Source organism: Ideonella sp. A 288 (assembly GCF_002198735.1).
Taxonomy (GTDB): Bacteria; Pseudomonadota; Gammaproteobacteria; order Burkholderiales; family Burkholderiaceae_C; genus Pseudaquabacterium.
Window position 1 is genome coordinate 1 of sequence record NZ_MWLO01000117.1, and the last position, 57,499, is coordinate 57,499.

Annotated in this window: 47 protein-coding genes and 1 tRNA gene (1 of these 48 cut by a window edge); 30 read left to right on the plus strand and 18 right to left on the minus strand. The window is 71.0% G+C overall.

What is annotated here, in order from left to right:
- The 16 genes from EOINJALH_RS12225 to EOINJALH_RS12300 all read left to right on the plus strand — a co-directional run.
- Positions 1-940, plus strand: a 940-nt coding sequence (locus tag EOINJALH_RS12225; RefSeq protein ID WP_144289992.1) for a BMP family protein, incomplete at its 5' end; no start/stop codon positions are given.
- 14 nt (positions 941-954) lie between these two features.
- On the plus strand, positions 955-2,505 hold the full coding sequence (locus tag EOINJALH_RS12230; RefSeq protein WP_088280641.1) for an ABC transporter ATP-binding protein: 1,551 nt from the start codon (positions 955-957) through the stop codon (positions 2,503-2,505).
- Positions 2,502-3,569: an ABC transporter permease gene (locus EOINJALH_RS12235; protein WP_088280642.1), complete on the plus strand. Its 1,068-nt coding sequence runs from the start codon at positions 2,502-2,504 to the stop codon at positions 3,567-3,569. The genes EOINJALH_RS12230 and EOINJALH_RS12235 overlap by 4 nt, the downstream gene beginning before the upstream one ends.
- Entirely contained in the window at positions 3,566-4,489 is a 924-nt protein-coding gene (locus EOINJALH_RS12240) for an ABC transporter permease (RefSeq protein WP_088280643.1), read from the plus strand. The genes EOINJALH_RS12235 and EOINJALH_RS12240 overlap by 4 nt, the downstream gene beginning before the upstream one ends.
- Positions 4,489-5,796: an amidohydrolase family protein gene (locus EOINJALH_RS12245; protein WP_088280644.1), complete on the plus strand. Its 1,308-nt coding sequence runs from the start codon at positions 4,489-4,491 to the stop codon at positions 5,794-5,796. The genes EOINJALH_RS12240 and EOINJALH_RS12245 overlap by 1 nt, the downstream gene beginning before the upstream one ends.
- 31 nt (positions 5,797-5,827) lie before the next feature.
- Positions 5,828-7,411: an ABC transporter ATP-binding protein gene (locus EOINJALH_RS12250; RefSeq protein WP_088280645.1), complete on the plus strand. Its 1,584-nt coding sequence runs from the start codon at positions 5,828-5,830 to the stop codon at positions 7,409-7,411.
- 73 nt (positions 7,412-7,484) lie between these two features.
- Positions 7,485-8,630, plus strand: coding sequence for an ABC transporter permease (locus EOINJALH_RS12255; protein WP_088280646.1), 1,146 nt, complete (start codon positions 7,485-7,487; stop codon positions 8,628-8,630).
- Positions 8,623-9,591: an ABC transporter permease gene (locus tag EOINJALH_RS12260; protein ID WP_088280647.1), complete on the plus strand. Its 969-nt coding sequence runs from the start codon at positions 8,623-8,625 to the stop codon at positions 9,589-9,591. Before EOINJALH_RS12255 ends, EOINJALH_RS12260 begins: the two co-directional genes overlap by 8 nt.
- 93 nt (positions 9,592-9,684) lie before the next feature.
- The gene (locus tag EOINJALH_RS12265; RefSeq protein ID WP_088280648.1) at positions 9,685-9,996 is read left to right on the plus strand and encodes a hypothetical protein; all 312 of its coding nucleotides are present in this window, start codon (positions 9,685-9,687) and stop codon (positions 9,994-9,996) included.
- Between the two features lie 100 nt (positions 9,997-10,096).
- Entirely contained in the window at positions 10,097-10,516 is a 420-nt protein-coding gene (locus tag EOINJALH_RS12270) for a cytidine deaminase (protein WP_088280649.1), read from the plus strand.
- A complete protein-coding gene (locus tag EOINJALH_RS12275) occupies positions 10,513-11,340 on the plus strand; it encodes a purine-nucleoside phosphorylase (protein ID WP_088280650.1) in 828 nt (275 codons plus the stop codon). Before EOINJALH_RS12270 ends, EOINJALH_RS12275 begins: the two co-directional genes overlap by 4 nt.
- Positions 11,341-11,344: 4 nt before the next feature.
- The gene (gene deoA / locus EOINJALH_RS12280; RefSeq protein WP_199873347.1) at positions 11,345-12,685 is read left to right on the plus strand and encodes a thymidine phosphorylase; all 1,341 of its coding nucleotides are present in this window, start codon (positions 11,345-11,347) and stop codon (positions 12,683-12,685) included.
- 99 nt (positions 12,686-12,784) lie between these two features.
- Positions 12,785-13,882 (plus strand): LVIVD repeat-containing protein, encoded by a 1,098-nt coding sequence (locus EOINJALH_RS12285; protein ID WP_158219733.1) that lies wholly within the window; start codon positions 12,785-12,787, stop codon positions 13,880-13,882.
- A 261-nt stretch (positions 13,883-14,143) separates the two neighbouring features.
- Positions 14,144-15,112, plus strand: coding sequence for a deoxyribose-phosphate aldolase (gene deoC, locus EOINJALH_RS12290; protein WP_088280653.1), 969 nt, complete (start codon positions 14,144-14,146; stop codon positions 15,110-15,112).
- Between the two features lie 5 nt (positions 15,113-15,117).
- The gene (locus EOINJALH_RS12295) at positions 15,118-17,466 is read left to right on the plus strand and encodes an aldehyde dehydrogenase family protein (protein ID WP_234413812.1); all 2,349 of its coding nucleotides are present in this window, start codon (positions 15,118-15,120) and stop codon (positions 17,464-17,466) included.
- A 57-nt stretch (positions 17,467-17,523) separates the two neighbouring features.
- The gene (locus EOINJALH_RS12300; protein ID WP_088280654.1) at positions 17,524-18,000 is read left to right on the plus strand and encodes a cupin domain-containing protein; all 477 of its coding nucleotides are present in this window, start codon (positions 17,524-17,526) and stop codon (positions 17,998-18,000) included.
- A 192-nt stretch (positions 18,001-18,192) separates the two neighbouring features.
- Here the strand turns inward: EOINJALH_RS12300 and EOINJALH_RS12305 are convergent, their stop codons facing one another.
- The 6 genes from EOINJALH_RS12305 to mfd form a co-directional block, all read right to left on the minus strand.
- Positions 18,193-20,436 carry a bifunctional diguanylate cyclase/phosphodiesterase gene (locus EOINJALH_RS12305; RefSeq protein WP_144289993.1) on the minus strand — a complete coding sequence of 748 codons (2,244 nt, stop codon included), beginning with the start codon at positions 20,434-20,436 and terminating at the stop codon, positions 18,193-18,195.
- On the minus strand, positions 20,437-21,477 hold the full coding sequence (locus EOINJALH_RS12310; RefSeq protein WP_088280656.1) for a B12-binding domain-containing protein: 1,041 nt from the start codon (positions 21,475-21,477) through the stop codon (positions 20,437-20,439).
- Between the two features lie 203 nt (positions 21,478-21,680).
- Positions 21,681-22,658 (minus strand): pseudouridine-5'-phosphate glycosidase, encoded by a 978-nt coding sequence (locus EOINJALH_RS12315; protein WP_088280718.1) that lies wholly within the window; start codon positions 22,656-22,658, stop codon positions 21,681-21,683.
- A gap of 45 nt (positions 22,659-22,703) precedes the next feature.
- Positions 22,704-23,414: a phosphoserine phosphatase SerB gene (gene serB, locus EOINJALH_RS12320; protein ID WP_088280657.1), complete on the minus strand. Its 711-nt coding sequence runs from the start codon at positions 23,412-23,414 to the stop codon at positions 22,704-22,706.
- Between the two features lie 25 nt (positions 23,415-23,439).
- On the minus strand, positions 23,440-25,323 hold the full coding sequence (gene sppA, locus EOINJALH_RS12325; RefSeq protein ID WP_088280658.1) for a signal peptide peptidase SppA: 1,884 nt from the start codon (positions 25,321-25,323) through the stop codon (positions 23,440-23,442).
- Positions 25,324-25,329: 6 nt separating this feature from the next.
- A complete protein-coding gene (mfd, locus tag EOINJALH_RS12330) occupies positions 25,330-28,803 on the minus strand; it encodes a transcription-repair coupling factor (RefSeq protein WP_088280659.1) in 3,474 nt (1,157 codons plus the stop codon).
- A 77-nt stretch (positions 28,804-28,880) separates the two neighbouring features.
- Here mfd and ispD point away from each other — a divergent pair, with 77 nt between their 5' ends.
- A complete protein-coding gene (gene ispD, locus EOINJALH_RS12335) occupies positions 28,881-29,618 on the plus strand; it encodes a 2-C-methyl-D-erythritol 4-phosphate cytidylyltransferase (RefSeq protein WP_088280660.1) in 738 nt (245 codons plus the stop codon).
- 2 nt (positions 29,619-29,620) lie between these two features.
- Complete coding sequence (gene ispF / locus EOINJALH_RS12340) at positions 29,621-30,121, plus strand: 2-C-methyl-D-erythritol 2,4-cyclodiphosphate synthase (RefSeq protein ID WP_404872759.1); 501 nt, start codon at positions 29,621-29,623, stop codon at positions 30,119-30,121.
- 84 nt (positions 30,122-30,205) lie between these two features.
- On the opposite strand, the gene EOINJALH_RS12345 is transcribed toward ispF, so the two are convergent.
- The 3 genes from EOINJALH_RS12345 to ompR form a co-directional block, all read right to left on the minus strand.
- Entirely contained in the window at positions 30,206-31,777 is a 1,572-nt protein-coding gene (locus EOINJALH_RS12345; protein ID WP_088280662.1) for a phospholipase D family protein, read from the minus strand.
- Positions 31,774-33,102, minus strand: a complete 1,329-nt coding sequence (locus EOINJALH_RS12350; protein WP_088280663.1) for a sensor histidine kinase — start codon at positions 33,100-33,102, stop codon at positions 31,774-31,776. Before EOINJALH_RS12350 ends, EOINJALH_RS12345 begins: the two co-directional genes overlap by 4 nt.
- Before the next feature lie 123 nt (positions 33,103-33,225).
- A complete protein-coding gene (ompR, locus tag EOINJALH_RS12355) occupies positions 33,226-33,957 on the minus strand; it encodes a two-component system response regulator OmpR (protein ID WP_088280664.1) in 732 nt (243 codons plus the stop codon).
- Positions 33,958-34,143: 186 nt separating this feature from the next.
- On the opposite strand from ompR, the gene EOINJALH_RS12360 reads away from it, so the two are divergent.
- A complete protein-coding gene (locus tag EOINJALH_RS12360; protein WP_088280665.1) occupies positions 34,144-34,848 on the plus strand; it encodes an SIMPL domain-containing protein in 705 nt (234 codons plus the stop codon).
- A 29-nt stretch (positions 34,849-34,877) separates the two neighbouring features.
- Here EOINJALH_RS12360 and EOINJALH_RS12365 read toward each other — a convergent pair whose 3' ends face one another.
- Positions 34,878-35,648, minus strand: coding sequence for a 3-hydroxybutyrate dehydrogenase (locus EOINJALH_RS12365; protein WP_088280666.1), 771 nt, complete (start codon positions 35,646-35,648; stop codon positions 34,878-34,880).
- Between the two features lie 51 nt (positions 35,649-35,699).
- Between EOINJALH_RS12365 and EOINJALH_RS12370 the strand changes: the two genes are divergently transcribed.
- The 9 genes from EOINJALH_RS12370 (at position 35,700) to EOINJALH_RS12405 (ending at position 45,236) form a co-directional block, all read left to right on the plus strand.
- A complete protein-coding gene (locus tag EOINJALH_RS12370) occupies positions 35,700-36,566 on the plus strand; it encodes an alpha/beta fold hydrolase (RefSeq protein WP_088280667.1) in 867 nt (288 codons plus the stop codon).
- Positions 36,563-38,791 carry a bifunctional (p)ppGpp synthetase/guanosine-3',5'-bis(diphosphate) 3'-pyrophosphohydrolase gene (locus EOINJALH_RS12375; RefSeq protein ID WP_088280668.1) on the plus strand — a complete coding sequence of 743 codons (2,229 nt, stop codon included), beginning with the start codon at positions 36,563-36,565 and terminating at the stop codon, positions 38,789-38,791. Before EOINJALH_RS12370 ends, EOINJALH_RS12375 begins: the two co-directional genes overlap by 4 nt.
- Positions 38,792-38,833: 42 nt before the next feature.
- Positions 38,834-38,910: transfer RNA gene (locus tag EOINJALH_RS12380), tRNA-Val, on the plus strand.
- A 142-nt stretch (positions 38,911-39,052) separates the two neighbouring features.
- On the plus strand, positions 39,053-39,220 hold the full coding sequence (locus EOINJALH_RS32165; protein WP_199873349.1) for a hypothetical protein: 168 nt from the start codon (positions 39,053-39,055) through the stop codon (positions 39,218-39,220).
- Positions 39,221-39,326: 106 nt separating this feature from the next.
- Complete coding sequence (locus EOINJALH_RS12385) at positions 39,327-41,003, plus strand: NAD(P)/FAD-dependent oxidoreductase (RefSeq protein ID WP_088280669.1); 1,677 nt, start codon at positions 39,327-39,329, stop codon at positions 41,001-41,003.
- A 124-nt stretch (positions 41,004-41,127) separates the two neighbouring features.
- Positions 41,128-41,646 carry a polyhydroxyalkanoate synthesis repressor PhaR gene (gene phaR / locus EOINJALH_RS12390; RefSeq protein ID WP_234413816.1) on the plus strand — a complete coding sequence of 173 codons (519 nt, stop codon included), beginning with the start codon at positions 41,128-41,130 and terminating at the stop codon, positions 41,644-41,646.
- 81 nt (positions 41,647-41,727) lie between these two features.
- The gene (gene rimO / locus EOINJALH_RS12395) at positions 41,728-43,104 is read left to right on the plus strand and encodes a 30S ribosomal protein S12 methylthiotransferase RimO (RefSeq protein WP_088280671.1); all 1,377 of its coding nucleotides are present in this window, start codon (positions 41,728-41,730) and stop codon (positions 43,102-43,104) included.
- Between the two features lie 13 nt (positions 43,105-43,117).
- On the plus strand, positions 43,118-44,293 hold the full coding sequence (locus tag EOINJALH_RS12400; RefSeq protein WP_088280672.1) for a PLP-dependent transferase: 1,176 nt from the start codon (positions 43,118-43,120) through the stop codon (positions 44,291-44,293).
- A gap of 28 nt (positions 44,294-44,321) precedes the next feature.
- Positions 44,322-45,236 carry a GGDEF domain-containing protein gene (locus EOINJALH_RS12405; protein ID WP_088280673.1) on the plus strand — a complete coding sequence of 305 codons (915 nt, stop codon included), beginning with the start codon at positions 44,322-44,324 and terminating at the stop codon, positions 45,234-45,236.
- 7 nt (positions 45,237-45,243) lie between these two features.
- Here the strand turns inward: EOINJALH_RS12405 and argG are convergent, their stop codons facing one another.
- From argG to EOINJALH_RS12425, 4 genes are read right to left on the minus strand one after another with little or no spacing between them, the layout of a single operon-like run.
- A complete protein-coding gene (argG, locus tag EOINJALH_RS12410; protein ID WP_088280674.1) occupies positions 45,244-46,599 on the minus strand; it encodes an argininosuccinate synthase in 1,356 nt (451 codons plus the stop codon).
- Between the two features lie 30 nt (positions 46,600-46,629).
- Positions 46,630-47,523, minus strand: coding sequence for a DMT family transporter (locus EOINJALH_RS12415; protein ID WP_088280675.1), 894 nt, complete (start codon positions 47,521-47,523; stop codon positions 46,630-46,632).
- Positions 47,520-48,056: a methylated-DNA--[protein]-cysteine S-methyltransferase gene (locus tag EOINJALH_RS12420; protein ID WP_088280676.1), complete on the minus strand. Its 537-nt coding sequence runs from the start codon at positions 48,054-48,056 to the stop codon at positions 47,520-47,522. Before EOINJALH_RS12420 ends, EOINJALH_RS12415 begins: the two co-directional genes overlap by 4 nt.
- A gap of 13 nt (positions 48,057-48,069) precedes the next feature.
- On the minus strand, positions 48,070-49,578 hold the full coding sequence (locus tag EOINJALH_RS12425; protein ID WP_088280677.1) for a DNA-3-methyladenine glycosylase 2 family protein: 1,509 nt from the start codon (positions 49,576-49,578) through the stop codon (positions 48,070-48,072).
- A gap of 134 nt (positions 49,579-49,712) precedes the next feature.
- On the opposite strand from EOINJALH_RS12425, the gene EOINJALH_RS12430 reads away from it, so the two are divergent.
- On the plus strand, positions 49,713-51,116 hold the full coding sequence (locus EOINJALH_RS12430) for a phosphomannomutase/phosphoglucomutase (protein ID WP_088280678.1): 1,404 nt from the start codon (positions 49,713-49,715) through the stop codon (positions 51,114-51,116).
- A gap of 78 nt (positions 51,117-51,194) precedes the next feature.
- Complete coding sequence (locus EOINJALH_RS12435) at positions 51,195-52,490, plus strand: 3-deoxy-D-manno-octulosonic acid transferase (RefSeq protein WP_234413813.1); 1,296 nt, start codon at positions 51,195-51,197, stop codon at positions 52,488-52,490.
- Between the two features lie 30 nt (positions 52,491-52,520).
- Here EOINJALH_RS12435 and EOINJALH_RS12440 read toward each other — a convergent pair whose 3' ends face one another.
- The 4 genes in view from EOINJALH_RS12440 to EOINJALH_RS12455 are tightly spaced (at most 48 nt apart) and all read right to left on the minus strand, a layout consistent with a single transcriptional unit that may run on beyond the window.
- Positions 52,521-53,867, minus strand: coding sequence for a TolC family outer membrane protein (locus EOINJALH_RS12440; RefSeq protein ID WP_088280679.1), 1,347 nt, complete (start codon positions 53,865-53,867; stop codon positions 52,521-52,523).
- Between the two features lie 48 nt (positions 53,868-53,915).
- Positions 53,916-54,251, minus strand: coding sequence for a rhodanese-like domain-containing protein (locus EOINJALH_RS12445; RefSeq protein ID WP_088280680.1), 336 nt, complete (start codon positions 54,249-54,251; stop codon positions 53,916-53,918).
- Positions 54,252-54,259: 8 nt separating this feature from the next.
- On the minus strand, positions 54,260-54,913 hold the full coding sequence (locus tag EOINJALH_RS12450) for a protein-L-isoaspartate O-methyltransferase (protein ID WP_088280681.1): 654 nt from the start codon (positions 54,911-54,913) through the stop codon (positions 54,260-54,262).
- A gap of 35 nt (positions 54,914-54,948) precedes the next feature.
- Positions 54,949-57,499 carry the 3' portion of an efflux RND transporter permease subunit gene (locus EOINJALH_RS12455; protein ID WP_088280682.1) on the minus strand. 605 nt of this gene lie beyond the right edge of the window, so 2,551 of the gene's 3,156 nt are visible here — the last part of the coding sequence; the start codon falls outside the window, past its right edge; it ends in the stop codon at positions 54,949-54,951.

Consider the following 57,499-nt stretch of genomic DNA (forward strand, 5'->3'; position numbering starts at 1 on the left):
CCCACCGCCCCGTGCCGCCGCGCAGGCCAAGACCAAGGTGGCCGCGATCTACACCGTGCCCTTCGAGCAGCAGTGGGTCAGCCGCATCCACAAGGCGTTGAAGGCCGCCGAGGCGCGTGGCGAGATCGAGTACAAGGCCAGCGAGAACGTGGCCAATGCCGACTACGAGCGCGTGATGCGCGAGTACGCCAACGGCGGCAACCAGCTGATCGTCGGCGAGGTGTTCGGCGTGGAGGCCGCCGCGCGCAAGGTGGCCAAGGACTTCCCGAAGGTGTCGTTCCTGATGGGCTCGTCGGGCAAGCCGCAGGCGCCCAACTTCTCGGTCTTCGACAACTACATCCAGGACCCGGCCTACCTCACCGGCATGATCGCCGGCGGCATGACCAAGAGCAACAAGATCGGCATGGTCGGGGGCTTCCCGATCCCCGAGGTCAACCGCCTGATGAACGCCTTCATGGCCGGCGCGAAGGAGGTGAACCCGAAGGTCGAGTTCACGGTGAGCTTCATCAACAGCTGGTTCGACCCCCCCAAGGCCAAGGAAGCCGCCTTCGCGATGATCGACAAGGGCGCCGACGTGATGTACGCCGAGCGCTTCGGCGTGAGCGACGCGGCCAAGGAGCGCAAGGTGCTGGCCATCGGCAACGTGATCGACACGCAGGACAAGTACCCCGACACGGTGGTGGCGTCGGCGCTGTGGCACATGGAGCCCAGCATCGACCGCGCGCTGAAGCTGGTGAAGGACGGCAAGTTCAGCGCCGAAGACTACGGCCCCTATTCGATGATGAAGCACAAGGGCGCCTCGCTGGCGCCGCTGGGCACCTTCGAGAAGAAGGTGCCGGCCGACCTGGTGGCCAAGGTGCAGGCCAAGGAGAAGGCCATCCTTGCCGGCAGCTTCACGGTGAAGGTGGACGACGCGCAACCCAAGACGGCCGGCAAGTAAGCGCGGCCGCGCCGGTGGCCGACACCGTCCTGCGCCTGCAGCACATCAGCAAGCGCTTCGGCGCGCTGGTGGCCAACGACGACATCTCGCTCGAGCTGGCTCGCGGCGAGGTGCTGGCGCTGCTGGGCGAGAACGGCGCAGGCAAGTCGACGCTGGTGTCGATCCTGTTCGGCCACTACGAGGCGGACGAGGGCCACATCGAGGCCTTCGGCCAGCCGCTGCCGCCGGGCCAGCCCAGGGCGGCGCTGGCCGCCGGCATCGGCATGGTGCACCAGCACTTCACCCTGGCCGACAACCTGAGCGTGCTCGACAACGTGATGCTGGGCGCCGAGCCGCTGTGGCGGCCCTGGTCGGCCCGCGCCGCGGCGCGCGATCGGCTGCTGGCGGCCGCCCGCCGCTTCGGCCTGACGGTGCAGCCCGACGCGCGCGTGGGCAGCCTGTCGGTGGGCGAACGGCAGCGGGTGGAGATTTTGAAGGCGCTGGTGCGCGGCGCGCGCATCCTGATCCTCGACGAGCCCACGGCCGTGCTCACGCCGCAGGAAAGCGAAGCCCTGTTCGACACGCTGGGGCAGATGGTGGCCGAGGGCCTGTCGATCATCTTCATCAGCCACAAGCTGGGCGAGGTGCTGCGCGTGTCGCACCGCATCGCCGTGCTGCGCGCGGGCAGGCTGGTGGCGCAGGCCGCGGCCGGCGAGGTGACGCAGGCCCAACTGGCGCTGTGGATGGTGGGCCATGCGATCGAGCTGCCCGCGCGGCCACCGGCGGCTGAGGTGGGCGATGCGGTGTGCGTGCTCGACGGCGTGAGCACCGCGCCGATCGGCCGCGACCGGCTCGACCGCGTGTCGCTGCAGCTGCGTGCCGGCGAGATCGTCGCCATTGCCGGGGTGTCGGGCAACGGCCAGGTGGCGCTGGCCGAACTGCTGTGCGGCATGCGCGCGGCGACCGACGGGCAGGTGAGCTTCCTCGCCGCGCCGCTGTCGCGCGAGCCGGCGGTGCTGGTGGGCCAGGGGCTGGCGCGCATCCCCGAAGACCGCCACGCGGTCGGCGTGGTGGGCGACCTGCCGGTGTGGGAGAACGCGGTCAGCGAGCGGCTGCGCACGCCGGCCTTCTCGCGCCGCCTGGGCGGGCTGCGCTGGGTGCGGCGCGCGGCGGCGATGGCCCATGCGCAGCGCATCGTGGCCGACTTCGACGTGCGCGGCGCCGGGCCGATGGCACCGGCGCGGGCGCTGTCGGGCGGCAACATGCAGAAGCTGATCCTCGGCCGCGCGCTGCGTTCGCCCGACGGCACGCCTCCGCGGCTGATCGTCGCCCACCAGCCCACCTGGGGCCTGGACGTGGGCGCGGTGGCCTATGTGCAGCAGCAACTGATCGCCGCCCGCGATGCCGGCGCCGCGGTGCTGGTGATCTCGGACGACCTGGACGAGGTGATGACGCTGGGCGACCGCGTGGCGGTGATGCACGCCGGCCAGCTGACGCCCGCGCGGCCGGGCGGGCAGTGGACGCGCGAGACGCTGGGGCTGGCGATGGCCGGCGTGCACCCCGACCACGGCGCGGTGGCCGCATGAGACTCGAGAAGCGCACGCAGCCGTCGCCGATCAGCCTGGTGCTGGCGCCGCTGGGTGCGGTGCTCTTCACTTTGCTTGTCAGCGCGCTGCTGGTGCTGTGGGCGGGCGCGCCGGTGGGCCGCACCTATGCGGCGATGGTGCAGGGCGGCTTCGGCTCGGTCTTTGCGCTGAGCGAGACGTTCACCCGCGCCATCCCGCTGATCTTCACCGGCCTGGCGGCCACGGTGGCGTTCAAGGCGCGCCTCTTCAACATCGGCGCCGAGGGCCAGCTTTACGGCGGCGCGATGGCGGCGGTGGCGGTGGGCGGGCTGCTCGGCGAGAGCGGCCCGTTCTCGTCGACCGCGCTGGTCTTCGTGCTGATGCTGGCGGCCGCGGCGCTGGCAGGCGCGCTGCTGCTGCTGGGCCCCGCGTTGATGAAATCGCGCCTGGGCGTGGACGAGGTGGTGACCACGCTGCTGATGAACTTCATCGTGCTGCTGGGCGTGTCGGCGCTGCTGGACGGCCCGATGAAGGACCCCGCCGCGATGGGCTGGCCGCAGAGCGTGGCGCTGCCGGGCGAGCTGGAGCTGTCTCGGCCGCTGCAGGGCACGCGGCTGCACACAGGCCTGTTCATGGCGGTGGCGCTGGCGGTGTCGCTGTGGGCGGTGTTCCGCCACGCGGTGCTGGGCTTCGACATCCGCGCCACCGGTGCCAACGCGCGCGCCGCGGCCTTCGCCGGCGTGCCGGCGCTGCGCACCACGGTGCTGGTGGCGATGCTGTCGGGCGCGCTGGCCGGGCTGGCGGGCGCGGTGGAGGTGGCCGGCCGCACCGGCTACGTCACGATGGACATGTCGCCGGGCTACGGCTACTCGGGCATCGTCATCGCGATGCTGGCGGGGCTGCACCCGCTGGGCGTGCTGGCGGCCAGCGTGTTCGTGGCCGGCGTGCTGGTGGGCGCCGACAGCATGAGCCGCGTGGTCGGCGTGCCCACCTACATTGCCGACGTGATCGTCGCTACCTCGCTGATCGCGGTGCTGGTGGCCACGCTGGCCACGCAGTACCGGCTGCGCTGGCGGGCCCGATGAGCGAGATCGTCGACATCGTCGGCCAGTGGTCCTTCTGGGTGGCTGTGCTGCGCATCGCCACGCCGCTGATCCTGGGCACGCTGGGCGTGCTGCTGTGCGAGCGCGCCGGGGTGCTGAACCTGGGCATCGAGGGCATCATGGTGGCCGGCGCCTTTGCCGGCTGGCTGGCGGTGTACGCCGGCGCGGGGCTGTGGACCGGCGTGGCCGTGGCCGCGCTCACCGGCGCGGCCTTCGGGCTGCTGCACGCGGGGCTCACGGTGGGGCTGGCGCTGTCGCAGCACGTGTCGGGGCTGGGCATCACGATGCTGGCCACGGCGCTCAGCTACTACGGCTACCGCGTCGGCTTTCCGAAGGTGAGTACGCCGCCGACGATCACGCCCTTTGCCGAGATGAGCGGCCTGGGCATCCCCGTGCTATCGGGCCAGACGCCGCTCACACTCTTGGCGCTGGCCCTGGTGCCGCTGCTGGCCTGGGGCCTGGCGCGCACGCCGGCCGGCCTGGCGGTGCGCATGGTGGGCGAGAACCCGCAGGCCGCCGAAGGGCAGGGCGTGTCGGTGGCGGCCACCCGCACGGCGGCCATCGTTGCCGGCTCGGCGCTCATGGGCGTGGCCGGCTCCTTCCTCACGCTGGCCGCCTTCAATGCCTTCTTCTTCAACATGGTCAATGGCCGCGGCTGGGTGTGCGTGGCGCTGGTGGTGTTCGCCTCGTGGCGGCCGGGCAAGGCGCTGCTGGGCGCGCTGCTGTTCGCGGTGTTCGACGCGCTGCAGCTGCGGCTGCAGCAGTCGGCCACCGCCGCCTTGCCCTACCAGCTGTACCTGATGCTGCCCTACCTGCTGTCGATCGCCGCGCTGGTGATCGTGGCGCGCAAGGCAGCCTACCCGCAATCGCTGATGAAACCCTACCGCAAAGGAGAGCGCTGATGCTCGATCTGCTGGTCACCAACGCCACGCTGCCCGATGGCCGGCGCGGCATGTCGGTGGCGGTGCGCGGCGGCCGCATAGTCGAAGTGAGACCGGGGTTGTCGGCGCCGGCGCACGACACGGTCGATGCGCAGGGCCTGCTGCTCAGCCCGCCTTTCGTCGATGCGCACTTCCACATGGACGCCACGCTGAGCTATGGCCTGCCGCGCGTCAACCAGAGCGGCACGCTGCTCGAAGGCATCGCGCTGTGGGGCGAGCTGAAGCCCCAGCTGACGCAGGAGGCGCTGGTCGAGCGCGCGCTGGCCTACTGCGACTGGGCGGTGGCCAAGGGCCTGCTGGCGATCCGCTCGCACGTGGACGTCTGCGACGACCGGTTGCTGGCGGTGGAGGCGCTGCTGGAGGTGAAGCGCCGCGTCGCGCCTTACCTCGACCTGCAGCTGGTGGCCTTTCCGCAGGACGGCGTGCTGCGCGCGCCCACGGCGATGGCCAACCTGGAACGCGCGCTGGCGATGGGCGTGGACGTGGTCGGCGGCATCCCGCACTTCGAGCGCACCATGGCCCACGGCGCCGAGAGCGTGCGTCTGCTGTGCGAGCTGGCCGCGCGCCAGGGCAAGCTGGTCGACATGCACTGCGACGAATCCGACGACCCGCTGTCGCGGCACGTCGAGGCGCTGGCCTTCGAGACGCAGCGGCTGGGGCTGCACGGGCGGGTGACGGGCTCGCACCTCACATCGATGCACTCGATGGACAACTATTACGTCAGCAAGCTGCTGGCACTGATGGCCGAGGCGCGGCTGTCGGTGGTGGCCAACCCGCTGATCAACATCACGCTGCAGGGCCGGCACGACAGCTACCCCAGGCGGCGCGGCATGACCCGCGTGCCCGAGCTGGCCGCCGCCGGCCTGGACGTGGCCTTCGGCCACGACTGCGTGATGGACCCCTGGTACAGCCTGGGCTCGGGCGACATGCTCGAAGTGGCGCAGATGGGCCTGCACGTGGCGCAGATGACCTCGCAGGCGGCGATGCGCCAGTGCTTCGACGCGGTGACCAGCGTGCCCGCACGCATCCTGCACCTGCCCGGCTACGGCCTGGCCGAGGGCTGCCATGCCGATTTCGTGTGGCTGCAGGCCCGCGACCCGATCGAGGCCATCCGCCTGCGCGCCACGCGGCTGGGCGTGTGGCGGCGGGGCCGCCGCATCGCCCACACCGCACCCGCCACCGCGCACCTGGCGCTGGAGCACCGGCCGGCGTTCACCTCGTTCATGCCCGCGGCGGCCGGCCCGCAAGCCGGTCAAACCCCAGCCTAATGCCGCAGGGGTGCGCGGCGAGAATCCATCGATGGTCCCGACCGCCGAAAGTCCTGTGTCCGCGCACGCTGCCGCACCGGCGGCGCGGCCACCGGCCGTGCGCATGCAGGGCATCTGCAAGCGCTTCGGCGCGGTGCGCGCCAACGACGACGTGACGCTCGAGGTGGCCGCCGGCAGCGTGCACGGCCTGGTCGGCGAGAACGGCGCCGGCAAGAGCACGCTGATGTCGATCCTGTACGGCTTCTATGCCGCCGACGAGGGCCGCATCGAAGTGTTTGGCCACGCGGCCACCATCCGCCGATCGCACGAGGCCATCGCGCTGGGCATCGGCATGGTCCACCAGCATTTCATGCTGGTGCACAACCTGAGCGCCCTCGACAACGTGATGCTGGGCGCCGAGCCGAACTGGCTGCTGCGGCGCGCCGAAGCCGTGGTGCGAAAGGGCCTGACCGAGCTGATGGCCGCCACCGGCCTGCACGTGAACCTGGACGCCCTGGTCGAGGACCTGGGCGTGGGCGACTGCCAGCGGCTCGAGATCCTGAAGGCCTTGTACCGCGGCGCCAAGGTGCTGATCCTCGACGAGCCCACCGCGGTGCTCACGCCGCAGGAGACCGAGCAGCTGTTCCAGGTGCTGGACACCCTGCGCGCGCGCGGCACCACCATCGTCATCATCACCCACAAGCTGAAGGAGGTGATGCGCGTGTGCGATCGCGTCACCGTGATGCGCGCCGGCCGCGTGGTGCACGAGTGCGACATCGGCGACACCAGCCTCGAAGGCCTGGCCCAGGCCATGGTCGGGCGCAAGGTGCAGCTGGGACGCGGGGACGACGGCCCGGTGTACGCCGCCGGCGCCGCGCTGCTGGAGGCCGAGGGCCTGCGCGTGGTCGATGCCTTCGGCGTCACCCGCCTGCACGGGCTGGACCTGCGCCTGCACGCCGGCGAGATCGTCGGCGTGGCCGGCGTGTCGGGCAATGGCCAGAGCGAGCTGCTCGAGGTGCTGTCCGGTCTGCGCGTGCCGCAGCAGGGCACGCTGCGGCTGGGCGCCACCACCTTCGAGCCCGGCCGCTGGCTCGACCCGCACCGCGCCCGCACACTGCAGCTCGCCCATGTGCCCGAAGACCGCCATGCCCGCGCCATCGTGCTCGACTTCCCGGCCTGGGAATCGGCCGTGCTGGGCTACGAAGACCTGGCCTGCTACAGCAGCCGAGGCCTGATGCGCCACGGCGCCATGCGCAGCACCACGGCCGACTGGATGGAACGCTACGACGTGCGCCCGCGCGATACCGAACTGGGCAGCGGCAAGTTCTCCGGCGGCAACCAGCAGAAGCTGGTGCTGGCGCGCGAACTGGGGCGCGCGCCCAAGGTGCTGCTGGTCGGCCAGCCGACGCGCGGCGTCGACATCGGCGCCATCGAGTTCATCCACGGCCGCCTGCGCGCGCTGCGCGAGGACGGCTGCGCGGTGCTGCTGGTGTCGAGCGAGCTCGACGAGATCCTGGCGCTGGCCGACCGCGTGATCGTGATGAACCAGGGCCGCATCACCGGCGAACTGCCGATCGGCCAGTGCGACGAGACGCGGCTGGGGTTGCTGATGACCGCGACCGAGGCGGTGGCATGAGCGCGTCGCCCGGCCGCCCGAAGACGTGCTCGCTCCCGCCTGGCGGGACGGGCCGCAGGCCCAAGGGTGCCCGATGAACCACGTGAGTCTGCCCCGCTGGGCCGATCTGCTGCTGCTGCCGGCGCTGAACCTGCTGGCCGCGCTGCTGGCCGCCGCGGTGGTGGTGGCGGCCGTCGGCCAGAGCCCGGTGGAGGTGCTGCAGGTGCTGGTGAAGGGCGCCTTTGGCAGCCCTCGCGGCCTGAGCTACACGCTGGCCTACGCCACCACCTTTGTGTTCACCGGGCTGGCGGTGGCGGTGGCCTTCCATGGCGGCCTGTTCAACATCGGCGGCGAGGGCCAGGCGCTGATGGGCGGCCTGGGCACCGGCCTGGTGGCGCTGTGGCTGGCGCCGCACCTGCCGGCCATCGCGGTGCTGCCGCTGATGCTGCTGGGCGGCGTGCTGTTCGGCATGGCCTGGGCGCTGGTGCCCGGCTACCTGCAGGCCTGGCGCGGCAGCCACGTGGTCATCAACACCATCATGTTCAACTTCCTGGCCAGCGCGCTGGTGGCCTACCTGCTGGTCGGCCGGCTCAAGGCGCCCGGCGGCATGGCGGTGGAATCGGCCACCTTCGCCCCGTCGGCCAAGCTGCCGGGCCTGCACGAGGCGCTGGGCTGGCTGGGCATCGCCTGGCCGTCCACGCCGCTGAACCTCAGCGTGTTCCTGGCGCTGGCCGCCGCCGTCGGCGTGTGGGTGTTCCTGTGGCGCAGCCGCGCCGGCTACCGGCTGCGGGCCACCGGCTCCAGCGCGTCGGCCGCGGCCTATGCCGGCATCGAGCCGAGGCGCCAGGTGCTGGTGGCCATGGGCCTGTCGGGCGGGCTGGCCGGGCTGGTGGGCATGAACGAGATCGCCGGCATCAACGGCCGCATCCTGCTGGATTTCGTTGCCGGCGCCGGCTTCACCGGCATCGCGGTGTCGCTGATGGGCCGCAACCACCCGGTGGGCATCGTGCTGGCCAGCGTGCTGTTCGGCGCGCTGTTCCAGGGCGGCGCCGAAGTGGCCTTCGAAGTGAGCGGCTTCACCCGCGACATGGTGGTCATGCTGCAGGGCTTCATCGTGCTGTTCTCGGGCGCGATGGCCTATGTGCTGGCGCCGCTGCTGGCCAGGGTGCTGGGGCTGTTCGCCACGGGCGGTCCGGCCCGCGGCGCCGCGCCCCGGGCCGGGGAGGGCGCGCATGGATGACGTCTTCATCGGCGCCGTGCTGGCGTCCACGCTGCGCGTGGCCACGCCGCTGATCCTGTGCGCGCTGGCCGGACTGCTGGCCGAGCGCTCGGGCGTCATCGACATCGGCCTCGAAGGCAAGATGCTGTGCGCCGCCTGTGCCGCCGCCAGCGCCGGCGTGGCCACCGGCTCGCTGACGCTGGCGCTGGTGGCCGCGCTGGGCGTGGCGGTGGCGCTGTCGTGGCTGCACGGGGTGGCGTGCGTCAGCCACCGCGGCGACCAGGTGGTGTCGGGCGTGGCCATCAACATCATCGCCGCGGGCCTGACCGTGGTGCTGGCCACCGCCTGGTTTCGGCAGGGCGGGCAATCGCCCCCAGTGGGCGACGCGGTGCGGCTGACCGGCTGGTCGCCGATCGCCTCCGACACCCTCGCTGCGCTGCCCATCGTCGGCACCGTGTTCGGCGCGGCGCTGCTGGGCCACAACGTGATGGTCTACCTGGCGCTGGCGCTGGTGCCCACGGTGTGGTGGCTGCTGTACCGCACGCGCTTCGGCCTGCGCCTGCGGGCGGTGGGCGAGAACCCGGCCATGGTCGATTCGGCCGGCGTGTCGGTCACCCGCCTGCGCTATGCGGCGCTGGGCCTGAACGGGCTGCTGTGCGGCCTGGCCGGCGCCTACCTGGTGCTGGGCCAGAACGCCGCCTTCGTGCCGCACATGACCGCCGGCCGCGGCTTCATGGCCCTGGCCGCGATGATCTTCGGCAAGTGGCACCCGGTGGGCGCCTTCTGGGCCTGCCTGCTGTTCGGGTTCCTCGACGCCGTGTCGATCCGGCTGCAGGGTGCCAAGTTGCCCGGCCTCGGCGAGGTGCCAGTGCAGTTGATCCAGGCGCTGCCCTACCTGATGACGGTGATCCTGCTGGCCGGGTTCATCGGCAAGGCCACGGCACCGCGGGCGTTGGGCAGGGCCTATCTGAAAGAACGGTAGGCACTTGTGGATGGCAAGCGCTGACGGCAAAGTCCGCAGTCGGTCGGTGCTGCCTTTGCGGAACGGGTCGACCTGCAGGAATGCGCCGTCCGCATGAAGCCCCAACCGCCGCTCAGTCTGCCCGCTCGAATTTCGGTGGCGGCACTCGTCTTGCTCGGACTGCTGGGCGGTTCGCTGATCGTGGCGTACTCCGGATTCGAGACGTCGCCCCGTCGCGGCGGTACTTCGACATTCGTTCCCGCGCCCGAGGCCTACATCCTTGCGGCGGCCATGTACCTCATGTCCTGCCTCGCCCTGCTGGCCTTGCTGCGTGACCGCAAGGTGTCGAAGCCGTCCACGGTCGCCGCCTTTTGTGCCTGGTCGGCCGTCGCCGCCACCTTGGTCGCGGCACTGGCCCCGACCTGAGGTCGCCCAGTCGAACCGATGCGGTGGCGGTCACGCTGGCACGGCGTCGCCTTGACTGCCGCTGTTTGGTACGCTGTGTGACCGGCCCTCTGCAGACCCCATGCTCGACGACCCCACACGCCAATCCCTGATCGACGCCGCCATCGCCGTGCGTGCGCACGCCCACGCGCCGTATTCGCACTTCCACGTCGGCGCCGCGGTGCTGGACGAGCAGGGCCGCATCCACGCCGGCTGCAACGTCGAGAACGCGGCCTACCCGGTGTCGCAGTGTGCCGAGGCCACGGCGCTGGGCGTGATGGTGGCGGCCGGCGGTCGGCGGGCCAGGGCGCTGGTCGTCGTCGGGCACGCGTCGGGCGGGGCCTGGGTCACGCCCTGCGGCGGCTGCCGACAGCGCCTGCGCGAGTTCGCCGACCCCGACACACCCGTGCTGATCGTCGGTGCGCAGGGCCTGCAGGCCACGCTGACACTCGATGAACTGCTGCCGCACAGCTTCGGCCCCGATCACCTGAGTTCCACATGACCACCACCGACAAGTCTGCCGCCCTCGACGCCTGCATCGCCCACCTGTGCACGCGCGTCGGCGATGAACCGCCCCGCGTCGCCGTGCTGCTGGGCTCCGGCTGGGGCGCGCTGGCCGGCCTGGTCCAGCAGCCGCGGCGCATCGCCTACGCCGACCTGCCGGGCTTCCCGGCCGCGGGCGTCGGCGGGCACGCCGGCGAACTGGTGCTGGGGCGCCTGGGCGCGCAGCCGGTGGCGGTGCTGGCCGGCCGCGTGCACACCTACGAGAACGACCGCGCCGACAACATGGCGCTGCCGATACGCGCACTTGGCGCGTTGGGTTGCCAGGTGCTGGTGCAGACCAATGCCGCCGGCAGCCTGGACGCGACGATGCCGCCCGGCAGCCTGATGCTGCTGGCCGACCACATCAACCTGCCGCAGCGCTCGCCGCTGGTCGGCTGGCCCGATGCCGACCGCTTCGTGGCGATGACCGATGCCTACGACCCCGCGCTGCGCCGCCATGCGCAGGCGGTGGCCGCGGGCCTGGGCCGCCCGCTGCCCGAGGGCGTGTACCTGTGGTGCCTGGGCCCGCAGTTCGAGACGCCGGCCGAGATCCGCATGGCCGCGCTGATGGGCGCGCAGGCCGTGGGCATGAGCACGGTGCCCGAGACCATCGTCGCGCGCCATGCCGGCCTGCGGGTGCTGGCGATGTCGCTGATGACCAACATGGCCGCCGGCCTGAGCACCGAGACGCTGAGCCACGCGCACACGCTGAGCCAGGCCCAGTCGGCCGGCGACGGCCCGGCGCGGCTGCTGGCCGAGGTCATCGGCACCTTGTCGCTGTGAGCCGGTGATGCTCGCCCAGGAGGTGATCCGTCGCAAGCGCGATGGCGCGGCGCTCGAGCCCGCCGAGATCGGCGCGTTCGTCGACGGCCTGACCACCGGCGCCTGGAGCGAAGGCCAGGTGGCCGCGCTGGCCATGGCCATCGTGTGGCGCGGCATGACGGCGGCCGAAACCGTGTCGCTGACGCAGGCCATGGTGCGCTCGGGCCAGGTGCTGCACTGGGACGCGCAGGCGCTGGGCGGCCCGGTGCTGGACAAGCACTCCACCGGCGGCGTCGGCGACAAGGTGAGCCTGATGCTGGCGCCCATCGTCGCGGCCTGCGGTGGCTTCGTGCCGATGGTCTCGGGCCGCGGGCTGGGCCACACCGGTGGCACGCTGGACAAGCTGGCGTCGATTCCCGGTTACGACGTGGCGCCCAGCGTCGACCGCCTGCGGCAGGTGGTGGCGCAGGTGGGCTGCGCCATCATCGGCCAGACCGCCGACCTGGCGCCGGCCGACCGCCGCCTGTACGCGGTGCGCGACGTCACCGCCACGGTCGAATCGGTGCCGCTGATCACCGCGAGCATCCTGTCGAAGAAGCTGGCCGCCGGCCTGCACGGCCTGGTGATGGACGTGAAGCTGGGCAACGGGGCCTTTGCGGCCGAGCCGGCCTTCGCGCGCGCGCTGGCGCAGTCGATCGTCGACGTGGCGGGCGGCGCCGGCCTGCCCACGCGGGCGCTGGTCACCGACATGAACTCGGTGCTGGGCCGCCAGGTCGGCAACGCACTGGAAGTGCGTGAGGCGATCGAGTTCCTCACCGGCCGTGCGTCGCAGGCCCCGGCGCGCGAGCCCCGGCTGCTGGAGGCAACGCGCGAGCTGAGCGCCGAGCTGCTGTGCCTCGGCGGCCTGGCGGCCGATCTGGCGGCCGCGCGAGGACGCGTCGATCACGTGCTGGCCTCCGGCGTGGCGGCGGAGCAGTTCGCCCGCATGGTGCACGCGCTGGGCGGCCCGGCCGACCTGGTCGACCGACCCGGCGCGCACCTGTCCCTGGCGCCGGTGGTCCGCGCCGTGCCGGCCCCGCGCGACGGGTTCATCACTGCCATGGCCACGCGCGACATCGGCTTGGCGCTGATCGAACTCGGTGGCGGGCGGCGGCAGGCTGGCGATGCGATCGACCCCCGCGTGGGCTTCGCCGGGGTGCAGCCGGTGGGGGCCCCGGTGCAGGCCGGCGAGCCGCTGGCCTGGGTGCATGCCGCCAGCAACGCAAAGGCCGAAGCGGCCATCCGTTCGCTCCGCGACAGCCTCACCCTGGCAGACGGGCCACCGCCTGAGGCCCCGGTGGTGCTGTCGCGCATTCCCGGCGACTGACCGACGGCGCCAGGGGCCGAGGCGACGATGGGGTGTCGCGTCGATCGCTGACTACACTGCCAGCCATCACGACAAGGCCGACAGGCCAGGATGACCCGCATGACACGCTCGTTCCTGATCGCCGCGCTGTGCGTGGTGCTCGCCGCCTGCGGCGGCAGCGACACACCGCCCGAGCCACCCTCGCTCGAGGTGGTGGGCCGGCTCAGCGTGCCGGGCGGCCGCGTCCACGGCCTAGCCCTCTCAGGCCCGCTGGTGCATGTGGCTGCCGGCTTCGACGGCCTGCTGGTGGTGGACGTGGCGGACCTGAGCCTGCCGCGCATCGTCGGCGGCGTACCGCCGAAGGAGCCTTTTGCCACCGCGTCCGACAACGTGGTGGCCGTGGCCGTCGACGGGCGCCTGGCCGTGCTCGCGGTCGCGCCGGGATGCGTCGGCACCTGCCAGCTCAGCCTCGAGCTGCGGGTCTTCGACCTGTCGATCCCGACGTCGCCGAAGTTGCTGTCCACCTTGCCCGAGGGCACGCGCAGCATCGCGCTGTCGGGTCAGCGTTTGTATGCCGTGCGCGACGCCTTCGGCTTCGACGCCAATGGCAGCAGCAGCTTCGGCCGGCTCGACGTGATCGACCTGGCCGATCCGGCGCGTCCGCGGCTGCTGGGCGCCGTGGCGGTGGCGGCCAACGGGGCGATCGCGTTGCAGGGGCAGCGCCTGGCCATCGCCTTCAGCGGGTGCGCGCCTGCTGGGTCTGGCGCGCAGGTCGTCGACATCACCGATCCGCTGGCGCCCCGCGTGGTGGCCAGCCAGGGCTGCGGCATCAGCGTCTCCGGGGCGTCGACGGCGGCGCTGGGTGATGCCTCGCTGTATGTGGTGCATGGCGACCCGAGCCTCGACATCCATCGCCTGGCCGGCCCCGGTTTCGAGGCCACCCGGTGGTCGCTGGCCAACGCCGCCCAGGGCGTGGACCGGCTCGGCACCACGCTCTATGTCACGCAGCAGGCGCAGGGCGTGGCGGTGTTCGACCTGTCGCTGCCGCTGCCGCCGAATCCACCGCAGGCGGTGTTGACGCCGTCGCAATCGGTCGCCACTCGGTCACCGGCGCTGGCGGTGCGGGTGGCCGACGGCGTGGGCGTGGCCGTCACCGACGCCGCGGCCGCCGATGCGCTGGTGCCGCGGCAGGGGCTGGAGTTCTTCCGGCCGAAGTGACGCACCCCGGGGTCGGGCACACGGCTGCGCAGTGCCTTGCCTGGCCGGCCGTGACCGGCTCGGCGACCGCGATCGAACCTGAACGAGAGCGCCTGTGAACACGCAGGCCCAAGCACGCAGCGACAATCCGTCGTACAAACGCTGAACGTGGCGGCGACCGCATGGAGACAGGGATGAGCGACAGCCGGTGGGCGATGGGCCGGCGGCCTGGCCGAAGGGCGGCGGGCCGGCCAGAGCATTCGATGAAACTGCGGGGGCGCGATGGCCACTGACGGCCTGCGCCTGAACCCCGGCAGCGGGTTCGACCTCGCCCGCGTGCAGGCCGTGCGCGTCAACGCGCCGGCCGTGGCGCGTCGCACCGCGTCGCTCAACGCCTCGCGCTCGGTGAAGGGCGCCCACCAGGCCGCCTGGCTGGTCAAGGCCATCCAGTGCATCGACCTCACCACGCTGTCGGGCGACGACACGCCCGGTCGCGTGCAGCGCCTGTGTGCCAAGGCGCGCCGGCCGTTGCGCGCCGACCTGGTGGCCGCGCTGGGGCTGGCCGACCTGCCGGGCGGGCTGCGGGTGGGCGCGGTGTGCGTCTACCACGAGATGGTGGCGCCGGCCGTGCAGGCCCTGGCCGTCAGCGGCATCCCGGTGGCGGCGGTGTCCACGGGGTTTCCGGCCGGCCTGTCGCCGCTGGAGACGCGGCTGCGCGAGATCGAGTTGTCGGTGGCGGCCGGCGCCGCCGAGATCGACATCGTGATCAGCCGCCGCCAGGTGCTGCTGCAAGACTGGCGCGGCCTGTACGACGAGGTGCGCGCCATGCGCGCGGCCTGCGGCGCGGCGCACCTGAAGGCCATCCTGGCCACCGGTGAGCTGCAGACGCTGGAGAACGTCGCCCGCGCCTCGTGGGTGTGCATGATGGCCGGCGCCGACTTCATCAAGACCTCCACCGGCAAGGAGCCGGTGAACGCCACGCCCGAGGTGTCGCTGGTGATGGTGCGGGCGATCCGCGACTACCTCGACGAGACCGGCCACGTCGTCGGCTACAAGCCGGCCGGCGGCATCTCGTCGGCCAAGGCGGCCCTGCAGTACCTGGCGCTGATCCGCGAGGAACTGGGGACGCGCTGGCTCGACCCGGCGCTGTTCCGCTTCGGCGCGTCCAGCCTCCTCACCGACCTCGAGCGACAGCTCGAGCACCATGTCACCGGCGCCTACAGCGCGTCGTGGCGCCACGCCATGCCCTGAGCCCCATGCCCCCTTCGATCACCGACCTGCTGACCACCATGGACTACGGCCCCTCGCCCGAATCGGCCCAGCCGGCCCTCGACTGGCTGGCCGGCCATGGCCGGCGCTTCGGCCACTTCATCGGGGGCACCTGGGTGGCCGGGGCAGGGCACTTCGACAGCGTCAACCCGGCCGATGGCCAGGTGCTGGCGCAGGTGGCCCAGGCCGGCGCGGCGGAGGTGCAGGCCGCCGTGGCGGCGGCCGAGGCGGCGCAGGCCGGCTGGGCGGCGCTGGGCAGCCACGGCCGGGCGCGGCACCTGTATGCCCTGGCCCGGGCGCTGCAGCGCCACGCACGCCTGTTCGCGGTGCTCGAGACCCTGGACAACGGCAAGACCATCCGCGAGACCCGCGATGTGGACGTGCCGCTGGCCGCGCGCCACTTCTACCACCACGCGGGCTGGGCGCAACTGCTCGACCGCGAGTTCCCGCGGCACCGTGCGCTGGGCGTGGTGGGGCAGATCGTGCCGTGGAACTTTCCGCTGCTGATGCTGGCCTGGAAGATCGCGCCGGCGCTGGCCTGCGGCAACACCGTGGTGTTCAAGCCGGCCGAGCAGACCTCGCTCACCGCGTTGCGCTTTGCCGAGTTGTGCACCGAGGTCGGCCTGCCGCCGGGGGTGGTCAGCATCGTCACCGGCGACGGCGAGACCGGCCGCGCGATCGTCGACCATGCGCGCATCGCCAAGATCGCCTTCACCGGCTCCACCGAGGTGGGCCGTGCGATCCGCCGCGCCACCGCCGGCAGCGGCAAGCGCCTGAGCCTGGAACTGGGCGGCAAGTCGCCGTTCATCGTCTTTGCCGATGCCGACCTCGACGCGGCCTGCGAGGGCCTGGTCGACAGCATCTTCTTCAACCAGGGTCAGGTGTGCTGCGCCGGCTCGCGGCTGCTGGTGCAGGAGGGCGTGGCGCCGCGCCTGCTGGCCAAGCTGGAGCGGCGCATGGCGCAGATCCGCGTCGGCCACCCGCTGGACAAGTCCACCGACATGGGCCACCTGGTCGACCGCACGCAGTGGCAGCGCGTGGCCGGCTTCGTCGATCGGGCGCGCGAACAGGGGGCGCGCATCGTGCAGCCCGGGGCCGCGGTGCTGGCCGAGGCGTCGGCGGGCTGTGCCTACCCGCCGACGCTGGTGTGCGATGTGGACGGGTCGTTCGAGATCGTGCGCGACGAGGTGTTCGGCCCGGTGCTCACCGCACAGACCTTCCGCACCCCGGCCGAGGCCGTGGACCTGGCCAACAACACCGCCTACGGCCTGGCCGCCTGCGTCTGGAGCGAATCGATCGGCCTGGCGCTCGACGTGGCGCCCCGGCTGCAGGCCGGCGTGGTGTGGGTGAACGCGGCCAACCTGTTCGATGCGGCCTGCGGCTTCGGCGGTTATCGCGAATCGGGCTTCGGCCGCGAAGGCGGTCGCGAAGGCCTGCGCGAGTACCTGCGGGCGGTGGACGACGCGCCGGTGGTGCCGACGGCGTCGGGCCCGGCCCGGGCCGCAGGACCGGCCGGCCACACGATCGACCGCACCCCCAAGCTGTACATCGGCGGACAGCAGGCGCGGCCCGACGGCGGCGCGACGCGCGTGCTGCGGGACGATGGCGGCCAGCCGATCGGCAGCGTGCCGGTGGGCAACCGCAAGGACATCCGAAATGCCGTCGAGGCGGCGCGCGCGGCCCAGGGCTGGGCGCGCCAGACGGCCCATGGCCGCGCCCAGGTGCTGTACTACCTGGCCGAGAACCTCGATGCGCAGCGCGCCCGGCTGGTGCAGGTGCTGGGCCAGACGCTCGGCGAGGCGGCGGCCGATGCCGAGGTCGATCGCGCCATCGGCCACCTGTTCGATGCCGCGGCGTGGGCGGACAAGCACGATGGCGCCGTGCACCAGCCGCCCCTGCACGGCGTGGTGCTGGCGCTGCACGAGCCGATGGGCATCGTCGGCATCGTGGCGCCCGACGACGCACCGCTGTCGGGCCTGGTCGCGCTGGCAGCGCCGGCGATGGCCATGGGCAACCGCGTGGTGGTGGTGCCGTCGCGGGTGCACCCGCTGGTGTCGGCCGAACTGAGCGTGCTGGCCGACACGTCCGACCTGCCGGGCGGCGTGCTCAACCTGGTCACCGGGGATGCCGACGCGCTGGGCGACACGCTGGCCGCGCATGCCGAGGTGGCGGCGTTCTGGGCCCCCGGGGCGACGGCGGTCCAGGCGCAGCGTTTCGAGCAGTTGTCGGCCGGCAACCTGAAGCGCACCTGGGTCGGCGCCGGGTGGCCTGGCGCGCGAGAAATGCTGTATCTCGCGACGCAGGTCAAGAACGTCTGGGTGCCCTACGGCACATGATGCGGGTGTCGGTGTTCCCATGTCCGCTGCCGCCCGCCTCCGTCGCAGAGTGTCCGCATGAAGCTGCCCTCGTCCAGCGTATGGGCTGAGTTCGCCGGCCCCGACCTGTCGGCCGATGCGTCGCCGGTGACGGGCCGCTGCCCACCGCCCGGCGTGATCGACCGGGTGGCCGATGCCGAGACCTCGCACCTCACCGTCCAGCCGGACGAGGGCCAGTGGCAGCCCTTCGTGCCCGGCGTGGCGATCAAGGTGCTCGATGAGCGCGAGGAGGTGCTGAGCTACCTGCTGCGGCTGGCGCCCGGTGCCGCGCTGCCCATGCATGCGCACCGCATGGACGAAGAATGCCTGGTGCTCGCCGGCTCGCTGCGCATCGGCAGCGGCGTGGTGCTCGAGCAGGGTGCCTTCCACCTGGCGCGCCGAGGTTCGCTGCATGCCCGGATGACCAGCGACAGCGGCGCCACGCTGTACGTGCGCGGCGCCGTGCCCGAACTGATCGATCTCGTCGACCGAAGGTTCGGGGGTGGCGCACGGTGACGTGGGCTCGAAGCGAGGAACCGCGACCGCTGGACGGCGTCATGTGAGCCGTGCGTCGCCCGGCCGACCTGCGACGTCAGACTTTGCAGGGTGGGCCGTGCGCCCGGCATCGAGACGCTCGGGCCGCTGCGCTGGCCTGTCGGCAAACAGTGGAACCCAGGGGCTCAAGCCGGCACGCGGCCCGTTCAGCCGTCAGGGGTTTTCGGCGGCCTTGCGGAGCCGGCCGTCGCGGCCGAGCAAGGGCCGCAGTTTGTCCAGCGACATCGGCCGTGCGAACCAGTAGCCCTGCGCGCTGTCGCAGCCGACCTGCAGCAGCACGTCCAGCTGCCCTTGGCGCTCGACACCTTCGGCCACGATGTTCAGGCCCAGGCCGTGGGCCATGGCACTGATGGCGCTGATGATGCTTTCGCTTTCGCGCGACACATCGACATCGGCGACGAAGGTCTTGTCGATCTTCAGGAACTCCACGGGCAGACGCCGCAGGGAGTTGAGCGACGAATAGCCGGTGCCGAAGTCATCGATGGCGGCGCTCACGCCGGCCTCGCGCAACCGGTTGAGCACCTGCGCCGCGTGGTCGATGTCGCTCATCACCATGCTCTCGGTCACTTCGACGATCAGGGCCGATCCGGGCAGGCCGCAGCGGTCGAGTTCACCGACGATGAAGTCGGCCAGCCCGGGGGCGGCGAGCTGCCGCCTGGACACATTCACGGCCACCCGTGCCTGCGGCCAGGTGTCGCTGCGCAGCTCGCGCGCCAGCTGCACGGCCTGGCGGACGACGAACTCGCCCAGTTCCACGATCAGGCCGGAGTCCTCGGCAATCGGGATGAATTGATCGGGCGCGATGGGGCCGCGTTCGGGGTGGTTCCAGCGCAGCAGCGCTTCCAGGCTGCGGACAAGGCCGCCGGCCAGATCAACCACCGGCTGCAGTTCGAGCGTGAATTCGCCGCGCTGCAGCCCCTGGGCGATCTGGGTCTTGACCTTGAGCTGGCGTGCGATGTCTTCGCCCAGGGCAGGCGAGTAGTACCGGCTGGTGTTGCGACCTGCCGACTTGGCCGCGTACATGGCCGTGTCGGCGTTCTTGATCAGCGTGTCGGGCTCGCTGCCGTCGTTCGGAAAGCGGGCGATGCCGATGCTGGCACCGATGCGCACGCTTTGCCCGCCGATGTCGAAGGGCAGGTTGATGGCCTGGATGATCTTCTCGCAGACGTGCAGCACGTCCGACTCGCTCGGGCTGCCGTGCATGATGACGGTGAACTCGTCGCCGCCGAGCCGGGCGAGCGAGTCGGCCTGCCGCACGCAAGCCTCGATGCGACGGGCGGCGATGCACAGCAACTGGTCGCCGGCGTCGTGCCCCAGGCTGTCGTTGACGATCTTGAACTCGTCGAGATCGATGAACAGCAGCGCCAGCGGGCCGATGTCGCGCCGCGCGCGCGCCATGGCCTGCTGCAGGCGGTCCTTGAACAGCACGCGGTTGGGCAGGTGTGTCAGGCTGTCGTAGAAGGCCAGCCGCTGCCAGCGTTCCTCGGCGTGCTTCAGCCGTGTGATGTCGGAGAAGTTGATCACGTAGTGACGCAGCGCGCCACTGTCGTCGGGAACGGCGCTGACGGTCAGCCACCTCGGAAAGGACTCGCCGCCCTTGCGCCGGCCGGTGCATTCGCCCTGCCAACTGCCCGTGCGTGCCACCTGGTCCCAGATGGCGTCGATGAAGCCGACCGGATGTTGGCCGGGCTCACCCAGGGCATGGACCGTGCCCAGCTGCTCCGCCTTGGTGAAGCCAGTGATCGCCGTGAAGGCCTGGTTGACGTCGACCACACGCCGGTCGTGGTCGGTCACCACGACCGCCTCGCCCGAGCTCTGAAGCACCCGGTGCGCCAGATGCAGGTCCTTGCGCAGCACGGCGCTCAGGCGGCGCAGTTCACCGTTCTTGCGCGCCAGTTCGCGCTCGGCGTTGACCAGGCGGTTGTTCAACTCGAGCATGTCGCGGAACATCTCGTGGGTGAAATGGCTGGACAGCTCGGTCTCGGCCCTTTTGCCCTTGCCGCGGCCTGCCTTGTGCTTGCTCAGCGCCCGCAGGCTGTTGATCTGCTCGCTGATGACGTGGCTCAGGCCGTCGTAGAGCCTGGACTCGTCGTGCGGCGTTGCGCTGGCCAGCAACAGGATGCGGTTGCCGACCACGGCGGCCTCGAAGTTCAGCGGGCGAGGGTTGCCGGCACCGGCCACGTTCAGTTCCCAGCCGAACGCGGCGCCGCGCTCCTTGACCTGCATGATCAGGCCCAGCGCCTTCTGCACCGACCCGGGGTCGAACAGGCAGGCCATGTGCGACTGGTCGGCCAGGGGGGCGCTGACTTCCAGGTCGTCCCACAAGACCTCGGTGACCAATCCGTCGTAGTTGCAGACCAGGGCCACACCGGAGTTGCTGGCAAAAGTCTCCGACACTCACGTTCTCCAACGATCGGCCAGTTCCAGTGCGGTGCCGGGATCGGGCGCCCAGCCGTCACAGCCCATCTGGCGCCACAGCGTCGGCTCGACGTTGAACGCAGCGCCACCCACGAGGATCTTCACTGCCGCGCAGGCCGGGGACGCACGCACCGCCGCGATGAGCGCACTGGCGTCGCTCAGGTTGGCTGCCAGCGTGACCGAGATCGCCAGCACCTGGGCTTCGGTCTCCACCAGCATGTCGACCACCGACTCGCGCGGCACGTCGGCGCCGAGGAAGGCCGTGTCCCAGCCCGCCATCTCGAACAGGTCGGCCACCATGCGGGCGCCGATCTCGTGCAGTTCGCCGGCCACACAGGCCGACACGATGCGTCCGATCGGCTTGCGGTCGTTGTCGAAGATGACCGGAAAGAGCTGCGCCATCACCATCTGTGCCACGGCAGTGCAGTAGTGCTCCTGCGCCACCGTCAGCCGGTTCTGGTGCCATAGCCGGCCCAACTCGCGCATGGCCGGGGTGATGACGCCGGTGTAGATCTCGGGCACCGGCACGCCGTCCCGGATGGCCTGCTGCACCAGGGCCGCAGCCTGCGATCGGCGCAGGTGCACACAGGCATCGAGGAAGGCCTCGCCGAGCGCTCGATGGGGGTTGTCATCGCTCCAGTAGGACGTGTCGGGGGCCGGTGCCGTGCGCATGGTGGCGCAGGCCGCTTCCATGTCGCTCAAGGCCTCGGCCACCCAGTCGCCGCGGCCGCTTTCGCGCAGCAGCTCGGCGATGGCGCGCAGGCAAGCCTCGAAGCGGTCAACGTCGCCATGGGCAGTCGCCAGCAACTGGTAGGTCCAGGCGACGTACTCGGTGAACAGCCTCGGCACCCTCAAGCGCACCGCCTCGCCCAGGAATGCCAGGTGCATTTCCAGGTCGAACACCATGGCCAGCCGCTCGTTGCCGCCGAACTCGAACCAGGCAGGATTCAACCGATGGCGCAGCAGCCGCGCAAGTTCGGCCTTGCGTCTCAGCAGTTCACCCTCGTCTTGTATGACCATCCAGGCTCCGGCGACGTTGCATTCACGGGCAATGTGGCGCTTTGCCCTGGGTCAGCCATCTGCCGACCACCGCAAGGCCTGCACAGCCTCGACGTCGATTGCTCCCTCTGTGGTGAATGCTGCACCAGCCATCCTGGGCCGTCCATGCCCCAACACAGGGGCTCTGCGGTGGACTCGGCAAGGTATTGATCTGGCTCAAGCAGTCAACCCGCTCGGCGCGGCCCGTCGCCCAGCGGCGATGATGGCTGCGAGGGCGGCGCGTTGCCCGCCAGCGCCCGTGCCAGCCGGGCCCCCACCTGGGCGTTGTGGCGCACCAGCGCGATGTTGGTGGCCAGGCTGCGCCCGCCGGTGAGCGCCACGATGCGGGCCAGCAGGTAGGGCGTGACGGCCTTGCCGACGATGCCCTGCGCCGCCGCCTCGGCCAGCGCCTGATCGGTGATGGCGTCGATGGCCTCGCGCGGCATCGCGGCTTCGGCGGGCACCGGGTTGGACAGCACCACGCCACCGGCCAGGCCCAGGTCCCACTTGGCGCGGATGAAGCGCGCCTGCGCCTCGGCCGTGTCCAGCCGGCAGTCGGCGCGGAAGCCGCTGTCGCGGGTGTAGAAGGCGGCGAAGTTGTCCTGGCCGCAGCCGATCACCGGCACGCCGTGGGTTTCGAGGTACTCGAGCGTGAGGCCGATGTCGAGGATCGACTTGGCGCCGGCGCACACCACTGCCACCGAGGTGCGGGCCAGTTCCTGCAGGTCGGCCGAGATGTCGAAGCTGGTCGGCGCGCCGCGGTGCACCCCGCCGATGCCGCCGGTGACGAAGACCTCGATGCCGGCCAGTGCCGCGCACACCATCGTGCCGGCCACGGTGGTGGCGCCCAGCGCGCCCGAGGCCAGCACCGCGGGCAGGTCGCGGCGGCTCACCTTGGCGGCGTCGCGGGCCTGGCCCAGGCGCTCGAGCTGTGCCTCGTCCAGGCCGATGCGGATGCGGCCGTCGATGACCGCGATGGTGGCCGGCACCGCGCCCTCGGCGCGGATCAGCGACTCGACCTCGCGGGCGGTGCGCACGTTGTCGGGCCAGGGCATGCCGTGGGCGATGATCGTGGATTCCAGCGCCACCACCGGCGTGCCGGCGGCGCGCGCGGCCAGCACTTCGTCGCTGAAGGCCAGCCAGCGGGCGGCGGTGTCGGGCATGGCCATCTCAGTTCAACCCTGTGTTCGAAGGGTGTGCCGGGGGCGTCATTTCAGGATCTCGAGCGCGCGGTCCATGCCGCCCTGCTCGATGGACAGCATGGCCTGTTCGCGCACCGCCGGCTTGCCGTGGTAGGCGATCGACAGGCCGGCCACCGACATCATCGGCAAGTCGTTGGCGCCGTCGCCCACGGCGATGGACTGGCTGGTGGGGATGCCCATCAGCTCGCACACCTCGAGCACCACGCGGCGCTTTTCGGCACCGTCGCAGATGTCGCCCCAGGGCCGGTCGAACAGCGTGCCGGTGAGCCGGCCGTTGAAGGTGCCCAGCGTGTTGGCGCGCGCGAAATCCAGCTGCAGCCGGTGGCGGATGCGCTCGCTGAAGAAGGTGAATCCGCCCGAGACCAGCAGCGTCTTCAGGCCCGCGCGGCGGCAGGCCTGCACGAAGGTCTCGACCCCGGGGTTGAGCTGCAGGCGCTCGTCGTACACCTTCTGCAGCGCGCTCTCGGGCACGCCGGCCAGCAGCGCCACGCGGCGGCGCAGGCTGTCCTTGTAGTCGGTGATCTCGCCGCGCATCGCGGCCTCGGTGATGGCGGCCACCTCGTCCTTGCGGCCTGCGGCCGCGGCGATCTCGTCGACGCACTCGATGTTGATCAGCGTCGAATCCATGTCGAAGGCGATGAGCCGATAGTCGCTCAGCTTCAGCGGCGGCTCGAGGCCGCGGATGAAGAGGCCGGGGGCGTGTTCGATGGCGCTCATCGTGTGGTGCGGATCCAGGTCGGGGTCAGGGGGGCGTGCACAGGCAGTGGGCCGTCGCGGTGAAGGGCTGGCGCCGCTCGATCACGTCGGACAGCCAGCCGAACTCGCGCCGCCAGCCGGGCCACAGCGCGTCGGCCGCCGCAGCCGACGGCGGCAGGCGGGCTGCGATCTGCTGCTCGACCACGGCCGCGGCCTGGCCGGCCAGCGTGTCGGCGCCCAGCAGGCGCAGCACGCGTTCCATCGGGCCAGGGTCGCGTTCGACGTAGACGATGCGCGGGTCGGGGTCGAGCTTGGCGCGCTTGGCGGCGGCGGCCAGTGCGTCGCCGTAGCTGCCGGTGCGGTCGACCAGGCCGCGCTCCAGCGCCTGGGTGCCGGTCCAGACGCGGCCCTGCGCCACCGCGTCGATCTTGTCGGGCGTGGTCTTGCGCGCCGCGGCGGCCTTGCCGATGAAGTCGGTGTAGATGCCACCGATGGCGCTTTGCACCAGGCCGGCGAAGCGCGGATCCAGCGGGCGCCGCGGGTCGTAGCCCTGGGCCAGCCAGGTGGTGGCATAGCCCCCGGTGTGCAGCGACAGCTTCTCCATCAGGCCCTCGCCGGTGGGCAGCATGCCGAAGACGCCGATCGACCCGGTGATGGTGGACGGGTCGGCGATCACCTCGTCGGCGGCCATCGCGATCCAGTAGCCGCCCGAGGCGGCCACGTCGCCCATCGACACCACCACCGGCTTGCCGGCGGCGCGGGTGAGTTCGAGTTCGCGGCGGATCAGCTCGGACGCGAAGGCGCTGCCGCCCGGTGAGTTCACGCGCAGCACCACGGTCTTGATGTCGTCGTCCTCGCGCGCCTTGCGCACCAGCGCCGCGGTGGAGCGGCCGCCGATGGCGCCTGCCGGCGCGTCGCCGTCCTCGATGTTGCCCTCGGCCACCACCACGCCGATGGCCGGGCCGCTGTGGCGCGGGCTCTGCCGATCCAGATAGCTGGCAAAGCGCACTTGCCGGAAGGACTTGCTGGTCTCGTCGCGGGCGCCGCGCTCGATGAGCATCGCGCGCAGTTCGTCGGGCGTCTTCAGCCCGTCGACCAGTTTTTCGGCCAGCGCCAGCTGGGCCACGTTGCCGCCCTTGGCAGCCAGCCGCTCGGGCAGGGCATCGATGCCCTTCATCAGGTGCCCGGCCGGCAGCTTGCGGGCCGCCTCGACGGCGCTGGTGTAGCTGGACCACAGCGCGTCGTACAGGAAGGCGTCGGACTCCAGCGTCTCCTTGGACGGTTCATTGGCGAAGTAGGGCTCGCCGAAGTTCTTGTACTTGCCGACACGGATGACGTTGGCCTTGACGCCGAGGCGGTCGAAGGCGTCGAGGTAGTAGTTGCGCATGCGGCCGAAGCCTTGGATGCCCACCATGCCCATCGGGTGCAGGTACACCTCGTCGGCGGCCGCGGCCACGTAGTACTGGGCCTGGCTGTAGTGCGTGGCCCAGGCCACCACCTTCTTGCCGCTGGCCTTCCTGAAGCGCTCGAGGGCCATCGTCGCCTCGCGCAGGTTGGCCAGCCCGGCACCGCCGAAGTCGTCGAGCATCAGCAGCACGCTGCCGATCTTGTCGTCGCGCGCGGCGGCGTCCAGCACGCCGAGCAGGTCGCGCAGCGCCACCTGGTCCGTGTCCTGGCCCTGCGCCTGGGCCAGTGCCTGCTGTCGGGGGCTGCCCGAGTACTGTTCGACCAGGGCGCCTCGCAGGTCGAGCACCAGCACGGTCTTGTCCTGCAGGCGCGGCGGGCCGCTGCGCAGCCAGCCCACCACCAGCGCCACGACGATCGCCAGGAACAGCAGGTTGAACACCAGGCGCCGGCTGCCGTCGACCAGCCACCACAGGCCGCCGAAGAAGCGTCGCAGGAATCCAGGTCGATCGTCGGGTATGGGCATGGCGTCTCAGGTGGTGGGGTTGGGCTGGCCCAGCGAGCGCAGCACGTCGCGAATGTACTGGGCGCGGTCCTTGGGGTCGGCCAGTTCGCGTTCCAGGCGCAGCTTGTCGTTGCCGGCCAGCTTGATCTGCCGGTTCTTCTGCACCAGGGCCACGATCTTCATCGCGTCGATCGGCGGGTTGGGGCGGAAGGTGATGCTCATCACCCGCGGGTTGGCGTCGATCTTCTGCACGCCGTAGGCGCGGGCCAGCACGCGCAGGCGGTGGGTGTCGAACAGGGTCTGGCCCTGGGCGGGCAGCTTGCCGAAGCGGTCGGTGATCTCTTCGAGCAGGATTTCCAGCTGTTCCGGCCGCTCGGCGGTGGCCAGGCGCTTGTACAGGTTCAGCCGCACCTGCACGTCGCCGCAGTAGCTGTCGGGCAGCAGCGCCGGCGCATGCAGGTTGATCTCGGTGGAGCCGCCGAAGATGCCGGTGGGGCTGAGCAGGTCGGGCTCGCGGCCGGCCTTCAGCGCGCGCACGGCCTCTGACAGCATGTCGTTGTAGAGCTGGAAGCCCACCTCCATCATGTTGCCGCTCTGGTTGTCGCCCAGCACCTCGCCGGCACCGCGGATCTCGAGGTCGTGCATCGCCAGGTAGAAGCCGGAACCCAGCTCTTCCATGCTCTGGATGGCGTCCAGCCGCATCTGCGCCGCCTTGGACAGCGTCTCGGTGTCGGGCACCAGCAGGTAGGCGTAGGCCTGGTGGTGGCTGCGGCCCACGCGGCCGCGCAACTGGTGCAGCTGCGCCAGGCCGAACTTGTCGGCGCGGGCGATGACGATGGTGTTGGCGCTGGGCACGTCGATGCCGGTCTCGATGATGGTCGAGCACAGCAGCACGTTGTGGCGCTGGGCGATGAAGTCGCGCATCACCCGTTCCAGCTCGCGCTCGGGCATCTGGCCGTGGGCGATGGCGATGCGCGCCTCGGGCAGCAGCTCGACCAGGCGGTCACGGCGCGCCGCGATGGTCTCCACCTCGTTGTGCAGGAAGTAGACCTGGCCGCCGCGCTTCAACTCGCGCAGCACCGCCTCGCGGATGACCGAGTTGCCCTCGTTGCGCACGAAGGTCTTGATGGCCAGGCGGCGTTGCGGGGCGGTGGCGATGACGCTGAGGTCGCGCAGGCCTTCCAGCGCCATGCCCAGCGTGCGCGGGATCGGCGTGGCCGTGAGCGTGAGCACGTCCACCTCGGCGCGCATGGCCTTGATGGCCTCCTTGTGGCGCACGCCGAAACGGTGCTCCTCGTCGATGACGAGCAGGCCCAGACGCTGGTACTTCACATCGGGCTGCAACAGCTTGTGCGTGCCGACGACGATGTCCACCGTGCCGGCGGCCAGGCCTTCGAGCGCCGCCTTCACTTCCTTGGGCGAGCGGAAGCGCGACATCTCGGCGATCTTCACCGGCCACTTGCCGAAGCGGTCGACGAGGGTCTGGTGGTGCTGCTCGGCCAGCAGCGTGGTGGGCGCCAGGATGGCCACCTGCTTGCCGCCCATCACCGCGACGAAGGCGGCGCGCAGGGCCACCTCGGTCTTGCCGAAGCCGACGTCGCCGCAAACCAGCCGGTCCATCGGCTGCGGGCTGATCATGTCCTGGATCACGGCGTGGATGGCCGCGCGCTGGTCGGGCGTCTCCTCGAAGCCGAAACTGGCCGCGAAGGCCTCGTAGTCGTGTGCCGAGAAGCGGTGCGCATGGCCTTCGCGCGCAGCGCGTCGGGCGTACAGGTTCAGCAGTTCGGCGGCGGTGTCGCGCACCTGCTCGGCGGCCTTGCGGCGGGCCTTCTCCCACTGGCCCGAGCCCAGCTTGTGCAGCGGCGCCTCGTCGGCGCTGACGCCGGTGTAGCGGCTGATCAGGTGCAACTGCGACACCGGCACGTACAGCGTGGCCTTGTCGGCGTACTCGAGGTGCAGGAACTCCGACGGGCCCTCGCCCAGGTCGATGTTGAGCAGCCCGTGGTAGCGGCCGATGCCGTGGTTGGCATGCACCACCGGGTCGCCGATCTTCAGCTCGGACAGGTCCTTGATCAGCGCGTCGACGCTGCTCACCTGCTCCTGCTTGCGGCGGCGGCGCGCCCCCGGTGCGCTGGCGAAGAGCTCGGTCTCGGTGATGAACTGGATGGCCCGCCCGGCACCCGGGGCCACGCCCGGGGCGCCTTCCGGCTCGTGCCAGAAGAAGCCGGAGGCCAGCGGCGCCGCGGTGATGGCGAACTTCTCGTCGCTGGCTTCGAACTCGGCCAGCGTGGCCACGCTGGGCGGCTCGATCTGGTGGTCGCGCAGCAGCTCGAGCAGGCTCTCGCGGCGGCCCTCGCTCTCGGCGACGATCAGCACCCGGTGCGGCGTGGCGTCGAGGTGCCTGCCCAGCGTGGCCAGCGGCTCGGTGGCGCCGCGGTCGGCCGCCACGTCGGGCAGCGGGCGCGCCCATTCCACCGGCTCATTGCCTCGCAGCGCCAGCGTCGCAAAGGTGTTGGCGTTGGCGAAGAATTCATCGCTGCGCTGGAAGATGTCCTCGGGCGCCAGCACCTTGCGCTCGGGGTCGGCGCTGACGAAGCGGTGGCGGTCGCGGGTGTCGGTCCAGAAGTGCTCGAGCGCGGCGTCCACCTCGCCGTGCAGCACCAGCGTGGCGTTGCGGCCGAAGTAGTCGAAGATCGTCGCGGTCTGCTCGAAGAACAGCGGCAGGTAGTACTCGATGCCGGCGGTGGCGATGCCCTGGGCGATGTCCTTGTAGATGCGGCTCTTGGTCGGGTCGCCGTCGAGCTTCTCGCGCCAGCGGGCGCGGAAGGTGGCGCGCGCCGCCTCGTCCATCGGGAACTCGCGGCCGGGCAGCAGGCGCACCTCGGGCACGGGGTACAGGCTGCGCTGGCTGTCGGGGTCGAAGGTGCGGATCGAATCGACCTCGTTGTCGAACAGGTCCACGCGGTAGGGCACCGGCGAGCCCATCGGGAACAGGTCGATCAGCCCGCCGCGCACCGCGTACTCGCCCGGCGAGACGACCTGGCTGACGTGGTTGTAGCCGGCCAGGGTGAGCTGGGCTTTCAGCGCGGCCTCGTCCAGCTTCGCCTTCTGCTTGAACTGGAAGGTGGTGCCGGCCAGGAAGCTGGGCGGCGCCAGCCGCGTCAGCGCAGTGGTGGCGGGCAGCAGCACCACGTCGGCCTCCCCCGTGTGGATGCGCCACAGCGTGGCCAGGCGCTCGGAGATCAGGTCCTGGTGCGGGCTGAAGCTGTCGTAGGGCAGCGTCTCCCAGTCGGGGAAGACCGTGGTCTTCAAGCCCGGGGCGAAGAAGGGCAGTTCGTCGGCCAGGCGCTGGGCGTCCGCCGGCTCGGCGGTGACGATGGCCAGCAACTGCTTCTGCCCCTGCCGCGCCTGCGCCAGGCGGGCCAGCAGCAGGGCATCGGCCGAGCCGATCGGGCGGGGCAGGGTGAAGCGCTTACCGGGTGCGATCGAGGGCAGTTGCATGGGCGCGGGACAAAAGCAAACCGCCCCGCCGCAAAGGCGGCGGGGCGTGCATCGCGACGAATTCTAGAATCGCGCCGATGAATGCGCTGGCCGATGCCGCACCACCCTCCGCGCCACCCTCCGCACCACCGCGTTGCTATGCGCTCGTGCCCTGCGCCGGGGTGGGGCTGCGTGCCGGCGTGGGCGGCCCCAAGCAGTACGCCGCGCTGGCCGGCCGGCCCATGGTGGTCCACACGCTGGAGGCGCTCGACCGCGTGCCGCGGCTGGCCGCCACGCTGGTGGTGCTGTCGGCCGACGACGCGCAGTTCGTGCAGGCCGTGCCGGGCTGGGCCGGCCCCCGGCAATGGCTGGCGCGCTGCGGCGGCGATACCCGGGCGCACACCGTGGCCAATGGCCTGGCCGAACTGCAGGCCCGCGGCGCCCACGCGCAGGACTGGGTGCTGGTGCACGACGCGGCCCGCTGCCTGCTGCGGCCCGAGTGGGTGGACCGGCTGATCGACGCCTGCCTGGACGACACGGTGGGCGGCCTGCTGGCGTTGCCGGTGGCCGACACCCTGAAGCAGGCCGACGGCGGCCGCGTCGCGGCCACCATCGACCGCGCGGGCAAGTGGGCGGCGCAGACGCCGCAGATGTTCCGCCTCGGCCTGCTGGGCCGCGCGCTGGCCGAGGCCGGTGGCGCGGTCACCGACGAATCCAGCGCCGTCGAGGCCCTGGGCCATGCGCCGCGGCTGGTGCCCGGCGAGGCCGAGAACTTCAAGCTCACCTACCCCGGTGACTTTGCCCTGGCAGAGCGGCTTCTCTTGAACAAGGCATGACGATGACCCCCTCGATGCGCATCGGTGAAGGCTGGGACATCCACGCGCTGGTCACCGGCCGGCCGCTGGTGCTGGGCGGTGTGACCATCCCGCACAGCCACGGCCTGCTCGGCCATTCCGATGCCGATGCGCTGCTGCACGCCATCACCGATGCGTTGCTGGGCGCGGCCGGCCTGGGCGACATCGGCCGCCATTTCCCCGACACCGATCCCGCCTTCGCCGGAGCCGATTCGATGAAGCTGCTGGCCGAGGCGGCCCGCCGGGTGCGCGTCGAAGGCTGGGCCATCGCGAACATCGATTCGACGATCGTGGCGCAGGCGCCGAAGATGGCGCCGCACATCCCGGCCATGCGCGAGCGCATCGCGGCGGCCCTGGGCATCACCCCGCAGGCGGTCAACGTCAAGGCCAAGACGGCCGAGACGATGGGCCCGGTGGGCGAGGGCCGTGCCATCGAGGCGCGGGCGGTGTGCCTGCTGGTGGTCGACCCGCCCGAGCGGTACTGAGTCCACCCAGGGCCACTCTAGGCCCCAGGCCGCCGGGCGGGCGATCTCTCGGCGGCACCGTCACGCGGGATCGGATGCCCGGTCCTACAGCAGGTCCTCCGACACGAACAGCGACATCAGGAAGAGCCTCAACCTCAGGGCCCAGCTGGTGCCCGGCGCATCGTCGAAGCGCTCTTCGCCGTCGTCGCCCTGGGCCACCCACTGCACCGATCGGCCGTCCTGCGCCAGCTTCAACTCGTAGGTGCCCTGCGGATCGTCGAGCCGGAAGAAGCCGATCAGCTCCTCGGCCAGCGCCGGGCTGCGGATGCCCATGCCGATCTCGGTGTTGGTGTGGTCCGAGCGCGGGTCGATGTTCATCGAGCCGATCAGTACCGTCGAGCGGTCGAGGATGCCCAGCTTGGCGTGCAGTCGGCCAGCGGCGCCGGCCAGGGCCTTGCGCAGGCCGGCGTCGCGCTGCAGCCGAGACGAGGCCACCTCGAACAATCGCACCCCCATGCGCAGCAGATCGACGCGGTAACGGGCCAGCCCGGTGTTGACCAGTGGCTCGTCGGATGCCGCAGTGCCGTTGGTGAAGACATGCACCGCGACGCCCCGTTCGCGCAGCCGGCGCAAGGCCTCGATCCCTTTGCGTCCCGGCACGTAGTAGGGCGAGGCGACGATGATCTCGCGCTGCGCCGCGTCCATCAGCCCCTGCGCACGGTGGCGCAGCGAGTCGGGCACGTCGATCCGGTGGGCCAGCAGCTTGTCCGGGTGGTCGGCCATCGCCCCGCCCTGGGCAACGATCAGTGCGTGCTGGCGCCGGGCCAGCGCCACGCCGAAGGGCAGCCGGCCGAAGGCGTCGGGGCCGACCAGCGGTTCGGGTTCTGTGGCGTCGGCGGTGAGGCGGTCGAACGACGCACGGCGCGCCACGGCGTCGAGCGGATTGCTGGCCACCGCTGCCAGCGGCCGCACCGGTGAGCTGTTCCAGTACTCGTCGAAGAGCGCAGAGAGCTCGGGCACGATGGCGCCGACCATCAGCAGATCGACATCGATGAAATTGGCCGTGCGGCTGCGAAAGAAGTACTCGTCGGCCAGGTTGCGGCCGCCGCCGATGGCCACCGCGCCGTCGGCCACCAGCAGCTTGTTGTGCATGCGGTGGTTGAGCCGGTCGAACTCGGTGGCCAGCTGCCACAGCCGCGCCGGCAGGCTGGCGCGGGCGCTGGCAAACGGATTGAACAAGCGCACCTCGACGTGCTCGTGCGCGGCCAGGCCCAGCAACACGTCGTCCATGCCCTCGGTGTGGAAGTCGTCCAGCAGCAACCGCACCCGCACGCCGCGCCGGGCCGCGTCGCGCAGTTCGCGCAGCACCAGCCGGCCGACCCCATCGTCCGACAGCACGTAGGTCTGCAGATCGATCGACGTGCGCGCCTGCCGGATCAACTGCAGGCGGGCATCCAGGGCGTAGGCCGGCTGCGCCAGCGGTTGGCAGCCCGACAGGCCGGGTGGCACGCCGGCGTCGTTGGCCACCTGGGCCAGCGGCGCATCGGCGGGCGCCGTCAGCGTGGTCGACGGGGCCTGCGGCACGGCGGGCGGCAGACCGGCGCAGCCGGCCAGGGCCAGGGCCACCAGACCCGCCGCCGCCAGCCGCAGCAGGCGGCCAACGCGCGGCGGCGTCACGGTGCGCGCTTGAGCCGCAGGTGCAGCATCAACCCGCCGTCGGGCGCGTTGGCCAGGTCGAGCTGGCCACCCATGCGCTGCATGGCCTTCTCGACGATCGCCAGGCCCAGCCCCGCGCCGGTGGCGGCGGTGCGGGCGGCGTCGCCGCGGAAGAACGGCGTGGTCAGCTGCGCCAGCCGGTCGGGCGCCACGCCCTGGCCGTGGTCGCGCACGGTGCAGATGATCCAGGGGCCCGATCGCACGTAGCTCACGTGCACCACCGCGATGCCGGTGTCGGTGGTGCGGCCGTAGCGGCGCGCGTTCTCGAACAGGTTGGCGAAGACGCGGCCCAGCTCCACCTCGTCGGCCATCACCTTCAGGTCGATGGCCACCTTGGAGGTGATGCGGATCTCGGACGGGTCGCGGAAGGCCGCCGCCTCCTTGTCGATGAGCATCGACAGGTGGATCGGCCGCATGTGCGACTCGCCCGGCCGCGCGTAGTCCATGAACTTGTCGATGATGGCGTCGAGCTGGTCGATGTCGGCGGCCATGTAGCGCCGCGCTTCCTCGTCGGACACGCTCATCTCGGCTTCCAGACGAAGCCGCGCCAGTGGCGTGCGCAGGTCGTGGCTGATGCCGGCCAGCATCACCGCGCGGTCTTCCTCCACCTTGGCCAGCTCGCGCGCCATGCGGTTGAAGCCCATGTTGACCTCGCGGATCTCGCTGGTCAGCGTGTTCTCGTCCAGGCGCGACTCGTACTCGCCGCCGCGGATGCGGCTGGCCGCGAACGACAGGTCGCGCAGCGGCCGGTTGATGAGCCGGGCGATGGCCACCGAGCCGATCACCGTGGCCAGCAGGGCGATGCCCACCCAGACGAACCAGGTGCTGCCGGTGAGTGGATGGATGCGCGCCGACTCGGCCCGCAGCCACCACGGGTCGCCCTCGATGGTGAAACCGACCCACAGCCCTTCGTTGCCATTGACGGCGCTGGCCACGATGGTGTCCGGGCCCAGCCGTGAGCGCAGTTCGCCGCCCACCTTGTTGGTGAAGCCGTCGCGCTCGAAGGGCTCGAACTTGTCGTTGGGCTCGCGGGGCAGCACGCGGATGGCCTCGCTGGTGCTCATGGCCTTGACCAGCGCCACGCGGTTGATGCGGTCGGCGTGGCGCATGCCCTCGCGCGACAGGTTCACCAGGCTGGCGATCTGTTGCGCTGCCAGCACCACGCGCGGCTCGGATTCGAGCGCGCGCAGGGTCTGCACCCACGCGAAGATGCCCCCGCACAGCAGCAGCGCGAGCAGGAAGAACGTGCGCCAGAACAGGCTGAGGGCGACCTTCTTGTCGGTCACTCGGAGGCCCCCGGGGGGCAGGGCGAGCGAGGGCGGACAGCCATCATCGGGATACCCCGGTGCCTTGCACCGCGCCGCCGGTCAGGGGGGCACTCACCTTCGGGTGGCCGGGCGACAGGTGCCTCATGCAGCGCCGTCCGGCACGAAGACATAGCCCACGCCCCACACGGTCTGGATGTAGCGCGGCTGCGAGGGGTCGGATTCGATCATCTTGCGCAAGCGCGAGACCTGCACGTCGAGGCTGCGGTCGAAGGGCTCGAACTCGCGGCCACGCGCCAGCTGCGCCAGCTTGTCGCGGGACAGCGGCTGCCGCGGGTGGCGCACCAGCGCCTTGAGCATCGAGAACTCGCCGGTGGTCAGCGCCATCTGCTCGCCGTCCTTGGTCAGGCGCCGCAGCGACAGGTCGAACTCGAAGGGGCCGAAAGTGACGATCTGTGCCTCCTTCGACGGCGCGCCGGGGGCTTCGGGCGCCGGGCGGCGCCGCAGCACCGCGTGGATGCGGGCCAGCAGTTCTCTCGGGTTGAAGGGCTTGGGCAGGTAGTCATCGGCGCCGACCTCGAGGCCGACGATGCGGTCCACGTCCTCCACCTTGGCCGTCAGCATGATGATGGGCGTCACGTCGTTGGCGGCGCGCAGGCGCCGGCAGATCGACAGGCCGTCCTCGCCGGGGAGCATCAGGTCGAGCACGATCAGGTCGATGGTCTCGCGGGTGAGCAGGCGGTTCAGGGCCTTGGCGTCTTCGGCCAGCAGCACCTCGAAGCCTTCCTGCGTGAGATAGCGGCGCAGCAGATCGCGGATGCGCGCGTCGTCGTCGACGACCACAATGCGGTCGGGGCGGGGTGTGGGTGAGTTCATGCCTGGCTCCAAATTTGTAACAGAGGCATTGTGCAAGGCGTTTGAAGGTGGATTCTGAGCCACCTGACCCGTTGTTACAACTCTTGCCGCCTGGTGCCAGCCCTGTCCAGGTCAACGGTGCAGTGCCCTGGCGCGCTGTGGAAGAGGGTGCGGCCGACCCGGTCGACCCACAAAAAGGACCATTCAATGAACCGAACCATCCTGCTGGCGGCGGCTACGACCCTGGCCGCGGGTGCCAGCCTGGCGCAGACGCTGCCGCCGCCGCAAAACGTGCTGCAACTGGCGGCCAGCGCCACTGTGGAGGTGCCACAGGACCAGCTGTCGATCACGATGTCTGTGCAGCGCGACGGCAATGACGCGGCCGCCGTGCAGTCGCAGTTGAAGCAGGTGCTCGATGCGGCGCTGGTCGAGGCGCGCAAGGCGGCGCGTCCGGGTCTGGTGGACGTGCGCACCGGGGCGTTCTCGCTCTATCCGCGCTATTCGCCGAAGGGCGGCATCGCCGGCTGGCAGGGGCGTGCCGAACTGGTGATCGATGGCCGCGACATGCCGGCCATCAGCCAGTTGAGTGGCCGACTCACCGGCCTGGTGGTGTCGGGCGTGGCGCACAGCCTGTCGCGCGAGGCACGCGACAAGGTCGAGGCCGACGTGGCCGGCCAGGCCATCGCCAAGTTCAAGGGCCGCGCCGAGGTGTACGCAAAGCAGTTCGGCTTCGGCGGCTATTCGATCCGCGAAGTGGCGGTGGGCCAGGCCGACGGCGCGATGCCGTCGCCGATGCCGCGGATGCGGGCCATGGCCGCCGCGGCACCCACCGACGAGGCTTTACCGGTGGAGGCCGGCAAGGCCACCGTCACGGTCACCGTGAACGGCAGCATCCAGATGTCGCCCCGGTAGTCAGGGCGACTGCGGCGCCCTCGACGAACTTACTGCGCCGTCCAGCCGCCGTCGACCGTCCAGGCCACGCCGCGGATGTTGTCGGCCGCCGGCGAGCACAGGAACATCACCAGCCCGGCCAGTTGCTCGGGCGTGGTGAATTGCAGCGAGGGCTGCTTCTCGGCCAGCAACTGGCGCTTGGCCTCGTCGTTGGACACGTTGGCCTGCGCGGCACGGGCGTCCACCTGCTTCTGCACCAACGGCGTCAGCACCCAACCCGGGCAGACGGCGTTGACGGTGATGCCGGTGGTGGCGTTCTCGAGCGCCGCCACCTTGGTCAGGCCCACGACGCCGTGCTTGGCGGCCACGTAGGCCGACTTCTGCACCGACGCCACCAGGCCGTGCACCGAGGCCACGTTGACGATGCGGCCCCAGTTGCGCTGCTTCATGCCCGGCAGGGCAGCGCGCATGGCGTGGAAATTGGAACTGAGGTTGATCGCCAGCACCGCATCCCAGCGCTCGACGGGGAAGTCCTCGACGCTGGCCACGTGCTGGATGCCGGCGTTGTTGACCAGCACGTCCAGCGCGCCGAACTCGGCCTCGCAGGCGCGCACCATGGCCTCGATCTCGGCCGGCTTGCTCATGTCGGCGCCGTGGTACGACACCTTGCCGCCGATGGCGGCGACTTCGGCCTTGGCGGCCTCGACGTCACCGAAGCCATTGAGCATCACATTGGCGCCATTGCGGGCCAGCGCCAGCGCGATGCCGAGGCCGATGCCACTGGTGGAGCCGGTGACGAGGGCGGTTTTTCCTTTGAGCATGACAATCTCCGTGGGATTCACTGCGATGATTATCCGCAAGGAGACTGACCGATGACTGAAGCTCGACTCCGCCACGTGCAATGCCTCGATGCCAAGGGCCTGCACCGCATGGCGTACTGGGAGTGGGGCGATCCCGCCAACCGCCGCGTGCTGGTGTGCGTCCATGGCCTGTCGCGGCAGGGGCGCGATTTCGACACGCTGGCCCGGGCGCTGTGCGGCGAGTACCGCGTGGTCTGCCCCGACGTGGTCGGCCGCGGCCGGTCCGACTGGTTGCGCGAGCCGATGGGCTACGGCATCCCGTCCTACGTGGCCGACATGGTGACACTGCTGGCGCGGCTGGACGCCGAGGTGGTGGACTGGGTCGGCACCTCGATGGGCGGCCTGATCGGGCTGGGCGTGGCGGCGCTGCAGAACTCGCCGCTGCGCCGCCTGGTGCTCAACGACGTGGGCCCGACGATCGAGCCGGTGTCGCTGGCCCGCATCGGCACCTACCTGGGGCAGCCGGCGCACTGGGCCTCGGTCGAGGATGCGGCCGACGCGCTGTGGGCCATCTCGAAAGGCTTCGGCCCGCACAGCCGCGAGCAGTGGCTGGCACTGACACAGCCTCAATTGGTGCCCGACGGCGCCGGCTTCAAGCCGCACTACGACCCGGCCATCGCCGTGCCGTTCCGCCTGATCACGCCCGAACTGGCCAAGGCCGGCGAGGGCGCGCTCTGGCATGCCTACGACAGCCTGCGACTGCCCGTGCTGCTGCTGCGTGGCGCTGAGTCCGACCTGCTGTCCCCGGCCACCGCGAAGGCGATGACCGAGCGCGGCCCGAAGGCGACGCTGGTGGAGTTCGCCGATGTGGGCCACGCGCCAACCCTCGTGCAGCCCGACCAGGTGCAGGCGGTGAGCGGGTTCCTGCGCGCGGCATGAAGACCGGACAGGCCGCACCGCGCGGGCCCGAGGCCGCGGAGGCGGCACCCATCGTTCGCATCGCCGGCGACGAGGTGCACGAGGCCGACGGGCAGGGTGCGCTGCAGCGCGCGCGGGCCTTCGCCGAACCGCTGCTGGCGGGCCAGCGCCTGGACACCGGCGAAGAGGCGCTGTCCCATGCCGAGGGCGTGGCGGCCATCTTGCGCGGCATCGGCGCGGCACCGTCGATGCAGGCGGCGTCCTACCTGGTGTATGCCGGTGACTTCCTGCAGCGGCCCGAGGAGATGGTGGCCAAGGCCTTCGGCGAGCACTACGCGGGCCTGGTGGCGCACACGCGCAAGCTGGTGCAGATCCAGCGCGCGGCGCGCGGGGCGGTGGTCGAAGCCGATCAGCATGCCCAGCAGACCGAGCGCGTGCGCAAGATGCTGCTGGCCTTCTCACGCGACCTGCGCGTGGTGCTGCTGCGCCTGGCCTCGCGGCTGCAGACGCTGCGCTGGCACGCGTCGTCGCGCGAGCCCTGCCCGGTGCTGCTGGCCCAGGAGTCGCGCGATGTGTTCGCGCCGCTGGCCAGCCGCCTGGGCATCTGGCAGATCAAATGGGAGCTGGAGGACCTGGCCTTCCGCTTCCTGCAACCCGCCGACTACAAGCGCGTGGCGCAGTTGCTCGACGAGAAACGCATCGAGCGAGAGGACGGCGTCGAGGCCGTGCGCTGCCAGCTGGCCGACGAACTGGCGGCGGTGGGCGTTCGGGCCGAGGTGCAGGGGCGGCCCAAGCACCTGTACAGCATCTGGAAGAAGATGCAGGGCAAGGGCCTGGGCATCGAGCGCGTGTTCGATGTGCGTGCGCTGCGCGTCATCGTGGCCGATGTGCCCGCGTGTTATGCCGCGCTGTCGCGCGTGCACGAGCGCTACCGCGCGGTGCCCGGCGAATACGACGACTACATCGCTCGGCCCAAGCCCAACGGCTACCAGAGCCTGCACACGGTGGTGCTGGGCGACGACGGCCGGCCGGTGGAGGTGCAGATCCGCACGACCGCGATGCACGAGCATGCCGAGCATGGTGTGGCCGCGCACTGGGCCTACAAGGAGGCCGGTGCCAAGGGCTATGCCGGTGTCACTGCCGCCGGCGACTTCGAGGAGCGCGTGGCCGAGGCCCGCAAGGCGGTGCTGCGCCAGTTGCTGGCTTGGGAGCGCGACTATGCCGGCCAGGCCACCGAAGGCCCGTCTTTCGAAGACCGCATCTACGTCTTCACGCCCCAGGCCACGGTGATCGAACTGCCGGCCGGTGCCACGCCGGTGGATTTCGCCTACAGCCTGCACACCGACCTGGGCCACCGCTGCCGCGGCGCCCGCGTCGACGGCGCCATGGTGCCGCTGAACACGCCGCTGGCCAATGGGCAGACGGTCGAGGTGATCGCGGCCAAGGAGGGCGCGCCGTCGCTCGACTGGCTGAACGCCGAACTGGGCTACCTCAAGAGCCACCGGGCGCGGTCCAAGGTGCGGGCCTGGTTCAACGTGCAGGCGCTGTCCAACACGGTGGCGCGCGGGCGCGAGCTGGTCGAGAAGCTGCTGCAGCGCGAGGGACGGACGTCGCTGAAGCTGGACGACCTGGCCGCGCAGCTGGGCTTCAAGGGCGCCGACGCGCTGTTCGAGGTGGTCGGCAAGGACGAGTACTCGCTGCGCCACATCGAACTGCTGCTGCGCCCGCCCGAACCGGTGCCTGGCGAAGAAGAGACCATCCACCTCAAGCGCGCCCGCGCCACCGATGGCGGCGTGCTGGTGGTGGGCGTCGAGTCCCTGCTCACCACGCTGGCCAAGTGCTGCCGGCCCGCGCCGCCCGATGCCATTGCGGGCTATGTCACGCGGGGCAAAGGGGTGGCCATCCACCGCGCGGGCTGCAGCAACTTCCGGCACATGGCCGAGCAGTCGCCGGGCCGCGTCATCGCAGTGGCCTGGGGCCACGTGCCGGCGGGCCGCGATGCCGCCTACCCGGTGGACGTGCTGGTCGAGGCGAACGATCGCTCGGGCCTGCTGCGCGACATCTCCGAGGTCTTCGCCAAGGAGAAGATGAACGTCACCGGCGTGCACACGCAATCGGTCAAGGACGCGAGCGGCGGCACGGCCTACATGACCTTCACCATCGAGGTCGGCGATGCATCGCGCCTGGCGGCGGTGCTGCGCCTGGTGGCGCAGGTGCCGGGCATCCGTCACGCCCGGCGCCGCTGACTGGATGGCGCTGAAAAACGATGGTATAGTCTTGGGCTTCGCAGGCGCGTAGCTCAGCTGGTTAGAGCACCACCTTGACATGGTGGGGGTCGTTGGTTCGAGTCCAATCGCGCCTACCAAATTGGAAGGCCCCGGGGTGCAAGCCCCGGGGCCTCGTCGTTTGAGGGCCTGTCGTTGTCGCGGCCCAGAGGCAGGTGCCTCGACCGCGACGGCGCCTGTGGCCTAATCCCAGGTTTTTAGAACACATCAACGGAGCCCTTCATGGCCATCAAGATCAGGACCGAAGCCGACCGCAAAGCCACGCCGCGTCCGCCCACCATCCCCGGTACCACGCTCACCGTGCACCGCGGCCAGAAGAGCAGCCTCGAGCGCGGCTCGCACACGCGCAGCAAGAAGAACCCGGGCAAGCGGCCGCACAAAGGCGGCTGATTCTGGTGGTTGATCCCCTCGGTTGATCGGGACGACCGACCCGACCGACCGTTCCGACCGACCATTCCATTCGTCGGGCCGGGCGCTTTCCCCGACCGCCGCACCCATGCTGCGCATCACCGAACTGCGCCTGCCGCTGGACCACGCCGACGACGCCCTGCGCACGGCGATCTTGGCGCGGCTGGGCCTCCCCGACGCCGCGCTGTCGGCGTTCACCGTCTTCAAGCGCAGCTACGACGCGCGCAAGCGCTCGGCCATCGTCCTGACCTACACGGTCGACTGCACGCTGGCCGACGAGGCTGCCGTGTTGGCCCGGTTTGCAGGCGATCCGCAGGTGCGGCCGTCGCCCGACACCCGCTATCGCTTCGTCGGCCATGCGCCGGCCGACTTCCATGCCGTCGGGCGCCCGCGTCCGGTGGTGGTGGGCTTCGGGCCGTGCGGCATCTTTGCCGCGCTGGTGCTGGCGCAGATGGGTCTGCGTCCCATCGTGCTGGAGCGGGGCAAGGCCGTGCGCGAGCGCACGCAGGACACCTGGGGCCTGTGGCGCCGCGGTGTGCTCGACCCGGAGTCGAACGTGCAGTTCGGCGAGGGCGGGGCCGGCACCTTCTCGGACGGCAAGCTCTGGAGCCAGATCAGCGACCCGCGGCACCTCACGCGCAAGGTGCTGACCGAGTTCGTGAAGGCCGGTGCCCCGGAGGAGATCCTCTACGTCGCGAAGCCGCACATCGGCACCTTCCGCCTGGTGGGCATGGTCGAGAAGATGCGGGCCGAGATCGAGTTGCTCGGCGGCGAGGTGCGCTTCCAGCAGCGCGTCACCGACCTGCTGGTCGAGGACGGACAGGTCCGCGGTCTGACGCTGGCCTCGGGCGAAACCCTGCGCGCCGACCACGTGGTGCTGGCACTCGGCCACAGCGCCCGCGACACCTTCGAGATGCTGCAGCGGCGCGGCGTGTTCCTGGAACCCAAGCCGTTCTCGATCGGCTTCCGCATCGAGCACCCGCAGAGCCTGATCGACAAGGCGCGCTTCGGCGCCCACGCCGGGCACCCGCTGCTGGGCGCCGCCGACTACAAGCTCGTGCACCACGCTGGCAACGGGCGCTCGGTCTACAGTTTCTGCATGTGCCCCGGCGGCACGGTGGTGGCGGCCACGTCGGAAGTCGACCGCGTCGTCACCAACGGCATGAGCCAGTATTCGCGCAACGAGCGCAACGCCAACGCCGGCATCGTGGTGGGCATCTCGCCGCAGGACTACCGGCGCGATCCGGGCGCCAGCGGCCCGGTCGATCCGCTCGACGGCATGGCCTTCCAGCGCGTCTGGGAGTCGCGGGCCTTCGAACTGGGCGGCGGTGGCTACCGGGCGCCCGGCCAGCTGGTCGGTGATTTTCTGAAGGGCCGGCCCTCCCGGGCACTGGGCAGCGTGGAACCGTCGTACACGCCGGGCGTCCACCTCACCAACCTGGACGAGCCGGGGTGCGGGAGCCTGCCCGACTACGCGCTGGCGGCCATCCGCGAGGCCTTGCCGGCCTTCGAGCGGCAGATCAAAGGGTTCTCGATGGCGGACGCGGTGCTCACCGGCGTCGAGACCCGCACCTCGTCGCCGCTGCGCATCACCCGCGGCAAGGATTTCCAGAGCCTCAACGTGGCCGGGCTCTACCCGGCGGGCGAGGGGGCGGGCTACGCGGGCGGCATCATGTCGGCCGGTGTTGACGGCATCGAGGTGGCCGAAGCAGTGGCCCGGCGGATACTGCCTGTCGAGGCGTCCGGACCGACCCTGACGGGGTAAGCCCTTCCGGGTATCGGAGGCCCCATACTTAGAATTTGTGCCTCGCACAAAGGAGCAGCCCGAGATGCCAGCCACCCGCCGCAGCACCGCCCCCAGCGGCACCGAGGACGCAGCCCCCACCGAGATGCGAGTCCTCAAGAAGTACCCGAACCGTCGCCTGTACGACACGCGCACCAGCAGCTACATCACGCTGGCCGACGTCAAGCAGATGGTGCTGGGTGCCGAGACCTTCGAGGTGCGTGACGCCAAGTCCGGCGAAGACCTCACCCGCAGCATCCTGCTGCAGATCATCCTCGAGGAAGAAACCGGCGGCGTGCCGATGTTCAGCACACCGATGCTGGCCAACATCATCCGCTTCTACGGCCACGCCATGCAGGGCATGATGGGCAACTACCTCGAGAAGAACCTGCAGACCTTCGTCGAGGTGCAGGCGCGCTTTGCCGAGCAGAGCAAGGGCCTGTACGACCCCAAGACCTTCACGCCCGAGACCTGGGCGCAGTTCATGAGCGGGCAGGCGCCGCTGATGCAGGGCCTGATGGGCAACTACCTCGAGCAGAGCAAGAACCTGTTCGTGCAGATGCAGGAGCAGATGCAGGCCGGCGCGCTGTTCCCCGGCATGCCCGGCTTCGGCGCCAAGCGGTAGCAGCGCCACGGGCCTGCCGGGCGCTGTGCCAGGCAAGCCCGTGCCGTGCGGCGGCGCTGCGCCGTCGCGGACAATGGCGCCATGCACGACACCTCCACCGCCCGGCCGCCCAAGGTCGGCTTCGTCTCGCTCGGCTGCCCCAAGGCGCTGACCGATTCCGAACTCATCCTCACGCAGCTGTCCGCCGAAGGCTACGAGACCAGCAAGACCTTCGCAGGCGCCGACCTGGTGATCGTCAACACCTGCGGCTTCATCGACGACGCGGTGAAGGAAAGCCTGGACACCATCGGCGAGGCCCTGGCCGAGAACGGCAAGGTCATCGTCACAGGCTGCCTGGGTGCCCGCAGCGGCGACGGGGGTGGCAACCTCGTGCGGCAGGTGCATCCCAAGGTGCTGGCGGTGACCGGCCCGCACGCCACGCAGGAGGTGATGGACGCCGTGCACCTGCACGCGCCCAAGCCGCACGACCCCTTCATCGACCTGGTGCCGGCCACCGGCATCAAGCTCACGCCCAAGCACTACGCCTACCTCAAGATCAGCGAGGGCTGCAACCACCGCTGCACCTTCTGCATCATCCCCAGCATGCGTGGCGATCTGGTGTCGCGGCCGGTGGGCGACGTGCTGGGCGAGGCCCGCGCGCTGTTCGAGTCCGGCGTGAAGGAACTGCTGGTGGTCAGCCAGGACACCAGCGCCTACGGTGTCGACGTCAAGTACCGCACCGGCTTCTTCGATGGGCGGCCGGTCAAGACCCGCATGCGCGAGTTGTGCGAGGCGCTGGCCGAACTGGCCCAGCCGCACGGCGCCTGGGTGCGCCTGCACTACGTCTATCCGTATCCGCACGTCGACGAGGTGCTGCCGCTGATGGCCGCTGGGCGCGTGCTGCCCTACCTGGACGTGCCGTTCCAGCATTCGCACCCCGAGGTGCTCAAGCGCATGAAGCGGCCGGCCAGCGGCGAGCGCAATCTCGAACGCCTGCTGAAGTGGCGCGAGGCCTGCCCCGAACTGGTCGTGCGCTCCACCTTCATTGCCGGCTTCCCGGGCGAGACCGAGGCCGAGTTCCAGCACCTGCTCGACTTCGTGCGCGAAGCGCAGATCGACCGCGCGGGCTGCTTCGCCTATTCGCCGGTCGATGGCGCAGCGGCCAATGCCCTGGCCGACCCGGTGCCGGCCGAACTGCGCGAGGAACGCCGCGCCCGCTTCATGGCCGTGGCCGAAGACGTCTCGACGCAGCGCCTTCAGCGCCGCGTGGGCGCCACGATGCAGGTGCTGGTCGACCGCGCGCCGGCCCTGGGCCGCAAGGGCGGCGTCGGCCGCAGCTACGCCGACGCCCCCGAGATCGACGGCACCGTCCGCCTGCTGCCGCCCGAAAAGGCCTCGAAGACCCTCAAGGTCGGCGAGTTCACCCGCGCCCGCATCGTGGCCGTCGACGGCCACGACCTCGTCGGCCAACCCGTCTGAAACCGCCCCCGCCATGTCCAAGCCGCTCAGCGACCTCGTCACCGACCTGATCCACCACGACTACCAGCCGCCCGCCGGTTGGGCCGCCGTGCCGCCAGGGGTCTTCAAGGCCTCGACCGTGATGTTCTCCAACGTGGCCGCGCTGCGCGCCCGCACCTGGAAGAGCAAGGCCGGCTACACCTACGGCCTGCACGGCACGCCGACCACCTTCACGCTCGAGGAGCGCATCGCCACGCTCGAAGGCGGCCGATTCTGCGTGCTGGCGCCCAGCGGACTGGCGGCGATCACGATGGTCAACGTGGGCCTGCTGCAGCAGGGCGACGAGGTGCTGCTGCCCGACAACGTGTATGGCCCGTCGAAGGAAATGGCCCGCACGCTGCTGGCCGGCTGGGGCATCGGGCACCAGCTCTACGACCCGATGGACCCGGACGATCTGGCACGCCGCATCGGCACGCGCACCAGGCTGGTGTGGCTGGAGGCCCCCGGCTCGGTGACGATGGAGTTTCCCGACCTGCGTGGCCTGATCGCCGTGGCGCGCGAGCGCGGCGTGACGACGGCGCTGGACAACACCTGGGGCGCCGGCCTGGCGTTCGGCGCCTTCGACCTGGGCGTGGACATCTCGATGCATGCGCTGACCAAGTACCCGTCGGGCGGCGCCGACGTGCTGATGGGCTCCGTCGTCACCCGCGACGAATCGCTGCACCACCGCATCCTGCAGGCCCATGGCCGGCTGGGCGTGGGGGTGGCGGCCAACGACGCCGAGACCGTGCTGCGCTCGCTGCCGACCATCGCGCTGCGCTACCACGCGCACGACGCGGCCGCGCGCGAACTGGCGCTGTTCCTCGGCCGGCAACCGACGGTGCGGCAGGTGCTGCACCCGGCGCTGCCGGGTTCGCCCGGCCACGCCCATTGGGCCGCCACCTGCACCGCGGCCGCCGGGCTGTTCTCGGTGATGCTCGACCCGGCCATCGCGCCCGAGCGCGTCGATGCCTTCGTCGACGCGCTGCGCCGGTTCAAGATTGGCTATTCGTGGGGCGGTCCGGTCAGCCTGGTGGTGCCCTACGACCTGCCCTCCATGCGATCCGACACATCGTCGCTGCCCGGTCATCTGGTGCGCTTCTCGATCGGGCTGGAGTCCGTGGCAGACTTGCGGGCCGACCTGGCGCAAGCGCTCGAGCAATTGGGCTGACACGCGCCGGGTCGTCGCCCACCCAGCCATGCACGACGCACCCACCATCGCACTGACCAAGAGCGACATCACGCTCTTCCAGAACCTGGGCGGTCCGGGGCGCCGACCCTGCCTGATCCTTTACAGCGGCGCCGACACCGGGCGCCCTTTCGCGCTCGACGCCGGGCGGGTGGTCATCGGCCGCGCGCCCGATGCGGCGGTCCACATCGACAGCCCGGGCCTGAGCCGGCGCCATGCCGAATTGACGGTGAGCGACGAGGCCGTCACGCTGCGCGACCTGGGGTCGTTCAACGGCACGCATGTCAACGACCGCCGCATCGACGGCGAGGTGGCGCTGCGCGAAGGCGATCTGGTGCGCCTGGGCGACCTGCTGTTCAAGTTCTACGAGCACCACAGCCTCGACGCCGCGCTGCACGACCGCGTCTACCGCCTTGCCACCATCGACGCCGGCACCGAGGTCTTCAACCGCCGCTACCTGTTCGACACGCTGCGGCGCGAGTTTCGCCTGGCCAAGGGTGACCGGCGGGCGCTGAGCGTGGTCTGCTACGACCTCGACCATTTCAAGGCTGTCAACGACACCTACGGCCACCCGGCCGGCGACAAGGTGCTGCGCGAGAGCGCCACCGCCGTGCGCCATGCACTGATGGGCGTGGGCGTTCTGGGCCGCCTGGGGGGCGAGGAGTTCGCGGTGGTCCTGCCGCATGTCGAGCATGGCCCGGCCACCGAATTGGCCGAACGCCTGCGCGCGACCGTGGCCGACCATGTGTTCGTGCTGCCGGCGCCGGGTGCGCCGGCCGGTGCCACCGCCGTGCACCGCCAGACCATCTCGCTGGGCGTGGCCTCGTTGACCGAGACCATGCAGGAGGTCATCGACCTCTTCGAGGCCGCCGATCGCCGGCTTTATGCCGCCAAGGCGGGCGGTCGCGACCGAGTGGGTTCGTAGCCCGCGTTCAACCCGCCTTGGGGGGCTCGCCGGCGGACGTGAGCAGCGGGATGGCACCGTCCGAACTGCTGCCCAGCAGGCCGGTGCGGATGTAGATGCCCAGCTTCTGCCGAGTGTCCTGGATGTCGAGGTTGCGCATCGTCAGCTGGCCGATGCGGTCAGCCGGGGTGAAGGCTGCGTTCTCGACCTTTTCCATGCTCAGGCGCTCGGGCTGGTAGGTGAGGTTGGGGCTCTCGGTGTTCATGATCGAGTAGTCGTTGCCGCGACGCAGCTCGAGCGTCACCTCGCCGGTGATGGCTCGCGCCACCCAGCGCTGGGCCGTCTCGCGCAGCATCATGCACTGGGGGTCGAACCAGCGACCGTGGTACAGCAGCTTGCCCAGCCGGCGGCCGTTGTTGCGGTACTGCTCGATGGTGTCCTCGTTGTGGATGCCGGTGACGAGGCGCTCGTAGGCGATGTGCAGCAGCGCCATGCCCGGGGCTTCGTAGATGCCGCGGCTCTTGGCCTCGATGATGCGGTTCTCGATCTGGTCGCACATGCCCAGGCCATGCCGGCCACCGATGCGATTGGCCTCTTCGAACAGCGCCACGGCGTCGGCGAAGGTGCGGCCGTTCAGGGCCACCGGCTGGCCTTCCTCGAAGCGCACCGACACCGTCTCGGCCTTGACGGCGACGTCTTCGCGCCAGAAGGCCACGCCCATGATCGGGTTGACGATCGAGATGCCGGCATTCAGGAACTCCAGGTCCTTGGCCTCGTGCGTGGCCCCGAGCATGTTGCTGTCGGTGGAGTAGGCCTTCTCGACGCTCATCTTGTAGTCGAAGCCGTTGGCGATGAGGTACTCGCTCATCTCCTTGCGACCGCCCAGCTCGTCGATGAAGGTCTGGTCGAGCCAGGGCTTGTAGATGCGCAGCGCCGGATTGGCCAGCAGGCCATAGCGGTAGAAGCGCTCGATGTCGTTGCCCTTGTAGGTGCTGCCGTCGCCCCAGATGTTGACGCCGTCCTCGCGCATCGCCACCACCAGCGCGGTGCCGGTGACGGCGCGGCCCAGCGGGGTGGTGTTGAAGTAGGTGGCGCCGCCGGTGGAGATGTGGAAGGCGCCGCACTGGATGGCGGCGATGCCTTCGGCGACCAGCGCGGTGCGGCAGTCGATCAGGCGGGCGATGTCGGCGCCGTAGGCCTTGGCCTTGCGCGGGATGTCGTCGTAGTCGGTCTCGTCGGGCTGGCCCAGGTTGGCGGTGTAGGCGCAGGGGATGGCGCCCTTGGCGCGCATCCAGTGCACGGCGGCGCTGGTGTCCAGGCCACCGGAGAAGGCGATGCCGACGCGTTCGCCGACGGGAAGCTGTTGAAGGATGTTGGCGGCCACGGTGGTGTGAGGTGCTGGCGAAGAGCGGAATTATCGTCGGTCGACCGGTCCGGTCGGCCGCCGCGGCAGCAGCCCGGTGGCCAGGGCGGTGCCGGCCAGGATGACCGCACAGCCCAGCACCATCGGCACCGTGAGGCGCTCGCCCAGGAACACCGCCCCCCAGGCCACCGCGAACGCGGGCACCAGGTAGGTGACGGTCATCGCGAAGGCCGGGCCGGCGTGGGCAATGAGGCGGAAGTACAGGATGTAGGCCAACCCGGTGCACAGCGCGGACAGCGCCGCCAGCATGGCCCACGCCTGCAGGCCGGGTGGTGTGGCGGGCCAGGTGAGGGCGGCCGGTGCGGCCAGGGCGAGCGCGGCGAACAACTGGCTGCCGGTGGCCACGGCCAGCGATGGCACGCCCGACAAGCGCCGCCGCGTGAAACTGGCCGAGAAGCCGTACAGCAACGGTGCGGCCAGGCAGGCGGCCACCGCCAGGGCCGGGCCGCCGGCGGCGGTGTCGCCGGCTTTCACCCAGGCCAATGCGCTGACGCCGCCGAAGCCGGTCAGCAGCCCGGCCACACGCCAGGCGGTGAGAGATTCGCGCAGCCACAGCCACGCGATCAGCGCGCCGAACAGCGGCGTGGCGGCATTGAACACCGCGGCCAGCCCACCGGTGAGGTGCAGGGCGGCGTAGCCGAACAGCGCGAAGGGCAGGGCCGAGTTGGCCAGGCCCACCACCAGCAGGTCGGGCCAGCGCTCGATCAGCAGCCTCGACTGGCCGCGCCAGTGCAGCAAGGGCCACAGCAGAGCGGTGGCGCCGGCGACGCGCAGGGCTGCCATCGCCCACGGCCCAAAGGCGGGTGCCGTGATGCGCATGAACAGGAACGACGCGCCCCAGAGGGCGGCGAGCAGCAGCAGATCGCGCGTGTCGGAGCGTCTCAAGGAGACCCCTCGGACTGGCGCGGTGCCGCCGCGCCCGGCAGCGCCACGTCTTCGAGCCGCAGCAGTGCCCGCTTGCGGTCCAGCCCGCCGGCATAGCCGGTGAGGGCGCCGGACGCGCCCAGCACGCGGTGGCAGGGCACCAGCACCGACACCGGGTTGCGGCCGATGGCCGCGCCGGCGGCACGCACCGCGGCTGGCGAGCCGGCCTGCCCGGCGATGGCGGCGTAGGTGCTGGCGTGGCCACGGGGCAGGGCCCGCAGCGCCCGCCAGACGGCGCGCTGGAACGGGGTGCCGTGCAGGTCGAGCGGCAGGTCGCGCAGCGGATCGGCATCCCCCGAGAAATAACGCGCCAACGCCAGGTCCGCGGCCTTCAGCCAGCGGTGACCCGGCTGGGTCGGCACCACCAGCGGCCCGGGGTGGTGCGCCTGGCCGTCGAACCACAGGCCGGCCAGGCCCTCGGCGGAGGCGGCGGCGGTCATCGGGCCGAGTGGCGTCTCCAGCCGCGCCTGGGCAACGAGTCGGGGATGGGTCATGGCATCTCTCCAATCAGGGGTGGCCACGGTCGGCCACGGTGCCCGCGGGGCGTGGGGTGTCGGCCTCCTGGCCCTCCAGCGTCAGCCACAGGCGCATCACGGCGTAGGCGCGCCAGGGGCGCCAGGCCTCGGCGCGGGCGGCCGCCTCGGCGACGTCGCGCGTGCCCAGGGCCTTGAGGATGCCGATGTCGGTGGCCGGCCAGGCGTCGGGCCAGGCCAGGGCCCGCATGGCGATCAGTTGTGCGCTCCAGTCGCCGATGCCGGGCAGGGCGCGCAGTGCATCCAGCGTGTCCTGCAGTGGCGCGGCGCGGTGCAGGCGCAGGCGGCCCGCGGCGACCTCGGTGGCCAGGGCCTGCAAGGCCCGCACGCGCTGGCGCACGATGCCCAGGGTGCCGATGTCCTCGGGCGCGGCAGTGGCCAGGGCCGTCGCCGATGGGAACAGGCGGTCCAGCCCGGCAAACGGCGTGGCCACCGGGGCGCCGAAGCGCTGCACCAGCCGTTGGGTCAGCGTGCGCGCGGCGGCCACGGTGACCTGCTGGCCCAGCACCACACGCACCGCCGTTTCGAACCCATCGGGCCCACTGGGCAGGCGCACGCCTGGCCGGGGCGCAGCGCCGATGCCGGCGATGACCGGGTCGATCCGCGATGGCTCGGCATCGAGGTCGAAGGCCTGGCGCAGCCGCGACAGCAGCGTGCCGAGGGCAGGCACGAGCGTCGGCGCCACGGTGAGGTGCAGTTCGCAGCGGTCCGGCACGAAGCGCGCCTCGAACCACCCGGCCAGCGTCTGGCCCGCGTGCTCGATGGCCAGCGTGCGGCGCAGCGCCAGGCCATCGACCGACTCGACGCCGTCGATCGCGCGGCGGCGGAAGAAGCCGAGCACGCCGTCGATGTCGTAGGGCGGGCGCCAGGCCAGGCGCAGCGTCGTGCCCTCGTGGGCATCGGACGGCGTGCGTTGCGGCCCGGCCTTGCGCAATGCCGTCGGGCTCATGCGGTAGCGTTCGGCGAACAAGGCATTGAACCGCCGCAGGCTGCCGAAGCCGGCGGCCAGGGCCACCTGGGTCACCGGCAATGCGGTGTCGGTGAGCAACTGCTTGCACAGCAGCAGCCGGCGTGTGCTGAGGTAGTCCACCGGCGACACGCCGTGCACCTGCGCGAACAGCCGCCGCAGGTGCCGGTCGGTCACCCCCAGGCGCGCCGCGACCAACGGCAGCGGTGCGTCTTCGCCGTCGTGGGCGGCCTGGTCCAGCAGGGCCGCCGCTTGCGTGGCCAGGGCCTGCGGCGAATCCACCAGCGACAGCCCCGGAGCCAGTTCGGGCCGGCAGCGCAGGCATGGCCGAAAGCCTGCGGCCTCGGCTGCCGCGGCGTGGCCGAAGAAGCGGCAGTTCTCCTGGCGTGGCGTGCGCACGCGACACACCGGGCGGCAGTAGATGCCGGTGGACGTGACGCCGACGAACAGCCGCCCGTCGAAGCGGGCATCGTGGGTCTGCAGCGCACGGTAGGCGGCGTCGTCCTGGAGCGTCATGGCCCGATGATAGGCAGGTGCCGGACGGGCACTCGCCGTTTCCGGACCTGTGCACCGAGACCCGGCCGGCGCGGTCCGTGGTCGCGCGGGCCGCTCCGTAGAATGAGGCGGCACATCGACAGGAACCCCTCGCCATGCAAGTACAAGCCTCGGCCTTCAAGGCCTACGACATCCGCGGCATCGTCGGTGCCGGCATCGACGAAAGCTTCGCCGAGCACCTGGGCCGGGCCTTCGGCAGCGAGGCGATGGCGGCTGGGGAAAAGGCCGTGGCCGTGGGGCGCGACGGTCGCTTGTCTGGCGCGGGCCTGGTGGCCGCGCTGGCCCGCGGCCTGGCGTCCACCGGGCTGGACGTGGTGGACCTCGGCGCCGTGACGACGCCGATGCTGTACTACGTGGCCGCCACCCGCGGCAAGCACGGCTGCCGCAGCGGCATCCAGGTCACCGGCAGCCACAACCCGAAGGACTACAACGGTTTCAAGATGGTGCTCGGTGGCCGGGCCATCTATGGCGACGACATCCAGCGCCTGCGCCAGCGCATGGAGGACGAGGACTACACGTCGGCCCGAGGCCGCATTGCGGCCATGGACATCGTGCCCGAGTATGCCCACCGCATCACCAGCGATTGCAGGCTGTCACGGCCGATGAAGGTCGTCGTCGATTCGGGCAATGGCATTCCTGGCGCCACGGCGCCGGCCATCCTGCGCGCGCTGGGCTGCGAGGTGATCGACCTGTATTCGCGCGTCGATGGCGATTTTCCCAACCACCACCCAGATCCCAGCAAGCCAGAGAACCTGGCCGACCTGATCAAGGTGGTCAACGCGACCGAGGCCGAGATCGGCTTAGCCTTCGACGGCGACGGCGACCGTCTCGGTGTGGTCACCCGGGGCGGCAACATCATCTACCCCGACCGGCAGATCATGCTGTTCGCGCGGGACATCCTGTCGCGCCACCCGGGCGGCCAGATCATCTTCGACGTGAAGTGCTCGCAGCGCCTGCCGGTGGCCATCCGCGAGGCCGGCGGTGTGCCGGTGCTCTGGAAGACGGGGCACTCGCTGATCAAGGCCAAGCTCAAGGAAATCGGCGCGCCGTTCGCAGGCGAGATGAGCGGCCACATCTTCTTCGGCGAACGCTGGTACGGCTTCGACGATGCGATGTACACCGCCGGCCGCCTGCTCGAGATCCTGAGCCGCAGCGACGACCCCAGTGCCGTGCTCGATGCGCTGCCCACCAGCTTCAACACGCCCGAACTCAATGTGCCCTGCGCCGAGGGCGAGCACCACCGTCTGGTGGCCGAACTGCAGGCCCGCGTGGCCGACGGTCGCATGCGCTTCCCCGGCGGCGAGGTGGGCACCATCGACGGCCTGCGGGTCGACTTCACCGATGGCTTCGGACTGATCCGCGCCTCCAACACCACGCCGGTGCTGGTGTTGCGTTTCGAGGGACACACAGCCGACGCGCTGCACCGCATCGAGACACAGTTCATGGCGGCGCTGCGCGAGCTCAAGCCCGACGCGCAGGTGGCGCAGGCGGCGCATTGATCTGGCAGGTCGGCGCGCCATGTCGCGGTCCGACCGGCCCGGCGGCGTCGTCCGGGGTGCCGGCTTGAAGGCCCCCCGGTGAGCGCGGTGCCGCAGCGCGCGGCGCGTGCCCTGTACGCCGCCCTGCTGCGCGCGGCCACGCCGCTGTACCTGCTGCGCCTGTGGCGGCGCGGGGCGCGCGAGCCGGGCTACCGCCTGGCCCTGGGCGAGCGGCTCGGCGTCTACCGTGGCGAGCCGCCGCCACCAGGGGCGCTCTGGCTGCACGCGGTGTCGCTGGGCGAGACGCGCGCGGCCGCGCCCCTGGTGGCCGCCCTGCGCGAGCAGCAGCCCTCGATTCGCCTGTTGCTGACCCACGGCACCGCCACCGGCCGCGCCGCCGGCCAGTCGCTGCTGCGGCCAGGCGACCTGCAGGCCTGGCTGCCCTACGACACGCCTGGGGCGGCACGCCGATTCCTGCGGCGCTTTCGCCCGTCGGCCGGCGTGTTGATGGAGACGGAACTCTGGCCGGCGTTGATGCACGAGGCCGAGCGGGCCGGCGTGCCGATGGTGCTGGCCAACGCCCGGCTGAGCGAGCGCAGCGCGCGCAAGGGCCGCCGCCTGGCCGCCCTGCTGCACCCGGCGGCCCGGCGCCTGACGCTGGCGCTGGCCCAGACCGCCATCGATGCGCAGCGCCTGCGTGATGCCGGCGCGCCGCAGGTCGTCGTCGGGGGCAACCTCAAGTTCGACATGACACCGCCGCTGGCGTTGCTGGAACGCGGCCGTGCCTGGCGGCAGGCCGCGGGCCGGCCGGTGGTGCTGGCGGCCGTCACCCGCGAGGGCGAAGAGGCGCCACTGCTGGAAGCCTGGTGCCGGACGGCCGCGCCACGACCGCTGCTGCTGATCGTGCCGCGCCATCCGCAGCGCTTCGACGAGGTGGCGGCGCTGGTGGCATCGGCCGGCCTGAGCGTGGTGCGCCGCAGCCAGTGGGGCGACGGGCCGCCGGCGGAGGCGATGCAGGCCGATGTGTGGCTGGGCGACTCGATGGGCGAGATGCCGCTGTACTACGCCTGTGCCGACGTGGCGCTGCTGGGCGGCAGCTTCGCGCCGCTGGGCGGGCAGAACCTGATCGAGGCCGCCGCCTGTGGCTGCCCGGTGGTGATGGGCCCGCACACCTTCAACTTTGCCCAGGCGGCCGAGCAGGCGCTGGCGGCCGGTGCAGCCCTGAGGGTGGCGGACATCGTGGCTGGTGTCGACGCGGCGCTGGCGATGACGCTCGATCCGCAGCGCGAGGATTGGGTGCGCCGGTCGCTGGACTTTGCCGCCGCGCACCGCGGTGCTGCGCAGCAGATGGCGCAGCGCATCCTGTCGCTGGCGTCGGTGCCGCCCGCGCGGTGACCCGACAACAGCCCCAGCGGCCGCGCGGGATCAGCGGGCCAACAACGCGTCGGCGGCGGTCACGTCCTGCGGCATCAGCTGCCCAGAGGCCTGGCGCAGCCGCAGGCCGGTCAGGATGACGTCGTAGCGCGCCTTGGCCAGGTCTCGTTTGGTCTGGAACAGCTGGCTCTGGGCGTTCAGCACGTCGAGGTTGACGCGCACTCCGACCTTGTAGCCCAGCTGCGTGGCCTCGAGGGCCAGCTTGGTGGACGCCTCGGCCGCTTCGAGCGCCTTCACCTGCGCCTTCAACGACTGCAGGCCGAAATAGGCCTGGCGAGTGCCCTGGGCCACGGCGCGTCGGGCCGCCTCGAGGTCGTTGCGGGCCTTCTCTTCCAGCACCACGGTTTCCTTGATGCGGTTCTCGACCGCGTAGCCGGTGAACAGCGGCCAGTTCATCTGCACGCCGATGCTGCCGGTGCGGGTGCTGCCGGGGCGGCCCCCGGCCGAGGTGACCGCGGCGCCGGCGCTGTGGCTGTCGGAGAGCGACCCGACGAGGTCGACGGTGGGCAGCTTGCCGGCCTGCGCCTTGGCGGTTTCGAGCCGCGCGACCTCCTGGCCGAGCCGTGCGCGACGCACGCTGGGGTGGGCACCGTCGGCGGCGCTGACCCACTCGTCCGCGTTGGCGGGCTGGGTGTCGGGCAGCACCACCGGCACCACCAGCGGCCGAGGCTCGACGCCGGTGCGGCCCACCAGCACGTCGAGCGCGATGCGCTTGGTGCGCAGGTCGTTGTCGGCCTGGATCTCCTGGGCGGTGCCCAGGTCGAAGCGGGCCTGCGCCTCGCGCGTGTCGGTGATGGTGGCCGTGCCGACCTCGAAGTTGCGCTTGGCCGAGGCCAGCTGCTCCGAGATGAAGGTCTTGTTGGTCTGGGCCGTGACCAGGGTGTCCTGGGCCGCCAGCACGTCGAAGTAGGCCTGCGACAGGCGAATGATCAGGTCCTGCTCGGCGATCTCGAGTTCGGCCTTGGCCACTTCCACCGAGCGGCGGGCCTGCTCGATCGTGGCGCCGTTGGCCTTGTTGTACAGCGGGTGCCGCCCCTGCAGGGACAGCTGCTCGTTGCTGCTGTTGACGCTGGTGCTGGCCGGGGTCTGGATGTCACCGCGGCTGATCGATCCCGACAACGATGCCGATGGCAGGCGCAGCGACTCGACTTGCGCGGCCCGGTACTGGGCCGAATCGGCCAGCGCCCGCGCGGACAGATAGGTGGCGTCGTAGGCCCGCGCTGCTTCGTAGAGCGCCTGCAACCCTTGGGCCTGGGCCCCTCCCGCCAGGCACAACGCGGCCGCAGCCAGGGCCACGCGCAGGCGGGGGAAGGTCGGAGACGGGGTTGGCTTGGGCATGGGCGATGTCCTCGTGAACGGGGGATGGATCTTGTACCCTGTAGGGTATCAGTATCTCGGCACGGACGGGTCGACCTGAATCGACCAGGCGTCGATGCCACCGGCGACGTTGTACACATCGGCATAGCCTTGCTGCAACAGGTATGCGACGCAATGCATGCTGCGCATGCCGTGATGACACAAGGCGAGGATGGGCTGCGCCGGGTCGAGTTCATCCAACCGGCCCGGCAGGTCGTTGATCGGGATGTGCACTGTCGGGGTGCCGGGCAGGTCGAGCCGGGCCAGGGCCAGTTCCCAGGGTTCGCGGACGTCCAGCAGCACTGGCCGCGACCCCGCCGCACCGCGGATGAACGCGTGGAGCGAGGCGACGGGCAACTGCTGCATCGGTGCGGTCAGAAGTGGAAGGCGCCAGCCTCGCCGAAGCCGTCGAGGCGCGGCACCACGGTGTCGAACAGCGTGTCGCTGGCGAAACTGCGCGGGCCCAGGCAATTGACGCGCATGGCGCGCATCACCGGCTCGCCGCCGACCACGGCCAGCAGGCGGCCGCCCGGCTTGAGTTGGTCGAGCAGGGCCTGCGGCACCGCAGCGACCGAGCCCGACAGCACGATGACGTCGAACGGTGCCTCGCCCGGCAGGCCGCCCACGCCATCGGCCTGTCGCACGGTGGCGTTGGAGATGGCGGCGCGGCGGAGGTTGTCGGTGGCCATCTTCGCCAGCGCCGGGCGGATTTCGAGCGAGACCACCGATCGCGCCCGATGCGACAGCAGCGCGGCCATGAAGCCCGAGCCGGCACCGATCTCGAGCACGTTCTCGTGGCGGTGGACGCGGGCTTCCTGCAGCAGGCGGGCCTCGACGCGCGGGGCCAGCATGACCTGGTCGTCGCCGATCGGGATCTCGCAATCGACGAAGGCCAGCGCACGGTAGGCGGCGGGCACGAAGTCCTCTCGCCGCACCATGGCCAGCAGCGACAGCACGGCGGGGTCCAGCACATCCCAGGGGCGGATCTGCTGCTCGATCATGTTGAAGCGGGCCTGTTCGATGTTCATGGCGCGAATCCTGGTGGTTCGGGAAAACGCGGATTCTATTTCGCCGGGTCTGCACCGGGCTGACGCCGGTCAGACACGAAGCGACGACGGGCCCACTGGCCCAGGTCGTCGAGCCAGCAGTAGATGACGGGCACCACCACCAGCGTGAGCACCGACGAGGTGATGACGCCGCCGATCACCGCCTGGCCCATCGGGGCCCGCTGCTCCGAGCCCTCGCTCAGCGCCATCGCCAGCGGCAGCATGCCGAAGATCATCGCCAGCGTGGTCATCAGGATGGGCCGCAACCGCACCTTGGCCGCCCGCAGCAGGGCCGGGGTGCGCTCCAGGCCCTCGTCGCGCCGCGCGCGGATGGCGAAGTCGATCAGCAGGATCGCGTTCTTGGTCACCAGGCCCATCAGCATGACCACGCCGATGACCGAGAACATGTTCATCGTCGAGCGCCACATGAGCAGCGCGAGCACGACGCCGATCAGCGTCAGCGGCAGCGAACTCATCAGCGCCAGCGGTTGCAGGAAGCTGCGGAACTGCGAGGCCAGGATCATGTAGATGAACACCACGCCCAGGGCGAGCGCAGACACCGCGTAGGCGAAGGATTCCTGCATGTCCTTGGTCGAGCCGCCGAAGCGGTAGGCATAGCCCGGCGGCAGCGGCGTGGCGTCGAGCACCTTGCGGATGTCGGCCGACACCTCGCCGAGCGCGCGCCCCGAGGTGTTGGCGGTGAGCTCGGATTCGCGGTTCAGGTCTCGGCGGTTGATCTGGTTGGGCCCGGTGCCCGGCCGCACGTCGGCCACCTGCGAAAGGCGCACCACGCGCGGCGTGCCGTCGGCATTGGTGCCGGCCACCAGCCCCAGCCGCGACAGGTCGGACGCCTCGTTGCGTGCGGCCGGTGCCAGCCGCACCTTGACGTCGTAGTTCTGGTCGTCGGCGGCACGCCAGTCGCCCACCGTCTGGCCGGCCACCAGCGCCCGCAGCGCACTGGTGATGCTGCCGATGGACAGGCCCAGATCGGATGCCGCCTCGCGCTTCACGTCGATGGCCAGCGTGGGCTTGGGCGGCTTCATGCTGGTGTCCAGGTCGACCAGCCCAGGCACGGCGCGCAGGCGTGCCATCAGTTCGTCGGTGAGGCGCTGCAACTGGGCCAGGTCGGGCCCCTGGATGGACAGCGAGATCGGCTTGCCGCCGCCCACCGGGTCGAGCAGGCCGACGTGCGTGACCGTGATGCCGGCCACCTGATGCAGCCGCTGACGCAGCGGCCCCGACATCTCGTCGACGCTGCGCGTGCGCTGGTGCCGGTCGACCAGCCGCACATAGACGCTGACGTAGTTGCGGCCCTGCGCCTGGCCGGTGTTGACGGTGGACAGCGTGTAGCGCACCTCGGGCATCTCGCGCAGGATGGCGTCGACCTGGCGCGCGCGTGTTTCGGTGGCCTCGAGCGAGGACCCCACCGGCGTGTAGAAGTTGATCGCCGTCTCGGAGAAATCGGCCTTGGGCACGAACTCGGTGCCCAGCAGTCGCGACAGCGGCACCACCGCGACCAGGCTGGCCAGGGCGATGAGCAGCGTGGCACCCTTGTGGCGAAGCGACCAATCGAGCGCGGCCACGTAGCCTTCGCCCAGGCGGTGCGAGGCGCGGTCCACCCAGTGCGTCAGCCGACCCAGCGTGTGGTCGTACCACGAGGTGGGCACGAAGGGCTGGCCTTCGCGGTCGATGGCCGGGTCGTGCCAGATCGAACTGAGCATCGGGTCGAGCGTGAAGCTCACGAACATCGAGATCAGCACCGCCGCGACGATCGTGATGCCGAACTCGTGGAAGAACTTGCCGATGATGCCGCCCATGAAGCCCACCGGCAGGAACACCGCCACGATGGACAGCGTGGTGGCCAGCACTGCCATGCCAATCTCGTCGGTGCCCTCGAGCGCGGCGTCGTGGGCGCTCTTGCCCATCTGCACGTGGCGCACGATGTTCTCGCGCACGACGATGGCATCGTCGATCAGCAGGCCCACGCACAGGCTCATCGCCATCAGCGTGATCATGTTGATCGAGAAGCCGAAGGCGTGCATGACGCTGAAGGTGCCGATCAGGGCGATGGGCAGCGTCAGGCCGGTGATGACCGTCGAGCGCCAGCTGTTGAGGAACAGGAAGACGATGCCGATGGTCAGCAGCGCCCCCTCGAACAGCGTGCGCTTGACGTTGGCCACCGACACGCGGATGGGGCGCGAGTTGTCGCGCACCACCTCGAGCGCCACACCCTTGGGCAACTGCGGGCGCAGGGCTTGGGTCGCCGCGACCAAGCCGTCGACGACCTCGATCGTGTTCTCGCCCTGGCTCTTCAGCACCTCGAGCGCGAGGGTGCGCTGGCCGTTGTAGAGGGCCAGCGTCTCTTCTTCCTCGGGGCCGTCGACCACTTGGGCCACCTGGCCCAGGCGCACCGGCTGGCCGTTGCGGCGGGCGACGATGACCTGCGCCAGGTCTTCGGGCCGCTTGACACGGCCTTCGACCTGCACGATGCGCTCGGATTCGCGCGAGTGCAGGCTGCCGGCCGGCAGGTCCTGGTTCTCGGTGCGGGTGGCGGTCAGCACCGATTCG

Bases quoted from the DNA above. Each gene is read 5' to 3' on its own strand.
- EOINJALH_RS12235 (WP_088280642.1), top strand. From the start codon at position 2,502: ATGAGACTCGAGAAGCGCACGCAGCCGTCGCCGATCAGCCTGGTGCTG.
- EOINJALH_RS12240 (WP_088280643.1), top strand. From the start codon at position 3,566: ATGAGCGAGATCGTCGACATCGTCGGCCAGTGGTCCTTCTGGGTGGCT.
- EOINJALH_RS12245 (WP_088280644.1), top strand. From the start codon at position 4,489: ATGCTCGATCTGCTGGTCACCAACGCCACGCTGCCCGATGGCCGGCGC.
- EOINJALH_RS12250 (WP_088280645.1), top strand. From the start codon at position 5,828: ATGGTCCCGACCGCCGAAAGTCCTGTGTCCGCGCACGCTGCCGCACCG.
- EOINJALH_RS12255 (WP_088280646.1), top strand. From the start codon at position 7,485: ATGAACCACGTGAGTCTGCCCCGCTGGGCCGATCTGCTGCTGCTGCCG.
- EOINJALH_RS12260 (WP_088280647.1), top strand. From the start codon at position 8,623: ATGGATGACGTCTTCATCGGCGCCGTGCTGGCGTCCACGCTGCGCGTG.
- EOINJALH_RS12265 (WP_088280648.1), top strand. From the start codon at position 9,685: ATGAAGCCCCAACCGCCGCTCAGTCTGCCCGCTCGAATTTCGGTGGCG.
- EOINJALH_RS12270 (WP_088280649.1), top strand. From the start codon at position 10,097: ATGCTCGACGACCCCACACGCCAATCCCTGATCGACGCCGCCATCGCC.
- EOINJALH_RS12275 (WP_088280650.1), top strand. From the start codon at position 10,513: ATGACCACCACCGACAAGTCTGCCGCCCTCGACGCCTGCATCGCCCAC.
- EOINJALH_RS12285 (WP_158219733.1), top strand. From the start codon at position 12,785: ATGACACGCTCGTTCCTGATCGCCGCGCTGTGCGTGGTGCTCGCCGCC.
- deoC (WP_088280653.1), top strand. From the start codon at position 14,144: ATGGCCACTGACGGCCTGCGCCTGAACCCCGGCAGCGGGTTCGACCTC.
- EOINJALH_RS12295 (WP_234413812.1), top strand. From the start codon at position 15,118: ATGCCCCCTTCGATCACCGACCTGCTGACCACCATGGACTACGGCCCC.
- EOINJALH_RS12300 (WP_088280654.1), top strand. From the start codon at position 17,524: ATGAAGCTGCCCTCGTCCAGCGTATGGGCTGAGTTCGCCGGCCCCGAC.
- EOINJALH_RS12310 (WP_088280656.1), bottom strand. From the start codon at position 21,477: ATGGTCATACAAGACGAGGGTGAACTGCTGAGACGCAAGGCCGAACTT.
- EOINJALH_RS12315 (WP_088280718.1), bottom strand. From the start codon at position 22,658: ATGCCCGACACCGCCGCCCGCTGGCTGGCCTTCAGCGACGAAGTGCTG.
- serB (WP_088280657.1), bottom strand. From the start codon at position 23,414: ATGAGCGCCATCGAACACGCCCCCGGCCTCTTCATCCGCGGCCTCGAG.
- sppA (WP_088280658.1), bottom strand. From the start codon at position 25,323: ATGCCCATACCCGACGATCGACCTGGATTCCTGCGACGCTTCTTCGGC.
- mfd (WP_088280659.1), bottom strand. From the start codon at position 28,803: ATGCAACTGCCCTCGATCGCACCCGGTAAGCGCTTCACCCTGCCCCGC.
- ispD (WP_088280660.1), top strand. From the start codon at position 28,881: ATGAATGCGCTGGCCGATGCCGCACCACCCTCCGCGCCACCCTCCGCA.
- ispF (WP_404872759.1), top strand. From the start codon at position 29,621: ATGACCCCCTCGATGCGCATCGGTGAAGGCTGGGACATCCACGCGCTG.
- ompR (WP_088280664.1), bottom strand. From the start codon at position 33,957: ATGAACTCACCCACACCCCGCCCCGACCGCATTGTGGTCGTCGACGAC.
- EOINJALH_RS12360 (WP_088280665.1), top strand. From the start codon at position 34,144: ATGAACCGAACCATCCTGCTGGCGGCGGCTACGACCCTGGCCGCGGGT.
- EOINJALH_RS12365 (WP_088280666.1), bottom strand. From the start codon at position 35,648: ATGCTCAAAGGAAAAACCGCCCTCGTCACCGGCTCCACCAGTGGCATC.
- EOINJALH_RS12370 (WP_088280667.1), top strand. From the start codon at position 35,700: ATGACTGAAGCTCGACTCCGCCACGTGCAATGCCTCGATGCCAAGGGC.
- EOINJALH_RS12375 (WP_088280668.1), top strand. From the start codon at position 36,563: ATGAAGACCGGACAGGCCGCACCGCGCGGGCCCGAGGCCGCGGAGGCG.
- EOINJALH_RS32165 (WP_199873349.1), top strand. From the start codon at position 39,053: ATGGCCATCAAGATCAGGACCGAAGCCGACCGCAAAGCCACGCCGCGT.
- EOINJALH_RS12385 (WP_088280669.1), top strand. From the start codon at position 39,327: ATGCTGCGCATCACCGAACTGCGCCTGCCGCTGGACCACGCCGACGAC.
- phaR (WP_234413816.1), top strand. From the start codon at position 41,128: ATGCGAGTCCTCAAGAAGTACCCGAACCGTCGCCTGTACGACACGCGC.
- rimO (WP_088280671.1), top strand. From the start codon at position 41,728: ATGCACGACACCTCCACCGCCCGGCCGCCCAAGGTCGGCTTCGTCTCG.
- EOINJALH_RS12400 (WP_088280672.1), top strand. From the start codon at position 43,118: ATGTCCAAGCCGCTCAGCGACCTCGTCACCGACCTGATCCACCACGAC.
- EOINJALH_RS12405 (WP_088280673.1), top strand. From the start codon at position 44,322: ATGCACGACGCACCCACCATCGCACTGACCAAGAGCGACATCACGCTC.
- EOINJALH_RS12420 (WP_088280676.1), bottom strand. From the start codon at position 48,056: ATGACCCATCCCCGACTCGTTGCCCAGGCGCGGCTGGAGACGCCACTC.
- EOINJALH_RS12425 (WP_088280677.1), bottom strand. From the start codon at position 49,578: ATGACGCTCCAGGACGACGCCGCCTACCGTGCGCTGCAGACCCACGAT.
- EOINJALH_RS12430 (WP_088280678.1), top strand. From the start codon at position 49,713: ATGCAAGTACAAGCCTCGGCCTTCAAGGCCTACGACATCCGCGGCATC.
- EOINJALH_RS12440 (WP_088280679.1), bottom strand. From the start codon at position 53,867: ATGCCCAAGCCAACCCCGTCTCCGACCTTCCCCCGCCTGCGCGTGGCC.
- EOINJALH_RS12445 (WP_088280680.1), bottom strand. From the start codon at position 54,251: ATGCAGCAGTTGCCCGTCGCCTCGCTCCACGCGTTCATCCGCGGTGCG.
- EOINJALH_RS12450 (WP_088280681.1), bottom strand. From the start codon at position 54,913: ATGAACATCGAACAGGCCCGCTTCAACATGATCGAGCAGCAGATCCGC.